Raw genomic sequence first — 47,248 nt, forward strand, 5'->3', positions numbered from 1 at the left:
ATTTAACCCCTAGCAAAACTCCTAATCCATCTAATTCCATACCCCAAAATTAGCTAAGTTTTTAATAATCCACTAATTTAAGCGAAGAACCAAAATGTATTTGTTTTACTAATTTATACGACACCTCCTTTATTGTTGATAGATAATAATGATATTAGTAACAATAGTGGTGTTAAATAAATTCTGCATGATCTATAATTGAACAATAAATGTAGAAAAGAATAAATCGTAAAGAATAAAAAATATTATTTTTTTACATCTACAGGCGGGAATTGTTCTAGAATTTTAGTTACAAACTCATTGATAACTTTTTCTTTTTCACTGCGATTGTTAGTCAAGTAACCAACACCTTCGCCTTGCCAAACTAATTCTTTTTTCTTAGCATCAATTAAATCGATGTAAAGTGTTCCTTCTGTTGATGAAGTTACAGAAGTATTTCTACCACCCCAAAAATAAGGATTCCATCCATAACCCCAACCATAACCATAACCAGCATTAAATTGGTTTACGTCTATTCGTTCTCTTTCTTTTGTAAAAATATTAATTAGTAAATCAGGATTTTCACTTTTTGTCATTCCTTTTTTGCTAAGTTCTGCATCAACAGCGTAAAGGATTCTTTTTTTATCCAATTCAGAAATTTCAATTTTATCAATTCCTTTTTTATGAAAAGCATAGGTTTTATACTGAGTAAAATCTACTTTATTGTCATAATCAGAATATACTTTTACGGAACTGCACGAGGCAAATACTAAAAGTAGAAATACGGGAAGGAGTTTTATTGCTTTCATAATGTATTTATTAAATTATTTATTTATTTTAAAAATTCTAATGAACTAATATTTATTATATTAAGGAGTGTGACTATTAAAAAAGGTTGCGTTACATTGAAATGTTAGTTTTAAAAATTTCTTCAAGGTCGCTATTTAAATATTGTTCAAATTTTAATTTCTTAAAAGTATTTGAAAAATCGTTTTATAATGTGCTTCTAATTAAGCAAAAACTATACCAAAAGAAACATCAATCTCTGTCCTAATCAGTTATATCAAGATAAGTAAAATGTATATTATATCGCTCGATAAAAGAATTATTTTACATTATTTTTTGTGCAGTCATATTATTTTAAAACTGAATTATTATGAAAATATTTAAATTTTCTTTAAGAAATCTTAAAGTATAATTTTAAGCAAATTTTTAGTTTTACTACTTTTAGTACATTGCTCCGGATAGTTATAAAAAAACATAAGCGAGCTGACTAAGAAAGTTAAATCCTATTTTTGAAAGATTCTGTTTTTTTGTCATATCCATAAGGACAATGACGGCATCCGTTTTTACAACAATATCCTCTATTTAAATGATGTTTTTCGGTAAAACATTTATACCCTTCGGGAGTATAATAAAAATCCTCACCTTCCATTCCTTTATTTTCCTTACTTTGGTCATTCATATTTTTACTATTGTGTATTTATTACATTCTGTAGGATCAAATCGCGAATTATATTTAATGCAATTTAAACTAATTGAATACTACAAACTTATAAATTTATACCTAATGTTCATTAAAGTTGCTAAATATTTAATACCAAAAGGATATAGTGGAATGACCGTATTTCCTTTTGTATTTGTAAAACATTCATTCGATAAAGATGACTTAGTTCTTATAAATCATGAAAAAATTCATTTGCGTCAGCAATTGGAACTTTTAATACTACCTTTTTTTATCTGGTACGGAATAGAATATATTTTTCGATTCTTTCAACATAAAAACACTTATTTAGCGTACAAGAATATTAGTTTTGAACGTGAAGCTTACGCTAATGAAATGAATTTAAGATATTTAGATAACAGGAAATTTTTTCTATTCTTGCGTTATTTAAATTGGTATAAGAAGTAATTTGCTATATTTAATCTGTAGAAGTTAAATTTATAACACAATAATGCAATACAATTGATTTATAGCAGCCCTAAGTTATTTATAAATTTTACCTTTGGCAAAAGAATTATTGTTTTGAATCAGAAAATTAATTTTGAATTACCAAAGGGTATTACATTACATATCAAGAGGGAAGATTTACTTCATCCTTTTGTTTCTGGAAATAAGTTTAGAAAATTGAAATACAATATGCTTGAAGCGAAGGCAGAGAAGCACAAAACAATATTGACTTTTGGTGGTGCTTTTTCAAATCATATTGCAGCAGTGGCTTATGCAGGTATGGAGCAAAATTTTAAAACTGTAGGTGTTATTCGTGGCGAGGAACTGATGAATAAAATTTCGGAAAATCCAACTTTGCAATTCGCACAAAGTTGTGGAATGCAATTTGAATTTGTGACCAGAGACCAATATCACTTAAAAGGAGATGTTGATTTTTTATCAAAATTAAAAAATAAATTTGGGGATTATTACCACATTCCAGAGGGAGGTTCAAATAAATTAGCTATTAAAGGATGTGAAGAAATCTTAAATGAAAACGATTCTGATTTTGATTATATATGTTGTTCTGTAGGAACTGGTGGAACTATATCAGGCATTATTAATAGTATTTTACCGCATCAGAAAGTTTTAGGATTTCCAGCTTTGAAAGGTGACTTTTTAAGCGATGAAATTTGTAATTTTGTGCAAAAGCTAAATTGGGAGTTGATAACAGATTATCATTTTGGCGGTTATGGAAAAGTAAATGAGGAGTTAATTTCATTTATTAATCAGTTTTATCTCGAAAATCAAATTCCTCTTGATCCTATTTATACTGGGAAGATGGTTTTTGGCGTTATGGATATGATTAAAAGCAATTACTTTCCAGCGAATTCGAAAATTTTATTAATTCATACTGGAGGTCTTCAAGGAATAAAAGGAATGAATATTAAATTAAAAAAGAAACAATTACCAACAATAGCAATCCATGTTTAAAAAAATCCTACTACTATTTATTGCAATTATTTTTATAGGTTGCAACGCTTCAAAAACAGCGGCGGTAACCAAAAATAATACTAAATCTAAGTCAGTTAGATCTCATAATAGTAACACAACTGCAAGTACAAGATCGAAACAATACTCGCCAGCAAATCACAATAAGAATAGAAATGAAAGCAAAGCTATCGTTTCCAATTCGAATTCGATGTCAACCAATGATATTGTTACAATGTATGTTTCTCAATTTAAATATATTGCTATTGGAAATATGCGAACTTATGGTATTCCAGCTAGTATTATTTTAGCACAAGGAATATTAGAATCGGGTGCAGGTAGAAGCAACTTGGCAGCTCGATCTAATAATCACTTTGGTATAAAATGTCATGTAGGATGGACCGGAGAAAGTGTAAGTCATGATGATGATTCCGCTCAGGAATGCTTTAGGAAATATAATAACCCATCTGAATCTTTCAAAGATCACTCTTTATTTTTAACAGGAAGAAGTAGATATGCTAAACTTTTTTCTCTTTCCAAAGGTGATTATAAAGCTTGGGCCAAAGGACTTAGGGAAGCGGGTTATGCTACCGATCCAAAATATCCTGATAAATTAATATCCTATATTGAACGTTATAATTTACATCAGTATGATGCTATGGCCTTAGATAAAAATTATACATACAATGAAAATGAGTCCACTAAAGAATTTAATGTAGAAACAGCCTCGGGCTACAGTAATTTAATTTCCTATGTTGTTCAAAAAGGAGATACATTATATTCGATATCTAAAAAATTTCAATTACAAGTTGATTATTTAAAACAAAAAAACAATCTTTCTGACAATACTTTATCTATAGGTCAAAAGCTTGTTGTACAATAATTCACAATTATAATTATTTAAAAATGTTATATAAAAGAAGTAGTCAGCTCTTTGCTGAAGCAGAAAAAGTCATTCCAGGAGGTGTAAATTCTCCAGTTAGAGCATTTAAAGCTGTGGGAGGAACACCGATTTTTGTCAAAAGCGCTAAAGGCGCTTATTTATATGATGAAGATGGAAATCGATTAATAGATTATATCAATTCATGGGGCCCAATGATTTTAGGACATGCATACGAACCAGTAGTTAATGCGGTAATCGAAAAAGCAAAACTCGGAACTTCATTTGGCATGCCCACAGAATTAGAAACTCAAATCGCCGCTTTGGCAGTTTCTATGGTGCCTAATATTGATAAAATTAGATTTGTTAACTCAGGAACTGAAGCTTGTATGAGTGCAGTGAGGCTAGCACGTGGCTTTACTAAAAAGGATAAAATCATTAAATTTGCAGGTTGTTATCATGGTCATTCTGATTCATTTTTAATTCAGGCAGGAAGTGGTGCAATCACTTTCGGATCTCCTAATAGTCCAGGCGTAACAGCAGGAACAGCTAAAGATACTTTATTAGCAACCTATAATGATTTAGATAATGTAACAACTTTAATTGAAGCAAATAAAAACGAAATTGCCTGTATAATTGTGGAACCGGTAGCAGGGAATATGGGTTGTATTCCACCTAAAGAAGGTTTTTTACAAGGTTTACGTCAGCTGTGTACTGATAATGATATTTTATTGATCTTCGATGAAGTAATGACTGGTTTTAGATTAGCTGCAGGTGGAGTACAAGAACTATTGGGCGTTAATGCAGATATAATTTGTTTTGGAAAAGTAATAGGAGGTGGTTTACCTGTGGGTGCTTTTGCAGCACGTGAAGAAATTATGAATTATTTAGCTCCTATTGGACCCGTTTATCAAGCGGGTACATTGTCTGGGAATCCTTTGGCTATGGCTGCAGGATTAACTATGTTGCAATCCCTAAATAATGATCGTTCGATTTTTAAAAGATTAGAAGAAAAAACAGCATATTTACATCAAGGAATAGAGAAAGTTTTAAAACAAAACAATGTTTTATTTACGATTAACAGAATAGGATCCATGATTTCAGTGCATTTTGATGAAAATCCAGTAGTCGATTTTAAATCGGCTGCGAGAGGCGATAATGAAAATTTCAAAAAATTCTTTCATGGATTATTAAATGAAGGTATTTATATTGCTCCTTCAGCTTATGAAAGCTGGTTTATAACTGATGCACTTTCGTATGATGACTTAGATTTTACCATTGCAGCAGTCGCTAAAGTGGCAAAAACACTGTAAAGTAATTGTTATAAAAAAAAGCTTCGGAAATTTTCCGAAGCTTTTTTTTAGTTATCCCTATTATTTTCCATTCTCTCTTTCATACGTGTTTCATTCCTTTCTCTCATTTTATCTTGGTTTGATTTCCAAGTTCCAAATTGCGCTGGGTTTAATATCGTCTTTATTTTATCTTCCATAATTTTTCTATCCTCTTGCATCTTATTTCTTGATGCTTCACGTCTTAGTTTTATTGCCTCCTTAGATAGATTTATTGTGTTCAACTGCTTTTCTCTATTGGCTTCTTGATCTGCAAAAAGTTTTTTTATTTGCTCTTGTTGTTGGATATCTAAGTTTAAATCAGCGGTCAATCTCTTTAATTGTCTCTCTTGTCGCTCTTCTATTGTTATTCGCTCCATATTTGCTCTCCTTGGCTTTTCATTTTGTTCCTGAGCATAATTGGTCATCCCTACAAATAGTAAAGTAGCAATAATTAATTTTTTCATTTTTTTAGTATTAAAGTTACAAGGATTAGACAAGTAATTGTACAATTAGTTTAATACTCTAAAAAACATTTTTTATTTGCTGTAAATTCTTTTTAGATTATTTACTACTTATTAAAGAAATAATCTAGTTTCGAGATAAATGGACTAAATATAGATTTTATGCATTTTTTTTGGTTAATGATAATTGTGGACTAATAAATGGTTTGTTTTAATGAACCATAAGGATTATTTAAATTAAATCAGCGTAAACAGTATTTTAAATAAATAATATCACTAAAAAATTCCATGTCATTTCTTACATTATTAAATCTGACATCATGTAATTTAAAAGCATTTTTATAATTAAATACTACTAAAAATATACTTAATCAAATAGTAATTAGTACTTCATTCAAGAAACTAAAAGCAACTTTTGAGTTTTTAAAAACTTCTCTAAACATGAGAATTTTACACGATTACAAATGTTTACTGCTCACAACACTGATTAATATATTTGCTCAAGAAAAGCTGACTTGTTTTATCTATAAGATAGGATTATTGTCTATAAATTATGATATTTACAGTTCAGTGGTATCAAAAGTATCCATTAATATTTCGATTATTTTAATGGCTGCATCACTTATTTTTGTACCCGGACCAAAAACAGCTACGGCACCCGCATCAAATAGGAATTGGTAATCTTGCGCAGGAATAACTCCACCTACAACAACCATTATATCTTCTCTACCATATTTTTTTAGCTCCTCAATTACCTGAGGAACCAGTGTTTTATGTCCAGCGGCAAGAGAGGAAACGCCAAGAATATGGACATCATTTTCTACAGCTTGTTTTGCTGCTTCAGCTGGCGTTTGAAAAAGTGGTCCTATGTCTACATCGAAACCCACATCAGCATATCCTGTCGCTACTACTTTGGCGCCGCGATCATGACCATCCTGTCCCATTTTTGCAATCATGATTCTAGGTCTGCGACCCTCCATTTTTGCAAAGTCATCAGCCATTTGTTTTGCTTTTTCAAAACTTTTGTCGTCTTTAATTTCTTTACTATACACGCCGCTAAAAGATTTTATTTGAGCTTTATATCTTCCAAAAACCGTTTCTAAAGCATCACTAATTTCTCCTAAAGTGGTTCTATTTCGTGCAGCTTCGACCGCTATTTCAAGTAAGTTTCCTTCACCAGTTTTAGCACAATGAATTAAAAGAGCTAAAGATTTTTGTACTTTACTAGAATCTCTTGTAGCTTTTATATGTTCTAATTGTTCTAATTGTTGTTTACGCACCATTTGGTTATCCACATCCAATATTTGCAATGGATCTTCTTTTTCCAAACGGTATTTATTTACCCCTACAATAATATCTTGTCCACTATCAATTCTAGCTTGTTTTCTGGCAGCTGCTTCTTCAATTCTAAGTTTGGGAATACCAGACTCAATGGCTTTAGTCATTCCACCAAGCTCTTCTACTTCTTCAATTAATTTCCACGCTTTTTCAACAATTTCATTGGTAAGACTTTCAACATAATAACTTCCCGCCCATGGATCAACAGTTTTTGTGATCTTTGTTTCTTCTTGTAGATATAATTGCGTATTTCTAGCAATTCTAGCTGAAAAATCTGTTGGCAGTGCAATTGCTTCGTCTAGCGCATTAGTGTGTAGAGATTGTGTTCCTCCAAAGGCGGCTGCGGCAGCTTCAATACATGTTCGCGCCACATTATTGAAAGGATCTTGCTCAGTTAAGCTCCAACCTGATGTTTGACAATGTGTTCGCAGTGCTAATGACTTCTCATCTTTTGGATTAAATTGCTTGACTAACTTAGCCCAAATCATTCTTCCAGCGCGCATTTTTGCAATTTCCATAAAATGGTTCATTCCTATAGCCCAGAAAAAGGAGAGTCTTGGAGCAAATTCATCAATTTTCATTCCAGTGCCTAATCCTGTTCTTATATATTCAAGGCCATCAGCAAGTGTATATGCTAATTCAATATCGGCTGTGGCTCCTGCTTCTTGCATGTGATAGCCAGAAATTGAAATAGAGTTAAATTTTGGCATGTTTTTACTGGTATATTCAAAAATATCAGCAATAATTTTCATCGATGGTGCTGGCGGATAAATATAAGTATTTCTCACCATAAATTCTTTTAGAATATCGTTTTGTATCGTTCCAGAAAGTAATTCAGGCAATACTCCTTGCTCTTCTGCAGCAACAATATAAAAAGCCATTATTGGTAAAACAGCTCCATTCATGGTCATAGAAACTGACATCTCATCAAGCGGAATTTGGTCAAATAAGACTTTCATATCTTCAACCGAGTCAATAGCAACGCCAGCTTTGCCCACATCACCTACAACTCTTTCATGATCTGAATCATAACCACGATGAGTGGGCAAATCAAATGCAATGGAGAGCCCTTTTTGACCAGCTGCTAAGTTTCTTCTATAAAATGCGTTACTTTCTTCAGCGGTTGAAAAACCAGCGTATTGACGTACAGTCCAAGGTCTACGTACATACATCGTAGTATAAGGTCCACGTAAATTTGGCGCAAAGCCAGCTCCAAAATCAAGATGAGTGAGTTGTTCAATATCTTGCTCTGAATAGGTTTGTTTTAGTTCAATATTTTCGGCGGTTAAAAAGCTTTGTTCGTTTAAAACAGGGCTAGCAGCTATTGACTGCTCTAATTTTATATGTTGAATATCTTTTCTCATTTCTTTGATGCCAAATTACGCTGTTGCTATTCTATTCTTTTAAAAATAAATATCGTTTATTCAAGATTTAATCGTTCTTGTTCTGTTTTTTCAGCCAAACGTTTTTCGATAATTGGTTTGATTAATGTCTTTCTTGGATTTTGTTTTACAAATGGAAATAACTCTAAATCATCTTTCATTCGATCCATTTTATTGGGATGTTTATTAGTTCCTAGTAAAATTTCATTTCCAGAATTAAACAAATTTTGCTCTAAATCAGCACTTTCTTGAATTTTTCTTTTAATAATTCCGTCATTTAGTTGTTTTAAAAACCCTCCATTAGCTTCAATATCTTTAAATAGATTTAATGATTTTTCCGCTAATTGCCTAGTTAGATTTTCTATATAATAACTACCATCAGCAGGATTATTAACTTTATCAAAATAACTTTCGTTTTTTAAAATCAACAACTGATTGCGTGCAATTCTATCCCCAAACTCGTTGTCTTTATGATATAAAGCATCATAGGGAAGGTTTGTAATTGCATTTGCCCCACCAATAATGGCACTCATACATTCAGTTGTTGTTCGTAACATGTTTATATTGTAATCATACAATGTTTTGTTTCTTTTGGTGGGGGAAACTATAATATTACAATCAAGATCGTGATTATATTCTTTGGCGACAAGTTTAAATAAAATTCTTAACGCACGTAGTTTTGCAATTTCGAAAAAATAATTAGTACCTACAGCTACTTCAAAAACAATAGGTTTTCTAATCAATTCTATTCTATTAAAATATTCATTAGCTTGGCTAATACTGTATGCAAGTTGTTGAACCATATTTGCTCCAGCGTTTTGATACAAATCCGTATTTACGCTGAGTAATGAAATTGAATTTATTTGTTTAGATATTAAATTGAGTGTTTCAAAATTATTTTTTTCTTTAGTTTTAAACCAGTTTCCATCCTTTGCTAATTGTCCTATTGGATCAAGATTACAATAAATAATGGTGTTGTTTCTAGCTGCAAAAGCATCAATTTTTTTGACGAAATCGATTGAAATAAAACTTAGATTGAAGTAGATGGTGACGTTTTCTAAGGGTATATTTTGTAATAACTTATTTATATCGATGGATTCATTTTCAATAGAAAATCTGAGGCTTTCTGCTCCGCGACTTAAACTGTCAATTGCACGTTCAATAGACTTTTCTACGTCAAAAACAAAAATATTTTGGCAAATTTTAAAATCTGTAGCCTTTGTATTTGCTGAATAAGTTTTAGAATTTTCATCATTATGATAAAAAGGTTTCACCTGAATGTCTTCTGGAGAATTCCAAACTAATGTTTCATTATAATCAGCTCCCTTGAGATCAAACTGAATTTTTTGTTTCCATTGTTTAGATGAAATAGGATCAAAATCATCGAAAAGAGTAGTAGCCATTTTATTTATGATTATTCGGGTTTAACTAATAATTTTTTAGTTAGTAGTTGTGTCTATTAGGTCGTCTTCAAATTCTATTATATAGATATCTTCACTGTCTTTTTTCATATAATACTTTTCACGGGCGTATTTTTCTATCTGCTCTAAGTTTTTTAGTTGCTTAATGTTCTTTTCATCCTTCTTTATTTCTTGCTGATAATAAGCCGCATTATCTTCTAAATCTTTTATTTGCATATCTAAAATACGATGATCAAAATAGGAATAATTATCTAAAAAAATCATCCATGTACAAAAAAATAAAAGAACCCACACATATTTATTAATTGCTAGTTTAAACCAAGGCTTATTTTTATATGGATTTTTCATTTTTATTATTTATGGTAAAACTATAGCAGGGTTCTTTATTTTAATGCGAATAAATTAGAGTTGCTTTGATTTGGTGCTGAATTGAATCTTATAATTAATCAAAAATAGTTTTCAATTTAGATAATTGTGAAAAACTTTAAACTAAATATCTAATAAGTGAAACTATAAAAAATTATAATATTTTTTGATTTATAACAGCTCTAATTACATCTATAGCTACTGTATTATACTTGTCATTAGGTATAATAATATCAGCAAAAGCTTTTGTGGGCTCAATAAATTGCTCGTGCATTGGTTTTAAAGTGGTTTGATATCTATTTATAACCTCGTTCATATCTCGACCTCGTTCTGCAATATCACGTTTCATACGTCGAATTAATCTTTCATCTGAATCAGCGTGAACAAAAATCTTTACATCAAATAATTCTCTTAATTCAGGGTTGGCTAATATTAAGATACCTTCAACGATCATCACTTTACGCGGATGAGTGAATACAGTATCATCAGTTCTGTTATGAGTTACAAATGAATATACGGGCTGATTGATATTATTTCCTTCTTTTAATTCCTTTAAATGCGAAACTAATAATTCAAAATCTATAGCACGGGGATGATCAAAATTAATTAATGATCTCTCGTCATAGGAGAGCCCAATATTTTCTTTGTAATAAGAATCTTGAGAAATAATTCCTACTTCTGTTTCCGGTAACTGATTCATGATTCTATGAACAACGGTTGTTTTTCCACTTCCCGTGCCACCTGCAATTCCAATAATGAGCATACAATTGTTGTTGTGTTAATATAAATACAAAAATAGGAATTTAATTAGAAGCGAATTTCTTTTTACTGGATAAATGTATATAATTAAGTGTGACGAATTATTTTAAAATTGCATTTGAAATTTATAATGCCAAAATTAATATTCCGTTTAATTTAGTAAATAAATTATGTAAAAGTATATTACAAAAAAAGAGAGAATTGTTTATTCTCTCTTTGTAATTACTTATTTTTTTTTGCTTTGATCATGTTTTCTAACTGATCCCATAACTCTTCAGGAATAGCTTCTAATAAATTAAATTGTCCCGCGCCTTTCAGCCATTCACCACCATCAATAACAACAACTTCACCATTTATATAAGCAGCGAAATCAGAAACTAAATAGGCGGCCAAGTTGGCTAATTCTTGATGATCGCCTACACGTTGTACAGGAACTTTTTTAGCCATGTCAAATTTTTCAGCTAGATCACCAGGTAATAATCGGTCCCAAGCCCCTTTTGTTGGGAATGGTCCTGGAGCAATAGCATTGGTACGAATGCCGTATTTAGCCCATTCAACGGCGAGACTACGGGTCATAGCAAGAACACCAGCTTTAGCAGTTGCACTAGGAACCACATAAGCAGAGCCAGTCCAAGCATAAGTCGTAACGATGTTTAAAACTGTAGATGATTTCTGTTTTGTGTCTATCCAATGTTTACCAAAAGCTAAAGTACAATTCTTAGTTCCTTTAAGAACTATGTCAATTACCGTGTCAAATGCATTTGCAGAAAGTCTTTCAGTTGGAGAAATAAAATTTCCTGCCGCATTATTGAGTAAAACATCAACTTTTCCGAAAGTCTTTAAAACTTCTTGAAGCATGTTTTCTACTTCTTGATAATGTCTTACATCACATTGAATAGGAAGACAAGTTCCACCAGTTTCAGCTTCTAGTTCTTTAGCTGTATTTTTTAATTTCTCTAAATCTCTCGAGCTTATAGCAACATGTGCACCTAATTCTAAGAAATATTTAGTCATTGCTTTTCCTAAGCCACTACCGCCGCCAGTCACAACAATTACTTTGCCTTTCAAGGCATCATCGCGCAGCATTTTATCCGTATAACTCATAATTTTTATATTTTGGTTCGTAAATATAATGAATTAAATAGTAGGCATGCATAACAAAAAAGTATTACCGGTGGTTTATATTTTTAATCTTTCTGGAAATAAAATAATAAAACATTAGATCTATTAATCCATTGCATCGTCAAAAATAGAATAACAAGACAACTATTTCTTTTTAAAGATTGCTTCAGCAGTACATAAATATATTTAAGTTGACTGACAATCTTGCTGTAGTGAAGTTACATTTTATGAATAATAAAAATAGTAGGACGTTTATGTAAGTCAATTGTTTGCTTTTTCCAAGCAGCAATTTTTTTAGTTTTAATAAATTCTGTTGGTAAAGTAATATCTGTTGCAATGCAAAGATGTGTTTCTGGATGCAATGTTGAAAGTAAATCTTCTAATAATTTATTATTTCTGTAGGGTGTTTCAATGAAAATTTGTGATTGATTTTTTTCAAATGAAAGTCTCTCTAATGTTTTAAAACTTACTTTTTTTTCGTCTTTTTCAATAGGAAGATATCCATGGAAAGTAAAGCTTTGCCCATTCATTCCTGAAGCCATCATGGCTAGTAAAATGGATGAAGGTCCAACCAAAGGAATGACTTGAATTCCTCTTTCATGGGCTAATTTCACAATAACAGCACCTGGATCTGCTACTCCAGGGCAACCTGCTTCACTCATTAATCCCATATTTATACCATTCAATAAAGGTTTAATAAATTCCAAATGCTCTTTTGATTCGGTATGTTTATTTAAAACAAAAAGTTTTAACTCGGATTGCTTTTTATCCGTGTTTACCTCTTTTATAGATTTGCGAGCAGTTTTTTCGTTTTCAACAATATAATAATCAATGAGATCTATACTTCTTTTAATCGTTTGTGGTAAAACATCCATTGGGTCACAATCCCCCATAGTTGTGGGGATTAAGTACAATTTTCCTAAAGTAGTATTAATTTTCATTCAAAATTTTTAAGTCAGTAAACAATTTACTATTGTCGAAAGTCGATTAGAATTACATTTTATGAAATAGCATTATCCAAAGTATTGGGTTAGTGTAAATAATCAAAATTAATTATGCTTTTCGATCAATTTTTTTGAAATTACATCAGATACTTTATCAAGCATATCATAAACGATTTCAAAGCCATTGGTCATACCAAAATAAGGATCAGGAACATCGACATTTTCATTTGGATACAAATTATTCAAAATCATGGCCACTTTATCTTTCTGATCTTGTGTGGTGGCTAATGCGATGACATTAGTATAATTAGAATTATCCATCACATAGATATAATCATACGAGTCAAAGTCATCTTTACTAAATTGTCGACCTCTTTGATTTGTAATATCTAAATTATATTTATTTGCAATAGCTATAGAGCGTTCGTCAGGTGAGTGTCCTATATGCCACGAGCCTGTTCCAGCTGAATCTACTTTAAATGTATCTTTTGGAAGTTTTGAAGCTAAAATTCCTTCGGCTAATGGAGAACGGCAAATATTTCCTAAGCAAACCATTAAAATTTTTACAGGCATGATCGTTTTATAACGTTAATTTTTTATGGATATCTTCAACAAATTTTTTGAATTGTTTGTCAGTTGCAACAAGATTATCAACCGTTTTGCAGGCGTGTAAAACAGTAGCATGATCGCGATCTCCTATTTGAGAACCAATATTTGCTAAAGATGCCTTGGTGAATTTTTTAGCAAAAAACATCGCTAATTGTCTGGCTTGTACTACGTGTCTTTTTCTAGTTTTTGATTGTAAAGTTTCTAAATCTAATTGAAAATAATCAGAAACAATTTTTTGAATAAAATCAATAGAAATCTCTCGTTTAACATTTTTGACAAACTTCTCGACAACATGCTTGGCAAGTTCAAGTGTTACCTCTTTTTTATTAAAGGATGATTGCGCTATTAGCGAAATTATAGCACCCTCTAATTCTCTAACATTGGATTTGATATTGTGAGCAACATACTCTATAATCTCTTCTGGGATTTCTACTCCATCTCTATATAATATATTTTTTACAATAGATACACGAGTTTCATAATCTGGCTGATGAATTTCTGCTGATAATCCCCATTTAAATCGTGATAATAAGCGCTGCTCAATATCTTGCATATCAACAGGCGCTTTGTCCGAAGTCAGAATTACTTGTTTCCCATTTTGATGTAAATAATTAAATATGTGAAAAAATACATCCTGAGTTCCTGATTTTCCTGATAGAAACTGAACATCATCAATAATTAAAACATCAATTAATTGATAAAAATGAATAAAATCATTTCTATTATTCCTCTTTACAGAATCAATATATTGTTGTGTAAAAATTTCAGCGGATATATATAAAACCGTTTTTTCAGGATATTTATCTTTAATCTCAACACCAATAGCATGAGCCAAATGAGTTTTTCCAAGCCCAACTCCGCCAAAAATCAACAAGGGATTAAACGAAGTTCCGCCAGGTTTATTAGCAACGGCCATTCCCGCAGAGCGTGCCAAGCGATTAGAATCACCTTCTAAAAAATTATCAAAACTATAATTTGCATTTAATTGCGATTCTATTTTTAAATTTCGAATTCCAGGAATTACAAAAGGATTTTTTAATTCAGGGTTCAAGTTTTTAAATGGAGCATCAACTTCCTGCGGTTTCATAGGAACACGATTAGCACTTGGCAATTGTTCCGTAAAAGGTTGTTTATTGCCATAAGTGTTTTCCATTCTAATTTTATAAAGTAACTTTGCATTTTTGCCAAGTTCTTTAGTTAATGCTACTTTTAATAATTTAACGTAATGCTCCTCTAACCATTCATAGAAAAATTTACTAGGAACTTGAATGTATAATGCATTGTCGGTAAGCTCAACTGATTTGATTGGTTCAAACCAAGTTTTATAGGCTTGATCTTGGATGTTGTCTTTAATAAAAGACAAACAGTTTTCCCATACTGATTCAGCAGTTTTATTCATAAATTCTATTTAATTGATTTTTTATTTGGTAGCCTTTATCTTACCAAAAAAAAGAAGTTTTGTTTGTTATTATTGGGGTAACAAATATGTGAACAATTTTCTATAAAAAAAAATATATAGAGTGATAATATGCCAAAATATTGTTGTAAGGAGGTTTCAGAAATATAAAATTTAATAAAATAATAAATGAAAGATCATCAAGTAGAAGTTAGAGTGCGTTATTCAGAAACCGATCAAATGGGAGTAGTTTATCACGGGAATTACATTCCTTATTTTGAAATAGGACGCGTGGAATGGCTTAGAAACAAAGGGATTTCGTATAAAATTATGGAGGAAAGTGGGATTGCTCTTCCTATAGTTTCAATGACTATAAATTATAAAAAACCAGCGCGATATGATGAGCTGCTAACTGTTTATACAAGCTTTAAAAGTCAGTCATCGGTAAAGATAGAATTTGATTGCACAATATACAATGAAGACAAAGAGTTATTAACAACTGCGACATTTATCTTGGTTTTTGTGTCCTTAAAAACGGGTAAACCTATTAGTCCGCCAGATTATATTTTAGAATTGTTTAAGGCAATGGAATGACATATTACGGTATGTTGCTTTTCATCGAAAATTACAGTCGTTTAACGGTAATTTCAAACATAGAATTAAAAATGTCGAAAATTATTTCGGCATTTTTTTTTCTACTTTTTATCTCAATTTTACCCATCGGTAATCCTGAAATTTCATTTATTTGCATTTCTTGATTTATAATTTCGATCTTTTTTTCCTTAATAACACGCATTATTTTATTCATGTCTTTATAATCAAATGATATTATAAAATTAATATCAATGGTTTTTTCAACAATAACAGCATTTTTAAGAACTAATTGAGCGGTGGTTTTATAAGCGGATATTAATCCACCAACCCCCAGTTTTACGCCGCCAAATATTCGAACCACTACAACAAGTATATTTGTAATGGCAAAAGATAAAATTTGACCGTATATAGGCATTCCAGCACTATTGCTTGGCTCTCCGTCATCATTTGCACGATAGGCGATAGTTTCTGTACCTATTTGATAGGCGTAACAAAAATGTCCTGCGTTGGGATACAGTTTTCGTAAGGTATCAATCAGTAGTTTCACTTCCTCTTCGGAAGTGATAGGGAAAGCATACCCAAAAAATTTACTTTTTTTTTCTTTGAATAATATTTCTGCAGGGGGATACTCAATTGTATTATAAGTGTCTTTAATTTCCAAAAAAGAGTATTTTTTAAAGTGTATTTTTCTCTAATAATTCTATGACATCCTCTTTGCCAACTTGTAAATTCCAAACTTTAAATCCTAAGGTTAGCGCCGCATCTGTGTTTTCTTTTTTGTCGTCAACAAATAAAGTTCGTTTTGGATCTAATTTATGATTACTAATCAAATGTTTGAAAATTTCTAAATCTGGCTTTCTCAAACCAATTTCAAAAGAAAAATAGACTTTTTCAAAACATTGGTAGAAATCACTGTAAAATGATATTCCATTTTTTTGTTCAAAATTGTCAATATGAATTGCATCTGTGTTTGATAGTAAGAATAAGCGATACTTAGTGGAAAGTAATTGCAGAAATTCTAATCTATACAGTGGGAAATCAAGTAAAACAGAATTCCACGCAGCCAGTATTTCTTCAATTGTAGCATTTGGAATATTTCTTTGTATGCCAGAAAGAAATTTTTCCCGAGAAATTTTTCCTGTTTCAAACTGGATATTCAATTCCCTTAAGTCAGTATTCCACTCTATAACATCAAGTTTTTTAAAGGCGTTTTCAGCTGCTTGTTTATCTAAATTGATAAAAATATCTCCAAAATCAAATATTATTGTATTAATCATAGTTTCTTGAAATTATAAGTTCATCTGTTTCAATTACAATTTTTTCAGTTTGATTTTTTTCTATAATTGGTGTTTTAATTCCTCGACTTAATTTTATGTCCCCAATAAAAATCCGTGACTCATCCCAGAGATTAGCATCAATAAAGGTTTGCAAGGTTTTTGCCCCGCCTTCAATAATAACAGATTGAATTTGATGGTTATAAAGTAACTCTACAATATGAATCGCTATATCTTTTTCGAAATTGATGTTTTCAAAGATAGTATTTTCTTTCTCGTCAGAAATTTTAGAATTAGAAAAGAGTATAGTTTTAACTTGATTATCAAGAATATGGCTATTTTTTGGAATTCGATTATTGGGATCTAAAACTACACGCAGCGGATTGTTACCTGTCCAATCTCTAACATCTAATTTGGGGTTATCATCTATAACCGTTTGTATTCCCACAAGAATAGCTTGTTCTTCACTACGCCATTTGTGAACCATTTGTCTCGAATAAGCATTTGTAATCCAAACTGGTTTTTGCTCTATTTTTTGCAAAGGTGCAATAAAACCATCTTGGCTTTCCGCCCATTTTAAGATAACATAGGGACGTTTTTTTTTGTGAAAAGTAAAAAAACGTTTATTTAATTCATGACAGTCTAATTCTAATATACCAACGGTCACCTTAATTCCAGCTTCTATTAATTTTTTAATGCCGTTACCAGCAACTTTAATATTAGGATCTACAGTGCCAATAATTACATTTGGAATATTATTTTGAATAATTAAATTGCAGCAAGGCGGTGTCTTTCCATAGTGACTACAAGGTTCCAGACTCACGTAAATAGTCGCCTTTTTTAATAAAGCTTTATCTTTTACAGAATTTATGGCATTTACCTCTGCATGTGCTTCACCCGCTTTTTTATGCCAGCCTTCTCCTATTATTTTTCCTTCATAAACAATTACGCTACCTACCAAAGGATTTGGATAGGTTGCACCAAGTCCATTCTTTGCTAACGCGATGCATCTGCGGATATATTTTTCATGTATTTTCACATTACAAAAGTAGTAATTTTTGAGTTTATGATTTTGTTTCCTGTCTTATCTGATTTACGATAAACAATTTCTATTTTTGCGATCGTAATTAGATTTTTATAAAAATGGAAAAATATAGTATTAGGAAAATTAATAAAGAGGATAATAAGGAAGTTGCGCAATTGATACGCGCAGTTTTTGATGAAATGGCTATTCCAAAAGTAGGTACTGCGTATGAAGATCCATGTTTAGATTTTATGTATGAAGAGTATAATAAACCTAGATCAGCTTATTATATTGTTGAGCATAACGGGACTGTAGTGGGTTGTGCGGGAATAGCACAATTAGAAAATGAAGCTAACATCGTTTGTGAATTGCAAAAAATGTATTTTTCGCCTCAAATCCGTGGTTTGGGAATTGGTAGTGAGATGATGTCGGTTTGTATGCAAACCGCAATAGCTTTGGGGTATCAGAGCTGTTATTTAGAAACAATGCCATTTATGCTTGATGCACAAAAATTATATAAAAAGTCAGGTTTCGAAAATATTTCTGCTCCTATGGGAAGCACTGGTCATGTAAGTTGTCCCGTGTGGATGCTGAAAACCTTGTAATTAGAGAGTAATTATTAAGCGATATTCAAATCATGTCTCTCATAAAAATACATCATGAAAATTAGAGAATACAGGTCTTATTTTATTCAAGAATTAACGCCAATTTTTGACGAGGGCGAAGCAGAAAGTTTTTTTTATTTAATACTAGAAGAAAAACAGCAACTTAAAAGAATTGATCTGGCTTTGCAACCAGATTTGGAATTGAATGAGAATGAAATAGTAATATGGAATTCATTTTTAGAGCAATTAAAACAAGAAATTCCAGTGCAGTATTTACTTGGCAAAACCAGCTTTTATGGATTAGATTTTGAGGTTAATTCTAATGTATTAATTCCTAGGCCAGAAACCGAAGAATTAGTCGAATGGATTATTCAAAATTCTAAAATTAGTGTTGAAGATAAAAAGATAAAAATACTTGATATTGGAACAGGAAGCGGATGTATCGCTATCTCTCTAGCCAAAAATATCAAAAATTCAAAAGTTTTTGCAATTGATATATCTCATAAAGCTTTGGCTACAGCCAAAAAAAATGCAGAAAATAACAAAGTAGAAATTACTTTTTTACAGGAAAACATTCTCGTAACAACAGATTTAAATCAAAATTTTGACATTATAGTTTCAAATCCTCCTTACGTTCGAAACCTCGAAAAGCAAGAAGTCAAGAAAAATGTTTTAGACAATGAACCACATTTGGCGCTTTTTGTAGAAGATAATGATGCATTGATTTTTTACAAAAAAATAACGGAACTTGCCAAGAAAAACCTAACTCCGAGCGGAGAATTATTTTTTGAAATTAATCAGTATTTAGGTCCAGAAATGATTGAAATGCTTGAAAAAATGAATTTTCATAATATAGAATTACGCAAAGATATTTATGGTAATGATAGAATGACACGAGGTACAAGGTAAAAGGTACGAGGTAGTAAAAGGTAAATATCATTATGTTAAGATTTTAGCGCTCCAACTTTGTTATTCTGACGAACGAAGAATCTTTGTTTGTAGCTCTCGTTTGTTAAGACTGCTTCGCCTGTTCGGGGTAAACCCTCGAGTCCTCCTCTGTTAGAATCAAAAAAACAATATCCTTTAATTATAATTCCTAACTTAATTACATTGACTGAAAGGTACAAGCCAAGGGGTGAAAAGTACGAAATACGAGTAACAAAATATAAGATCATAAATAGGACAAAGTAAAAGTTGCGATAAAACGGAGGCAAATACGACTTTAATAATTAAAAACTTTAAAATAGTTCTTATGATAAATAGGAAAACCAGAACCAAAAAGGGCACAATAATTTGTACGCTTTTTTTGCTCAAAGTTACCTCATTCTGGAAAGTACAATGCTTAAGAAAATCAGTTGATTAGGTGTGCGAGTTTAGTGAGTGTAAACTATCGTGCTACACAAAGAGTAAAATCGACTGCTGATGAAATCAATTTTTTTCGTAATTATTTTAGAAATTAATAAGGTTGGAACTTTAAAATCACAAATAAATATTCTTTTAAAAAAAGAAAATGAAATCTTAGCTATAAATTTTGCATCAATAAAAACAGCCAGAAGTAATCAAGAAAATAAAAAGTGATTTAGAAAAACCTTTATGTTCTAACATAATAACATAAAAACCTTTTTAACCTGGCACTTCGCACTTCGCACCTCGTACTATTCGTATCTCAAGGCCTCAATAGGATCTAAAACTGCCGCTTTTATTGCGGGATATAAACCAGAAGCAATAGCAACGATAAAACTAGTTATAAAAGCAGCCATAATTGCGCCCCACGGAATCACAAAAGCAAAATCCAATGCAGTTGCAATCCCAAAACCAATTAATATTCCAAATATAATTCCTACTAATCCACCAAGCTGACCAATAAGTAAAGTTTCTATAAAAAATTGAACTGCAATTGTAGTTTTTTTAGCACCTAACGCCTTTCTAACTCCAATTTCTCTCGTGCGCTCGGTTACCGATACAATCATGATATTCATCAAAGCAATAGAAGATCCAAGAACGGTAATAACACCAATAAGCCATGACGCAAGACCAAGATATTGTGTGATTCCTAAAATTCTATTTATTAAATCGTCACTGCGAACAACACCAAAGTTATTGTCTTTTATAGGACTTAATTTACGCACTCTTCTCATTGTACTATTAGCATTATCGAGCGCTTGTTCTAGAAATTCTTTTTTATCCACCATTACACTAACGGTATAATTAATGTTAGGTGCTGTAAATAAAGAGCGCGCAACCTGTATCGGAATCAAAACTCTTAAATCTTGATTATTGCCAAAAGTCGATCCTTTCTCTTTCAAAACACCTATAACTTTAAATTTAGCACCTCGAATAGAAATTACTTTGTCAATTGGGTTCATGTCTTTTAATAATCCTTTTTCAAAATCAGAGCCTACAACACATACATAACTATTGTTGTCTATATCAAATCCATTAAAATTTCTTCCTAAACTAGTTTCTAAACCAGAATTAGACATAAAATATTCATCAACACCCAGAATAGAATTTTCAGGATCAGTTTTAGTCGATTCATATTTTACTTCAGCAGCTGATGTAGCGGTAAAAGAAAGTGATGTTTCCGTAAAAGGATAGGAATACTTATCCTTAAAAGCAACAGCCTCAGGATAAGAAATAATTGGATTTATGATTTCCCGTTCGCTGCCACCACGATTTCTAGTCGTGTTTTCATATTGCTTAATATTAAAAGTATTCGCTCCCATAGAGGCGAAATCAGTAGAAATAGTATTTTCAAGCGCCGAAACAACGGTTAGAATACTCACTAAAGCTGTAATTCCTATTGCAATGATCATCACAGTAAGAACAGTACGCAGCAATTGCGTTCGAATAGAACCAAACGCAATCCGGATATTTTCTTTAAATAATTTTAACATCATACAAGTTTGACACGAAAATACAATTTTTGTTACAATTTTTTTCAAGCTAAAAGGTAATTTATTGAAATCTATTTCATTAGGAGCTATTTCCCGCTTTCCGTTATAATCCAGCCGCAAAAATAATTTGTTTTCAATTGCGTAAAAGGAGCTTCCTGTGGTCGCTCTTTTCCGCAAGAAAACAATATTATTTTTTACAGCTGTATTTTCACTTCAATCGGGGCTACGGGATTTGCGATAAAATGATGAATTAAGTAATTAGAATAATTTAAAAAATAAGATATTTGCAGCAATAATTTACAAATTGATAGTAATAGATAACATTCAACAAATTACGTCTATAATATCAAAAACCATATAGCACAAAAATGGCATCAAAACCAAGTATTCCTAAAGGAACCAGAGATTTTTCACCTTCTGAGGTGGCAAAACGACAGTATATAATCCAGATCATTAAAAGTAATTTCGAAAAATTCGGTTTCCAACCTATAGAAACACCTTCTTTTGAAAACTCCGACACATTAATGGGAAAATACGGTGAGGAAGGCGATCGTTTGATTTTTAAAATATTAAATTCAGGTGATTATTTGGCGAAAGCCAATGCCAGCCATTTAGAAAATAAAGATAGCGTAAGATTAACCTCAAGCATTTCCGAAAAAGCATTGCGTTATGATCTTACCGTACCATTTGCACGATATGTGGTGCAACATCAAAATGAAATTGAATTTCCTTTTAAAAGGTACCAAATCCAACCCGTTTGGCGTGCTGATCGTCCTCAAAAAGGCCGTTTTAGAGAATTTTATCAATGCGATGCTGATGTAGTGGGATCAAAATCACTTTGGCAGGAAGTAGAACTTGTTCAATTATATGATACTGTTTTTAGCGCTTTAGGATTAGAAGGAGTGATTGTTAAAATCAATAACAGAAAAATATTATCTGGAATTACGGAAGTAATAGGTGCTTCAGATAAATTGATAGATTTTACAGTTGCTTTAGATAAGTTGGATAAAATAGGTGAAGATGGCGTAAAAAAAGAAATGATTGAAAAAGGAATTGCTGAGGACGCCATTGTAAAAGTGCAACCTTTATTTAATTTCACAGGAACTATTACAGAAAAAATCGAAAAACTTTCAAGTCTACTTTCAGCTTCTATTGAGGGCATGAAAGGGGTGGAAGAACTACGTTTTATCTGTAATAATGTAGCAAAACTAGGGTTGCGTAGTGCTGTGTTGGATTTAGATGTAACCTTAGCTAGAGGATTGAATTACTATACAGGAGCGATTTTTGAAGTTGCTCCACCAAAATCTGTAGCAATGGGATCCATTGGTGGTGGTGGACGTTATGATGATTTAACGGGCATCTTTGGCTTAAAGAACATGAGTGGCGTAGGAATCTCTTTTGGATTAGATCGAATTTATTTAGTGATCGAGGAACTAAATCTATTTCCAGAAACGGTTACCTCAACATCTAAAGCGCTATTTATAAATTACGGCGATACTGAAGCTTTACATGCAATGCAAGCAATATCAAAGTTGAGAAATACAGGGATAAAAGTAGAATTATATCCCGATAATACAAAGGTTGCTAAGCAATTTCAGTATGCTGATAAAAGAGGGATTCCTTACGCTATTATTATTGGCGAACAGGAAATAGAATCCAATTTATATTCACTTAAAAATTTAGTTTCGGGTGAGCAAGTTTTACTGGATTTTGATCAATTGCAGGCCGCTTTAAAATAACTGCAAATTAAAAATTATAAAAAAGCTTCGTTTGTTATAAACGAAGCTTTTTTAGTATAAAAATAAGGTGAATTAATAATTGTGTAGAAACACAGAAAGCATTTAGTTTAATTGACCAATAGCTTACTTTCACAAATATAGAAAAAGAAGGCATATATAATCTTAAAATAATCCTAAAATTTAGAATTTTTCAGTTTGAGAGTTTTTAAAATTTAGAGAAGATGAAAAGATGACATGATGACAATTTGACATTTAGATACAATTGGCAATACTTTTGCTATCCATGGAAAAGATTAACCATGAAGTTTAAAAATATTTTTAAAAATAATAGTAATATGGCTACTGAAAATACAGAAATCAATCAAGAATTAGAGGATACAACATTAGAAACTAATGCTGCTGAGGAACAATTAAATGTAGAGGAGTTAAGTCTTGAAGAACAATTATCTCAAGATTTAGCAAAAGAGAAAGATAAATATTTGCGATTATTTGCTGAATTTGAAAATTATAAAAGAAGAACTACTAAGGAGCGCATTGAGTTATTCAAGACCGCTAATCAAGAAGTTCTATTAGCTATGTTGCCTATATTAGATGATTTTGACAGAGCTATTACTGAAATAAGTAAAACGGATGACGGACCTTTACTGGAGGGAGTAGCGCTTATAAATGAAAAATTAAAAACCACTTTAATAAGTAAAGGATTAGAGCAAGTTGATGTTAATGTTGGGGATGCTTTCAATGCTGACTTTGCTGAGGCAATTACTCAAATTCCTGCTCCAACAGAGAAAATGAAAGGTAAAATTGTTGACGTACTTGAAAAAGGATATAAGTTGGGAGACAAGATTATTCGTTTTCCAAAAGTCGTTATAGGTCAGTAATATACAATTTTAGAGAAGTAATCTTATTGCGTCTTTAATTTTGCAAGAAAAAATAAAAATGAAAAAAGATTTTTACGAAATATTAGGCATTACAAAAAGTGCCGATGCTGGTGAGATAAAAAAAGCATATAGAAAGCAAGCTATAGCGCATCATCCTGACAAAAACCCTGGAGACAAATCGTCAGAGGAAAAATTTAAATTAGCTGCTGAAGCGTATGAAGTACTAAGCGATCCTCAGAAAAAAGCGAAGTACGATCAGTACGGTCACCAAGCTTTTGATGGTTCAGGAGGTTTTGGTGGCGGTGGTCACGGCGGCATGAATATGGATGATATTTTTAGTCAATTTGGTGATATTTTCGGAGGCGGTTTTGGTGGCTTCGGAGGTGGAGGCGGTGGCGGAGTTCGTCGTGCTAAAGGAAGTAATCTTCGCATCAAAGTAAAATTGACATTAGAGGAAATAGCTAATGGTGTTGAGAAAAAAGTAAAAGTAAAACGTAAGGTTCAAGCTGCTGGTGTTAGTTATAAAACATGTTCTACCTGTAATGGTCAAGGTCAGGTTATGCGTGTAACTAATACAATTTTAGGACGTATGCAATCGGCTTCAACGTGTCCTACTTGTAGTGGATCAGGTCAAATATTAGATAAAAAACCAACTAATGCCGATTCACAAGGAATGGTGCTGGAAGATGAGACGGTTTCTATAAAAATACCTGCAGGAGTTGTCGACGGAATGCAATTAAAAGTTTCTAATAAAGGGAATGATGCGCCAGGAAATAGTATTCCAGGTGATTTAATTGTCGCTATTGAAGAATTGGAGCATGAATCGCTGAAACGCGAAGGCGAGAATTTACATTATGATTTGTACATTAGTTTTGCTGAAGCGGTTCTTGGAATTTCTAAAGATATTGAAGCTATAAATGGTAAAGTAAGAATAAAACTAGAAGAAGGAATTCAATCTGGAAAAATACTTAGATTAAAGGGTAAAGGTATTCCAAGTATTAACGGGTATGGTAACGGAGATTTATTAGTACATGTAAATGTTTGGACACCAAAAACATTAAATAAAGAACAAAAACAGTTTTTTGAAAATGCATTGACCGATGATAATTTTATTCCAAATCCAGAAAAAACAGATAAATCATTCTTTGAAAAAGTAAAAGATATGTTTTCATAAATAAGATTGTACTTAGTTGTCCTATAATCAATATATTAAAACCCATCCTTAATTAAATTAGGATGGGTTTTTTACATAACAATAGGTAGATCGACACTAATTATTTACTTTTACGACAATCAAAAATAAAGCATGAGTACTATACTAGAGGTTAATAAAGTAGTAAAAAAATATGGCGATTACGTTGCGCTAAATGAAGTGACATTGTCGGTTCCTAAAGGAAGTATTTATGGCCTCTTAGGGCCAAATGGTGCCGGAAAAACATCTCTAATCCGAATCATCAATCAAATAACTTTACCAGATAGCGGTCAGATAATTCTTGATGGTGAGCCATTGCAAGCTAAACATGTTCAATACATAGGTTATCTTCCAGAAGAAAGAGGTTTATATAACACCATGAAAGTGGGTGAGCAATGTTTGTATCTTGCACAAATGAAGGGGCTTTCTAAGGCTGAAGCTAAAAAACAACTCGAATACTGGTTTGATCGATTAGAAATAAAGGGCTGGTGGAATAAAAAAATTCAAGAATTATCGAAGGGAATGGCGCAAAAAATTCAGTTTGTAGTTTGTGTGCTGCACAAGCCAAAATTGTTAATTTTTGACGAACCTTTTTCTGGCTTTGATCCTGTAAACGCTAATGTAATCAAAGATGAAATTTTAAAGTTACGGGAAGATGGTGCAACCATTATTTTCTCAACACATCGTATGGAAAGCGTTGAAGAATTGTGCGATCATATTGCTTTAATTCATAAGTCTAATAAATTAATTGAAGGAGAGCTAAATGATGTTAAAAGACAGTTTAAGACCAATAGTTATGAAGTAGGCGTTCTATCTAATAATGTAGAAGGATTAATGTATAATATCACACAGAAATTCAAAGTACGTCCAGCTAGTTTTAAATCGTTAAATGATTCTTTAAAATTAGAAATTCAATTAGGAAATGCAACGCCAAACGAGCTTTTAAATTTGCTCACGCAAAGCGGACAGGTCAATCATTTTGTCGAGAAAATACCCACTGTTAATGATATTTTTATTCGTACAGTAAGTGATAAGTAAATTTCAAATTTCAAATTTCAAATTTCAATTTCCAAAAATTTTAAAATTAATATTGATTATTTAAATATTATGATTTTTAAAATCAAAAATCATTAATCTGAAATCAAAAATCTAAATGAGTATAATTTCATTAATTATAAAGAGAGAATTTATCACTAAAGTGCGCAATAAATCATTTATTGTGATGACTTTTTTGAGTCCATTATTTTTTGTCGCCCTTGCAGCATTCGTTGGTTATCTAAGCTCTATGAAAGCGGATACGAAACGAATTGCTATTCATGATGAATCAGGATTATTTGTAAAAGAATTTACTAATAAAAACAGCAAACAAGCCGAATATAAATACTTAGACTTATCAGCTATTGACTTGAAATTTCTAAAAGACAGCATTACTAATGAAAATTATGAGGGACTTTTAATTATTCCAAAACCCATAAATTCTAAAGATTTTGAGAATAATATTCAGTTTATATCGAATGACAGTCCAAGTATCGTTTTTGTAGAAAGAGCTCAAAACCTGATTGCAAATAAATTAACAAAAACAAATCTTATTAATGCTAATTTAGATACGTTAGCTATAAATAAGGCCAAAGCTAATGTGAATATTAGCCTTGCAAAAGCATCTGGTGAGGAGACTGTGAAGGGTTTAAACGAAATCAAAATTGGTATTGGTGGAGCTTTCGGATATCTAATTATGATGTTTATCGTGATTTATGGAAATATGGTAATGCGAAGCGTTATTGAGGAAAAAACCAGTAGAATCGTTGAAATTATTATCTCTTCTGTAAAACCATTTCAGCTTATGATTGGTAAAATCGTAGGAACCGCTTTTGCAGGATTACTTCAATTTTTTATTTGGGCGGTAATTGGTTTGTCATTAATGTTTGCGGCTTCGGTGTTTTTTGGCGTCAATGTGGGTCCAACAGCAAAAATTTCTCCCGAGATGATGCAGGCTGCTCAGCAAGAAATGGCTGGTACAGTGCAAACGTATATAAGAGAATTATGGAATTTACCCATTGCTAGTATTTTGATTGGTTTTGTAATTTATTTCATTGGTGGTTATTTTCTTTATAGTTCGTTTTATGCCGCAATAGGAGCAGCAGTCGATAATCAAACTGATTCTCAACAATTCTTGTTACCTATTATTATGCCTTTAATTCTAAGTGTATATGTTGGTTTTTTTACTGTAATCAATGATCCTCACGGCACAGTTGCGGTTGTTTTTTCAATGATACCGCTAACATCGCCTATTGTAATGCTAATGCGAATTCCGTTTGGTGTACCTTTGTGGCAAATTGCAATTTCAGTAACACTCTTATTTGCAACTTTCTTTTCGGTAGTTTGGTTTGCTGCCAAAATATACCGAATTGGAATATTAATGTATGGTAAGAAACCAACATGGGGCGAATTATACAAATGGTTGAAATATTAAGTGTAGTTTTTAGTCCTATTGGATAGTGAATAGTGAATAATGATTAGTCAATGATCAATAGTGAATTAAATAGGTCAAGCTCACCATTATTAAAATATTAAAAACTCAAATTTTATTTTGGTTTTTAAAAACGTAGAAAAATAAAGGAGGTTTGCCAAAAGTTCACAGCCAAAAGCCTTTTAAAAAATATGGAAGTTTGTTAAAAGTTCACAGCCAGTAGCCAACAGCCAAAAGCCAACAGTCTATTTAAAATTATAAAAATGCCAAAAATATTAATCATAGAAGACGAAGCTGCAATTCGCAGGGTACTTACTAAAATACTTTCTGAAGAAAACGATACCTATCAAGTAGAAGATGCTGAAGATGGCGCGATAGGTCTCGAAAAAATAAAAAATAACGATTACGATCTTGTTTTGTGTGATATAAAAATGCCTAAAATGGATGGTGTTGAGGTTCTTGAAGCCGTCAAAAAAATCAAACCAGAAATACCAATGGTTATGATTTCTGGACATGGCGATATGGAAACGGCTATAAATACTATGCGATTGGGTGCATTTGACTATATTTCAAAACCACCTGATTTGAACCGATTGTTAAATACGGTTCGCAATGCATTGGACAAAAAACAACTTGTGGTTGAAAATAAAATTTTAAAGAAAAAAGTTAGTAAGAACTACGAAATGATAGGTGAGAGCGAAGCTATTAATCACATTAAAGTGATGATTGATAAAGTCGCTGAAACCGAAGCACGCGTTTTAATTACAGGGCCAAATGGTACCGGAAAAGAACTGGTTGCTCATCAATTACATGAAAAAAGTGTAAGAGCTAATTTCCCTTTGATTGAAGTGAATTGCGCTGCAATTCCATCTGAATTGATAGAAAGTGAATTATTTGGTCATGTAAAAGGAGCTTTTACATCAGCAGTTAAGGATCGTGCAGGAAAATTTGAAGCGGCCGATAAAGGAACTATATTCTTAGATGAAATTGGTGATATGAGTCTTTCGGCTCAAGCCAAAGTGTTACGGGCTTTACAAGAAAGTATGATTACGAGAGTAGGTGCTGATAAAGACATAAAAGTAGATGTACGTGTCGTTGCAGCGACTAATAAAGATCTAAAAGTGGAGATCGCAGAAGGTCGTTTTCGCGAAGATTTATATCATAGGTTAGCTGTTATCTTAATAAAAGTTCCTGCTCTAAATGAAAGACGTGATGATATTCCAATGTTAATTAGCCACTTTGCAGAAAAAATTGCTTCTGAACAAGGAAATGTAGTAAAGAAGTTTTCTCTATCAGCAATAAATTTATTAAAAGCATACGACTGGACAGGAAATATCCGTGAATTGCGCAATGTTGTAGAACGCTTAATTATCTTAGGAGGAAGCGAAATATCAGAAAGTGATGTAAAGCTTTTTGCAAGTAAATAAGAGTTCTATATATTTAAAGCTAAAGATGACAAAATCTAAAAAGTTTCGGTTTATACTTTTATCTCTTTTAATTTTATTTTTAGCGTTTAAAACTTTTCGATTTTTTCAAATTGACAGTTGTTTAGATAGTGGAGGAAATTGGAATTATAGTACTAACGAATGTAATAATTGAGTTGGATAAAGTTTGATTAGTAAATACAACTTTAAGTGGGTTATCAGTCTTTATACAAATCTTTGTGAAAAAATAAAAATGAAATTAAAAAAAATAAACGAAAAATTACAAGAGGCGCTCACTGAAAATGGTTTAACCGTGGCTAATGCGTTGCAACAAGAAACATTTTCAACAGTAAAAAGTGGTGCTGATTGTATAATCATTTCAGGAAAAGGGAGTGGAAAAACGACTACAATTGTATTAAATGTGATTCAGCAATTGGCTAAGGAAACAGAAGAATCTCCACGCGCTTTGATAATAGTTGAAGATAAAGCCAAGGTTTTAGAAATGGAAGAACTTTTTGAGAAGTATGGAAAATATACTGATCTTCAGGTGTATGGTGTACACGATAAAGGAGATATGGAATATGATAAAAACTATATTTCATCGGGCGTTGACGTATTAATAGGGACGCCAAATAAATTAAGCGAGATGTTTACAACGGCTGGATTTAATGTGAATCGTTTAAAAATGTTTATCTTAGATGACGCCGATCCTATTTTGAAACTTCGCCATGAAACTAAAATTATGCGTATTTCAAACAGTATCAACAAAACACAACGTATTATTTTTTCTGATATGTTAACCGATAGAATAGAAATTTTGGCCGATAAAATGCTGTTAGAGCCATTTTTATTTCAAATGGATGAGGAAGATAATGATGTTGACGATTACAACGAAGATTTAGATGCTTAAAATTAATATTAATCAATAAATAATAACAACATGGGACTAATGAAAGTGTTTTCGGGAAGTGAAATTCTAGCAATGGCATTGCAGCAAAAAATTGAAGCTATTGGCGTTGATGTAGTAGTCAAAAATAACATCCAATCAGCCCGATTAGGTGGTTTTGGAAATACAGATTTGGCGGTTGAATTGTTTGTGCAAGAAACAGAATTTGGAAAAGTAAATCCTGTTATTGAAGAATTTAGAATGAGTATCTAAACTCAAATTATAATTGATAAAATAATATAATGAAATACAAAATGCTGGTCTTGGACATGGATGACACCTTGTTGACCGATGACCACAAAATTTCAGAAGAAAATAAAGAAATGCTCTTTAAGGCGCAGGAAATGGGAGTTTATATTGTGTTAGCTTCGGGCAGACCTACATTAGCAATGACCTCCTTTGCCAAAGAGTTAAAATTAGATATTAATAATTCATTTATGCTTTCTTTTAATGGAGCTGTTGTTACCGATTTGAAAGAGGATAAAGTGTTGTTTGAACAAACTTTAACTCAACAACAAATTCATGAATTATATGATTACAGTTTAAAAAGCAATACACATATAATTACTTATATTGATGATGCTATTTTGAGTGAAACCGATTCAGAATATATCGAAATCGAGAAAACTATAACGGGATTGAAACACAATAAGGTTCCCAGCTTTAAAGATGCTGTAACTAAGTCAGCTGTAAAATGCATTTTACTAGAGGAACCTACTTATCTCAAAAAAATCGAAGCCGACTTAAAACTGGCTATGCCACATTTGAGTGTTTCCATGTCAAAGCCTTTTTTCTTAGAAGTGGCTCAAAACGGAATTGATAAAGCAGCAAGTGTAAAATTCTTAGCCAAGAAATTGAATATATTGCAGAGTGAAATTATTGCTGTTGGTAATGCCGGAAATGATTTATCAATGATAGAATATGCAGGATTAGGTGTTTGGGTGGACAACGTTGATCCAGAATTGAGACATAGAGCTGATTTTATCGTTGCTTCAAATAATAATCATGGTGTTGCTGAAGTGGTAAGGAGATTTATAATAAATTAAAAGTCCGTTTAAAATTTATAAGATCCGATATTTATGCTCTGAGAAAGTTTAAGTATCGGATTTACTTTTTAATAAATTTTACGGTGCTTCGGTTTAGTGGATATTAGTTTGTAAATTTGCACACTTAAATTTTTTGACAACGATTTCATTAGTTTAAGACTTATTATGGAAAATAGAAAAAAAGTTGCTTTTTATACGCTTGGTTGTAAATTAAATTTTTCTGAAACGTCAACAATTGCACGTTCCATTGAAGACGAAGGTTTTGATCGTGTTGATTTTGAAGAAGTGGCAGATATGTACGTAATCAATACCTGTTCAGTAACTGAAAATGCAGATAAACAATTCAAGCAAATTGTAAAAAAAGCGATGAAGTTGAATAATAAAGCATTTGTCGCTGCTGTAGGTTGTTATGCGCAATTAAAACCAGAAGAACTCGCCGCTGTAGATGGTGTTGATTTAGTTCTTGGTGCAACCGAAAAATTTAAGATCACTGATTACATCAATGACTTGTCCAAAAATGATATGGGCGAAGTACATTCTTGCGAAATTTCTGAAGCTGATTTTTATGTAGGTAGCTATTCTATAGGGGATAGAACCCGTGCTTTTTTAAAAGTGCAAGATGGATGTGATTACAAATGTACGTATTGTACCATTCCATTAGCCAGAGGAATTTCTAGAAGTGATGAATTACAAAATGTACTAAAAAATGCTAAAGACATTTCAGCTCAAAATATTAAAGAAATTGTTCTGACTGGAGTGAATATTGGCGATTACGGAAAGGGTGAATTTGGGAATAAAAAGCACCAACATACTTTTCTCGAACTAGTTCAGGAATTAGATAAAGTAGAAGGAATTGAGCGTTTAAGGATTTCGTCCATTGAACCTAATTTATTAAAAAATGAAACCATTGAATTTGTTTCTAAAAGTAGAACTTTTGTACCACATTTTCATATTCCGTTGCAATCAGGCAGTAATGCTATTTTGAAGCTGATGAAACGTCGCTATCAGAGAGAAGTTTATACTGAAAGAGTAAATAAAATACGTGAGGTAATGCCACATGCGTGCATTGGTGTGGATGTAATTGTGGGTTTTCCAGGTGAGACAGATGAGCATTTTTTAGAAACTTATAATTTCCTAAACGAGATGGATATATCATATCTACACGTTTTTACATATTCAGAACGTGATAATACGGAAGCTGCAACGATGGAAGGAGCTGTGGCTGGAAATGTTCGCGCTAAGCGAAGTAAAATGATGCGTGGATTATCTGTGAAAAAACGACGTGCTTTTTATGAAAACCAATTAGGAAGTAATAGAACGGTGCTTTTTGAAAGTGAAAATAAAGAAGGTTATATCCATGGATTTACTGAAAATTATGTAAAAGTCAAAACACCATGGAATCCAGAACTAGTAAATACAGTACACCAAATCAATCTAACTAAAATTGACGAAGATGGAAGTGTGAGGATGGAATTTATGGCAGAATTAGTTTAAAATACATTCTATAAAACATTAAAACCCCTTGTAATAAAGAGGTTTTAATGTTTTATAGAATGTTATACCAATTGTGTTTTGAATTTACTGCTTTGTATCTTGTTAAATCGTGCTCTTCGTCTGCGCTCAGGACAGGTTTTAGTCGAGATTATCATCACTTGCAAATAGGGTTTCGACTGCGCTCAACCGGACAAAAAATCACAAGCTTATTACAGTATATTCAAAGGTGAAGTGGTATCATTAAGGATTTGTAGACCAAATGCTACTGTTTTTTATAAATACTCTGCGATTTAATTTAAGCTGAGCAATAATTAACTCCGCCATATCTTCTGCTTGCATTACTTTTTCAGGATTGCCATCGGTGAGATTTAGTTCCTTAGCCATATTAGTTGCAACGGTACTTGGCGTCAAAGCGGTTACACGAATATTATGTTTTCGAACCTCTTGCATTAACGAATCAGTTAAGCCTAAAACTGCAAATTTAGAAGCGCTATAAGCACTTGTCATGGCGTTTCCATTTAAACCCGCTGTTGATGAAATATTAATAATATCACCCGTATTTCTTTCGATCATATTAGGCAATACGGCTCGTGTTACATAATACGTTCCCATTAAGTTCACTTTAATTATGTTCTCCCAAGCTTTAGGTTCTAATTCTAAAAACTTTCCAAAAGCAGCAATTCCAGCATTATTAATTAAGATATCAATCGTTTTGAATTCGTCTAACGCTTTCGTTACTGCCAAATTTACAGAATGTATATCAGCAATATCTGCTATAACAGTTAACGTTTTTACACCAAGATCTTGAGCTTCTAACGCCACTTCATCTAATTCAGCTTGTGTTCTTGATAGTAAAATTACATTTACACCCTCTTTGGCTAACGCTAAAGCTACCGCTTTACCAATTCCTTTTCCAGCACCGGTAATCAGTGCATTTTTATTTTTTAAATCATTCATTATTTTGCTATTTATATTGATTTTATCAAAGTTAGACTATTTGATTTTTTAACCAATGTTTAAAATTAATAATAGGAGATTATTAACTTCATAATTCTAAATATTATGCTACGAGCAATAATTAAGTAAGAAAGATAGTAAATTATGTAATTGTTTTTTATCTAAACTATGGCACATTTGCAATAAAGATTAATCACTCTTATTTGTGATTTGGTCCCATACTATTTTCATCGAATTTAAAATGATGAACTATTTAATTTCAAAAAACGATTATGAAAAAAATTAATTTATTACTATCTATTAGCATTTTAATATTTTTAGTTTCCTGTAAAGAGCAAAAAGAACAGCAAGCTGTTGAATCAAATTCTACTGTAGAGCCAGTTGTTAAAGTTGAAAGAAAAGAGCCTAAAAAGAGATCTTATCATTTAGAAACAGCCAAAGATTGGTTGGCTAAAAACGGTACTGATAGTGCACAAGCAAATATTGTATACGCGATAAACAGAACGGATGCGGCCAATTTTAAAAAAATGGATTCGGTGATCATTGCAGATGATTGGAATGGCGACTTAGAATTTTATATGCCATTTCCTTTAGAAATTTATGCCATTAGAGAGATTAACAAAATTGTTTACTTTTCCTATCCCACTCAAACCTTTGCTGCGTATGAAAAAGGACAGTTAATTTATACAGGGCCAACTAATATGGGAAGAGAAAAGGATAAAACGCCTACCGGACTTTTCTTTACTAACTGGAAAGCAGAAGAAACGGTAAGCACTTTTGACGATGAGTGGGAATTGCGTTGGAATTTTAATATCGCCAATAAATTGGGAGTGGGATGGCATCAATATAGCTTGCCAGGTTATCCAGCATCTCATTCCTGTTTAAGACTTCAAGAAAATGATGCTAAAAAGTTATATGAATTTGCTGAGCAATGGGAATTATCTGATCCAGAAACGGTAAAGGTGAAGGGAACGCCAGTGATTGTTTTTGGGGATTATGATTTTAAGGCTCCTAAACCTTGGATGCAATTATTAAAAAATCCAAAAGCACTTGATATTTCTGAAAACGAAATAGAAACTATAACTAAACCGTTTGTAGCTAGCATTTTGAAAGAACAAAAAATCAGACAAGATTTTAAAAATACTAATAACCAATCAAAGTAACCAATTGTCAATTATTGGAATCAACCTAATCAATATGTTGTATTAAACAAAAAAAAACTCCTGATTTACAGGAGTTTTTTTATTAATCGAATTTATTTTTTATATAATATTTACCATCTAAATCTTCGTCAAACTCGTCGATTTTAACTGGTTTTGGTTTCGGTTTAATAGCCATTGCTTTCTTCTTCCACATTTCAAATTTCTCTGCAGGCATCTTCTTTTTCATGATCTCCAGAATTTCTTTTTCGGCTAGACCATATTCCTTTTTGATTGTCTCAAAAGGATTCTTTTCTTCTAAAGCCATTTTAACAAGTTTTTCTGTTTGCTCCCAGTTCAATTCTTTTCGGTTACTCTTTTTCATCACGTGAAAATTAATTCAAATAAGTTGTTAATGATTAATAAATTACATTTTTTATTTGATACCAATATTAAGAAAAAAAACAATTAAATCTAATTAAAAATTGAAAATTTTTATATTTTTTAGTCATTTTAATTTACTTGCGTTTTTTGAAAAGGTATTTTTAATAAATTTTTTAAATTGTTATGCTATTTTGCGTCAGGATGGGTATCTATTCTATAAATGATCTGTTCTCGTGGAAGCGCTAAAAAAGTTCCAAATAAGCGATCCCAAATTGAAAAAATATTTCCATAATTGCTATCAGTATAAGGTAATTTATGGTGGTGATGTACTTTATGCATATCAGGAGAAACTAAAAAATAGCTTATAAAATTGTCAAGCTTTTTAGGAAGTGAAATATTAGCATGATTGAATTGCGATGCGATCACGGATAGACTTTGATATAAAAAGACGAGCCACATTGGGCTTCCAATAATTAAAACTCCAAGCGCTGTAAAACCAAATTGAATTAAGCTTTCACCAGGATGATGTCTATTAGCGGTTGTAGTATCAATCCAAGTGTCTGTATGATGGATCAAATGAAATTTCCAAAACACCTTGACTTTATGTTCAATTAAATGAACTAAATAAGCTCCAATTAAGTCCAGTAAAAGTAAGCCTATAAATGTATATAGCCAAATAGACATCTGAGGTAGCCATTGTAAAATACCAAAATCATGAATAACTGAAAAACCAGCAATCTTTAATAATATAAAAGCCAATAAAAATTAACTAATATGGTAGTTGCAGTAAAGAATATGTTAATTCCTGCATGTCGCCATTTTTTATAGTTAAAATGAAATAAAGGATAAGCGTTTTCAATTAACCAAAAATATAGTGATCCCACCAATAAGAATTAAACTTCTATGAGAAGAGGGAATAGTAGAAAAATAAGAAACGATATCGTTCATAAGAGGCCGGATAAACATCAAATATGATAAATTTCATATCACTTACTATTATTTTATTCTTCTGAACAGCAGTAAATTCGTCTGGAAATATTTCACTAATTAGAGCATATAATGGAGATTTGATTCTTAAAGATTAAAAACCAATATACTATAATTATTGGTAAACGAGGCCAAATGTGTGATGAATAGATTCCTGCAAGTGGTTGCACTGATTTGATGTTATTTCAAGAATTGCTACTTACACTGATGTAAAATTGAAACAATTAAAAGAAAAGAATTTTGATAATTTCCAAGAACGTTAGCCGAATTGATGAAGATATGGCAAAAAATGATATTTATTTTCCTTTTTTATTAGAAGATACGCCCAAGAAATAAAGTGGTAATGTTAACAAAACATAAAAACCCCTCTGATAGAAGGGGTTTTTATGTTTTGATATAGTACAGTAATTTTTTTAAGATGAAAATTATTTTATCAATCGGAATGTAAGATTTATCCGTGCGCCAATTGGTTTTGTGGTTTTTGGAATTTGATGTTTCCAGAAATGTTGCGTAGTTCCTTTCATCAATAGTAAACTGCCATGTTGTAAAGTAATAGTTGTTTTTTGAGACTTATCAGAATTATGCTTCAACTGAAAAACACGCTCAGCTCCAAAACTTACTGATGCAATTATAGGATTTAAGCCTAACTCTTTTTCGTTATCGGCATGCCAACCGTTACTATCTTTTCCATCGCGATAATTGTTTAATAACACGGTGCTAAAATTAGTTTCAGCGACCAGCTCTACTGCTGTTTTTATTTTTTGCAAGAGCAAATTCCACGGATGAGGTACCATTTTTATATTCGAATAAGAGTAAGTCAAGCCTTCATCTCCATACAAAGCCGTTAATCGAGGCTGTGGATATATTTTACCATAAACCTTAATGTCATCTTGTTGCCATAAGATATCTTTTTGTAATTCAGTATAAATAGAATCAGCAATTGACTGATCATAAAAAGTAGGAAAGTAAATTATTTCAGCATCAGGCAAGTCAAAAAATAATGGTTCAGAAGTAGAGTCAAATAATTCTTTCATTTGGTTAAGTGTATTGATAAGCCCAATATATTAGACCCAGTTGTAATGGCATACGCAAGAGCAAAATCCATTTTGGCAAACCCATTCCCGCCTTTGGATCAAAGTACATATATAAATGTGTTGGAAAAATAGCTACTAATAAAGCAATAATTCCCCAAGCAGCGAAATGTGAAATTATAGGAATACACAAACCAATTCCAAGAATAATCTCAGCTATACCGCTTAAAATATTTAGCAATTTAGGGTTTGAAAAATAAGGTGGGATGATTTTTATATACATTCTTGGACTTCTAAAATGGTTAATTCCCGCTATTATATAAATAAAAGCCATTACATACAAATGCGAAGGTAAATTCATAATACTATTGTTTTAGACGAATTTATAAAATATCTACCAGTTTTGTAATAATGGATATATGTTTTGTTATTCTTAAATTACAGTTTTTTTCTTGAAATTTACATTCATGATAACAATAGCCACAATAATTAAAACAATTCCAAACCATTGCAATGGGATCACAGGTTCATTCAATAAAGTATAAGCCATCATTACGGATACAGGAAGTTCTAATGCTGAGACAATACTACCTAAACCAATTCCAGTCATTGGGAAACCAGCGTTTAAAAGCATAGGAGGAATTATAGTTCCAAAAAGAGCTAATATTATTCCCCATTTAGCGAAAATTTCAAAATTAAAAGCAGTGACTTGTGTGATTAGAGCAAAACTGAATACAATAATCGAACCTCCTAATAACATATATAAGCTTCTTTGCGCTGATGAAATGTTAATGGCTACCTTATTAGCTGTGAACATAGTTGTCGTAAATGAAGTTGCGGCTAATAAACCAAATAAAAGTCCTAATGGCCAGTTAAAAGTTGCATCATTAAAGTCGATTTTAAAAATGTTTATTGCTAAGGCAGTTCCAGTTAAAACAATAATTACAGAAATTATCTTTTGTAGTGACGGTGCTTTTTTATCTAAAAACCATTCTAGCAAAACACCCATCCAAACGGTTTGCATCAACATTACGATCCCAATGGAAACAGGAATATATTTAACAGCTAGATAATAAAAAAGGCTTGTCATTCCTAGTGATGTTCCAGCGAGCATCAACTGAAAAATATTTTTTTTAGAGGCTTTAAGCGCTGTGTTTTTATTTTTTATCTTTTGAAATAAATTTAAAAGTAACAATCCTATAATTCCATAGATAAATTGAGAAGTTGTTACTTCTGCCGTTGTATATCCTTCTCCGTAAGCTATTTTTACAAAAGTGGCCAGCATTCCGTAGCTCGTTGCACCCACGGCTACTAAGAAAACTCCCTTTAATACGTTGTTCTTTGTCATTTAATTAAATTTTTAAAAGCGGGCAAAGATAGGCTTTAGTTATAAATTATGAATCATAAAAAGACCGTTAAAATATGAGTAGTAATTTGATAATATCAAAACAGTTTTTTTTAATTTAGCTTTTAAATTAAATATAAACTTCATTATGTAACATTTCATTCAATCTGTAGTCTATATAGATAGTTAAATATAAATGATGAAAAATAATTTCTTACTAAGTTTACTATTTTTGGGTAGTACTTGTACCCTTGTTGCTCAGGAAACTCCAGCAAAAGCAGTTGAATTGAATGAAGTGGCTATACTAAAAATTAAAAAAGCGGTTGAGCAAAAAGCGGATAGGACCGTATTTGATTTTGCCAGTCAGCCAAGTTTAAACACGGGTTCAGTGTTAGAAGGAATTAAAAAATTGCCAGGACTTATAGCGTCAGATGTGGCAGGAATGATGTATCAAGGCAAGCAACTTGATGTATATTTAGACGGAAGACCTTTAAATATTACCACTAATGAGTTGAATTCTTTTTTAGAGGGAATGCCAGCTAATGCTATTGAAAAAATTGAAATCATAACACAACCTGGTGCCGAATTCCCTGCAACTTCTGGCGGTGCTATTATGAATATTATTACTAATGCCAATGCGAAAAAGTATTTGAGTGCCACTTATACTAATAGCACTAATGTTACAAATTATGATAACGTAAGATGGCGTGTAAATAACAGCTTATTATTGAGTGCTAAAAATAAATATTTTGGATGGCAACTTAATCTTGGGCAAAGCTATAATGAAAGCATGCTAATCACTTCTTTAACTAAAAACGTTAATACTGTAGCTTCACCGCTTTCTACCACTAATGCAGATCGAGTAGGAAGAACTAACTTTATAAAATCAGCGGTAACTTTTGATATCGGTAAAGATCGGTTATTGCTTAATTATGATTTAAATTACAGCAATAATAATAGCACTACATTAGGTAAAGGACCAGGTTTTAGTACTAATGATAACTCCTTTACAGATGCCTTGCGTCAAGATTTTGTTGCCACATATCAAAAGAAGTTTGAAGATAGAGCTAAAAAATTGGAGTTTAAAGTCAATTACAATGACAATCTAAATGACTTTTTACTTAATTCAGCACTTAATAATGTAGCTGTATTAGATAATGAATCACAGCAGCAAGTGTTTAATGCTAAATTTGACTACTCACAACCTATTTCATTATCTGATGAAGGGAAATTAAGTTTTGGCGGACTTTTCGAATCTTTACTTTTTGAAACGCAAAGCAAAAATATTATCAATTTAGATTATCAGCGAAAGACAGCTGCAGCTTATGCTGAATTTCAAACGAAATTTGATAAGTTTAATTTTATAGTTGGTGGTAGAGCCGAAGATTACAACATCTCAGGTAAAACAAATACGGCAAGTTTAATTCCTTTTAAACAGTTTCGTTTTTTTCCAAATGCAAGTGCTCAATATAACTTTGATGATGCTATCTATTTCAATGTCAATTACAATAAAAAAATTAGTTTACCGAGCACTTCTGCCTTAAATCCAAATAATACTAATTATCAAAATCCTAATATTGATTACTCTGGAAACCCAAATTTGCAGCCTACCATTTTTGATAATTATGAAGTTAAGTTAAGCGCTTTTGATTATGCTTTTATTGGATATAATGTAAGTTCAGCCCAAAACCAAGTAATTAATAGAGTATTGCTCACTAATGATGTTGTGGTTAATACTAGTGTTAATGTGCCACAAATTAAGGTTCATAACTTTAATGTGGGAATGCCTATTCCTTATATGTTATTTACAGAAGGGCTAAAAGAAACCATTAAAATGAATGTAAACCCAGACACGATGAACTTTTTATATGTGTATGCCGCCTATCAATATCATGAAATACCAGAAATAAAAACGAATGGATTTTGGATGTTCAATTTGATGTCTCAAATTGTGTTGCCAAAAGATATTAAGTTTGTAGCTAACTTTAATTATATGTTTCCAAAAGGAAATTATTTTTACTTTATTGTAGAAAAACCAATGAGAAATAATGTTGATTTGACTTTCTCTAAAAAGTTTTTCAAAGACCAAATTTCAGTTTCATTGAGTGCTAATGATATCTTTAACTCTAATCGAACGGTAGTTAGTTCCTATAACACACCACTAGTACTATCGAATAAAAATGACTCTCGCCGATTTGGTTTTAGTATTAATTACAAAATCCCCACTAGAAATAAATTGGCTAAAGAAGATCCAAGTTTATTGAATAAGGAGAAGAAAGAAGAAGGTGAAGGGAATTTGAATCAGTAAACATATTGCTTTAAGGACATCTTTGAATGGATCAAAAATCTTTAAAAAAGTCCTTGAAGTGCCTTGTTTTTAATCCCTATTGTAGTGTAATCAAAGTCTAGTTTGTTTTGTAACAAACTAGCATATACACTTCTAAAATCTGTAGCGTATTTTAAATCGCCTTGATCTAAATCAGAAAGATTAGGATTGTTTCCAATGATCTTTCCTTTATTGTTTCCACCAATAACAAACATAGGTGCTGCCGTTCCATGATCGGTTCCTTTGCCATTATCTTTAACGCGTCGACCAAATTCGGAAAAGATAACGATGGTCACATTTTGTAATAAAGCTGCCTTTTTTAAATCAGTATAAAAACTAAATAGCGCATCATCTACATCAGCTAATTTGTTTTTGTGTATCGTCAATTGATTATCATGTGTGTCAAATCCATTTAAGCAGGTATAATACACTTTTGAATTTAGATTTCCCTTAATTAATCGAGCGATCCAAGCAAGATTTGTACCCAAACCAGTTTTAGGATAACTGATTTCTGTAGTTGATTTTGAGAGGGCTTTCTGAATTTCATCAGAACCTTCGGTGACTGAATTCGCAATTTTTCGAACAAAATCTAATTGAGGATTAGTCGATAAAAGACCTTGATCTTCCTTTTGACTTTTAGTTTTAAAAAAATTTGGATTTTTTACGGTAATAGAATTGGGTTCTACACCTTTCAATGCTAAGTTGTCAACATGGTCTAAGTTGATGCCAGCAGTAGGTTGGTGATCTTTACACTGCAAATCTAAATAACGTCCTAACCAACCTTCATTTATATATGTATTAGAATCTGATGCAGTTTGCCATATTTCCTGACTCCGAAAGTGCGAGCGATTTGGCTCTGGATATCCCACATTTTGAATCACTGATAAATCGCCATTTTGCTGCATCTTCGCAAATCCTTTTAAAGCGGGGTGAAAAGCCATTCCTTGATTTTTACCAATGACATCTTCTTTAGACAAAGCTATTTTTGGACGTAAGTCATAATATAAAGGATTGTCAAAAGGTATAAACGTATTTAAGCCATCGTTCCCACCACCTAATTGAACAAAAACTACACACTGATCACCAACAATCAAGTTTTTTTGTGAGCCAAATGCATGCAAAAAATCAGGTAAAATTAATGCTCCGCCAGTAAATGTACCCGTAAGTGTCAAAAAGTTTCTTCTATTCATTTGTAGCATATTAATATTAAATTAATTGATATTCGGGTAGTTTTACCATCGCATTTACTAAGCGCATCACTACCTGATCAGAATTTTCAGCCTTTGCATTAAAATCATATTTTAGTATGGTTTCAAAATCTTTTTGAGTTGCCTCATCAACGCTACAAAGCAAGCGATCTTTAAGTTCAGCAATTATTTGCTTGTTGTTCCCATTATTATTCCATTCAATCTTTGCAGTGTTTCTATTGACTGTTTTTTTATTCATTTCCTCTTTTGGTTTTGCTACTTTTCGGTTTAAACCTCGTCCGTTACATAGTAAATCGGCAACGTTATTTCGTTGCAAATAAACCTGTGAGGTCAACCAGGAATTCCCGCCTACCCATCCTTTTACATTATTTTGGTTAAACAAATCCATTCCCTGATCTTTTATAAAATACACAATTGCTTTTGGATTTGCATTTTCGATATGTAATTCTGCCAGTAATTGCAAAGTGTATTCTATTGGATTTTTAATCTTCGAACCCGCATTATCTTTTGAAAATTCTTCGTTAAAAATTTTAGTCAATAATGGTTTTATTTCAAAATCCATTTCTCTGAAATAATCACCATAATACTTGACTAATGCTTCTTTTGGGCTGTCATAAATAAACCAAGCCAGAATTTTTCGAGTAATTAAGTAAGGAATTTCTTTTTGTTCGAAAATAATGTCTACTAAATCATCAGCTTTAAAATTTCCTGTTTTTCCAAAATAGGTTTTTGAATTATTGTCTTCTAAACCACGACGGTATTTTGCTCCATCCTCGCCAATAGTTAAACCTGCTAAAGCCCTGGCACCATTTTTAATATCAGCTTCGCTATAATTTCCTACACCCAGCGTGAATAATTCTAACAACTCCCGACTTAAATTTTCGTTATTTTTGCCTTTTTTATTATCTGTATTGTCAAGATAACGAACCATTGCGTTGCTATTCAGGATTTTTTTAGTCAAATCCTTAAAATTACCAAAAGCATTTTCTTCTAATATTTGAATGTGCTGATAGATATAATAATTCACTTTTACTTTTTGAAAAGTAGCTACAAAGTGGTTGTGCCAAAAACAGCTCATCTTTTCACGAAGTGGGAACTCATCCGTTCTCATTTTTTCAATCCACCACGATTTCATTTCTAGCGATACTTTGGCTTCGGAAATTCGGAGACGCTTCCTTGCTTCTTTATTATCTAATTTGTATTGCATGCGTATTTCCTTGAAATCTTCAAAAGTTTTTGGACTGTTTTCAAGAAAATTAGGAATTTTATTTTTAGTTATGGTTTCAAAGGACTTTTCAATAAATTTTGTCAAACCCAACTTCGAAATCGTGGGTGCTTGTTTACTGGAAAAACCAAGACGTAAGGACCACAGTATATTATTGTCCATATTTTGTGAGTTAGGTTAAAGTGGAGATCAATTAACGCATTTACTTGAAATAAAAAACAACTTAATAAACATATTCGTCATTAAGTTGTTTCTAATTTGAAGCCTAAATAGGACATGGATATTTTTAAAAGGTTTAATGAAGTTTTAAAATAAATTCATTAGCGGAGAAAATAATAATAAGTGAATTGACGATGTATTAATTCTAATGATGTTATAATGCTTGTTTATTTTGTTACGTCATAATCTATACTTTCCAATTCGACAATAATTTCATTTTTTCGATTTAAAACTTCGAATGGTGCATTATAACCTAAAAAATAAAATCGATTGGTATATTTGACACCCTCTCTGTTGAGAGCGTTTGTCAGCTCTTGCTTGTATTTTTCAATTTTTTCATCATTAGCCCAACCACCAAAACTAATTGCAGCCACAGTTTTAGCTGGTTCCTCTCGGAATTTGATTTGGGATTCATTTGGTTGAGGTAGCGTCTCTTTATTAAATTTCTTTGGAACCATAAACATCATAGTGGTTGAATCTCCCAGCAACATTGCTACTGGCGAGGTCATCGCTATTTTTTCATTTTTCTTATTTCCTCCAAAAATGTAACCTGCTAAAACAGAGAATCCTTTACTTGAAGACTCTTTGTATTTATTTCCAGACATATTAACAGCGGTAAATAAAGTAGCTTCATAGCTTCTTAATTCAAAATCTTTATACTTTTTATTGACTTTATAAGGATAAGTTTCAATATTTCTTTGTCCGTTCATAAAGAATACTTGCACGCCAATAAAGACTACGGCAGCAACACCGAGAATTATATATACTATTTTCATAATTTTTTTATTTTCTAAGTTACGATAAAATTAGATTTCCTACCAATAAAATAAATCCCTCTACTTTTTGATTTTTAGAACAGAATCGAGCTACAGCAATGTGAATCGTCTATATAATTAGGATTTACATTAATGATTAACAGTCAAATCATAAACGTCAAGTAGTCTATCAATAAATTATTTAATGAAATTAAAACAATTACATTAGTTCCAGTATTTTCTATATAAGCACTCTTAATATCAATGATTTAAGTTTTTCTTTGATGTCTTATTATTCCTTTTTACTTTTCATCTCTTCCATTACCATTTGATAATTATTTAAGATTGCCCCAACCAATAAATTTAATAGTAAAAAAGTAGCAACAACAAACCAAGACACATGATAGATCGTTATAATTGTTTCATGTGATTCTATAACATTCATTCTACTTGCATGAACTAGGTTATACCTAAGATCAGTCCAATCTTCTCCAGTAAGTATACGAAAAAGAGTAAACATAGTTTCTCCTAAGGAACCATAAGGATCAGGAGCTATTCCAGGCGCATTAGGAACTTGAGTTAAATATTCCGTTAGTACTTTTCCTTTACTATCATCTATCGTATCAATTGTTGGTAATTTAAAAAGTGTAATTCCAATAATGGCAAACAGATACATAAAAATAAAGAAAAATATTCCATTATAAAACAATGCAGAAAGTGAACGAATGAGCACTGAGGTCATTATTTTAAGTTCAGGAAAAGCGCGTAAAAGTCTAAAAACTCTAAAAATACGCAACACTCTTATAGCAGTTATTACAGATGCGTTAGTAAACATTTCCTCGGGTACATAAGTGATCAAAACGATAGTAAGATCAAATATATTCCAGCCATCAGAAAAGAATGATTTTATACTGTCCCTAGCTATCCATCTCAAAGTGATCTCTATTGTGAAAATTACTAAAGCAATGTTTTGAATTACTAAAATTAAAGGGTTTTGTGAATAGGTCTCAATTCCAATCAATGTGCAATTGACTATAATTACAGCAGCTATAAAGTATTCAAATGCTTTTTGATTGATACTATTTTTTACTAATTCAGCTATTTTTGTATTCATTAGAAATGTTCTTTTTTATTAATTCTTGCGTTATTGTTCGTCAAAACAGCAGCTTAATATTGTACTAATTTTCATCAAAAATAGTTAATTATTTCAGTATTTCTGAAAAGCATTTAAAGTTTTTTTAAGGACCGAAATTTGATTATTTATAGCGCAACAATAGCAGCATAACTCCTTCGAAGATGACATAATGAGTTACTAATTTAAAACTTATAGAAGTATAGTGAAGCTGCTGTTTTTTTAAGACTTTGTACAAAGGAGATCTTAAAAAATATGGTTCAAGGTGTATTCAAATCAACAATGTTTATTCACGCAGGAAACTAGTTTAATATTTTGAAGTCAAATAGGAGCTGCTTGGTTTGAATTAAGGCACGCCAATTAATAAAAAACAAACAGAACAACATTGAAAATCCGAGTATAAAACTTGCAACGGACTGCCACGAAAAGAGGTTATCTACAATGTTTTGTTGATTTTCAGAAGCAAATTTTCCTAAATGTAAAGCAATAGAATCACTGGTAAACTTGCCTATTAAAAAAGGAATAATGATATAAATAGGTTTAATCTTTGAGATTCCCGCGCCTAAAAACAGTGGCGTGGTAGGAAGTGGCAATAAGGAATAAGCGAGCACTACTAAAACACCTTTCCACTTATTTTCGTTCATTTTTTCGCCAAGAAACTTAATATCTTCATTTCGAGATGCTTTTAAATATTTATTAGCCATTAATGGAGCATATAATAGAAGGATATACCGCCCCAAAACAGATCCGATAACCCCAATTATAATAACTGCCCAGACATTTAAGTCAAAAAGAATTTGAAAAAACACCATTATTGTAAATGCTGGCGCAAAAGGAAAAGGCACTATGTCAAATAAAAACGCACCTAAAAAAACTAATAGATAATGCCACCACATATTTTGAAATGTATTTTAGTTCTCAACCAGATTAATAATGAATTAAGATTTTCGGCGTGAGCAATGAATTTCAAAACTACAATGATTTTTATGATAAAGGAATAATTTTAGATTTTCAGTTTCGATAATAGCTGAATCCGATAAATAAATTTTGCAGTTCAATTTTATAATTTGCAAAAGTCTAAACTTTATTTATAAATCTTAAATCCTTAAAAATTAAAATCAAATTAATTTAATTAATTTAAAAGTACGCACTGCAGCACTGGCGTAAGTGCCACCTTTAATAATATTTTATCAATAGCGTCCTAAACGATTAAAAAGGGAAGGAGTTTTTATCCCTCAAAAAATTACCTTTGAGGTTCTCCATAAAACGCACCTTCCCTATGTCAAAAGTAACATTATTTTCGCAAATTATCGGCAAATTAGACCGTTCAAGATTTTCTAGATTGGTAGCATTTCGTCAAAGTGACAAACATCAAAAAGGATATGATAGTTGGACACATCTTGTTTCAATGTTATTTTGCCATTTCGCCAAAAGCAAGTCCGTTAGAGACATTAGTAATGGGCTGCGATCTGCAACAGGAAATTTAAATCATTTGGGAATTAAACGTGCACCTTCTAAATCCACTATCAGCTACCAGAACAAAAATCGGAACTGGGAGCTCTTTAGAGATTACTATTATTTACTGCTTGAAAGTTTAGGACAGCAGGCGGGATTTAAACAAGTAAAGTTCCGAATAAAGAGCAAAATATTTTTATTGGATAGTAGTACAATAAGTCTTTGCCTTTCGTTATTTGATTGGGCCAAATACAAAACTAGTAAAGGAGCTATAAAAATGCATACACTCCTTGATTATGATGGAAACCTGCCCGCCTATGTGAACATTACAGATGGCAAGACAGCAGACAATAAAGGTGCCTATGACATCCCTTTGATTAAGAGGAGTGTTATTGTTGCCGATAGATTTTACAATGATTTTACTTTGCTAAACAATTGGGACAGCAACACAGTATTTTTCGTCATAAGACACAAAGAGAACCTTAAATACAATACTATAAAAGAGTTGGATCTTCCTGACGATAAGTTGCAGCACATTATGAAAGACGAGATAATTGAGCTAGCTAATGAAGACTCAAAGAAAAAATATCAAGGGAA

General features: G+C 31.8%; 46 protein-coding genes and 1 pseudogene. 21 read left to right on the forward strand and 26 right to left on the reverse strand.

Annotated features, from left to right (window positions below):
* Positions 1–245 precede the first annotated feature (245 nt).
* Positions 246–788: a DUF4136 domain-containing protein gene (locus RCH18_RS13340; protein ID WP_326937260.1), complete on the reverse strand. Its 543-nt coding sequence runs from the start codon at positions 786–788 to the stop codon at positions 246–248.
* Positions 789–1,261: 473 nt separating this feature from the next.
* A complete protein-coding gene (locus RCH18_RS13345; RefSeq protein WP_326937261.1) occupies positions 1,262–1,444 on the reverse strand; it encodes a DUF5522 domain-containing protein in 183 nt (60 codons plus the stop codon).
* Between the two features lie 105 nt (positions 1,445–1,549).
* Here RCH18_RS13345 and RCH18_RS13350 point away from each other — a divergent pair, with 105 nt between their 5' ends.
* The 4 genes from RCH18_RS13350 (at position 1,550) to hemL (ending at position 5,092) form a co-directional block, all read left to right on the forward strand.
* Positions 1,550–1,891, forward strand: a complete 342-nt coding sequence (locus RCH18_RS13350; RefSeq protein WP_326937262.1) for a hypothetical protein — start codon at positions 1,550–1,552, stop codon at positions 1,889–1,891.
* A gap of 114 nt (positions 1,892–2,005) precedes the next feature.
* Complete coding sequence (locus tag RCH18_RS13355; RefSeq protein ID WP_326937263.1) at positions 2,006–2,902, forward strand: 1-aminocyclopropane-1-carboxylate deaminase/D-cysteine desulfhydrase; 897 nt, start codon at positions 2,006–2,008, stop codon at positions 2,900–2,902.
* Positions 2,895–3,782: a glucosaminidase domain-containing protein gene (locus RCH18_RS13360; protein ID WP_326937264.1), complete on the forward strand. Its 888-nt coding sequence runs from the start codon at positions 2,895–2,897 to the stop codon at positions 3,780–3,782. Before RCH18_RS13355 ends, RCH18_RS13360 begins: the two co-directional genes overlap by 8 nt.
* Before the next feature lie 23 nt (positions 3,783–3,805).
* Complete coding sequence (gene hemL / locus RCH18_RS13365) at positions 3,806–5,092, forward strand: glutamate-1-semialdehyde 2,1-aminomutase (protein WP_326937265.1); 1,287 nt, start codon at positions 3,806–3,808, stop codon at positions 5,090–5,092.
* A 47-nt stretch (positions 5,093–5,139) separates the two neighbouring features.
* Here the strand turns inward: hemL and RCH18_RS13370 are convergent, their stop codons facing one another.
* The 9 genes from RCH18_RS13370 to dnaA form a co-directional block, all read right to left on the reverse strand.
* Positions 5,140–5,574 carry a hypothetical protein gene (locus RCH18_RS13370; RefSeq protein WP_326937266.1) on the reverse strand — a complete coding sequence of 145 codons (435 nt, stop codon included), beginning with the start codon at positions 5,572–5,574 and terminating at the stop codon, positions 5,140–5,142.
* 557 nt (positions 5,575–6,131) lie between these two features.
* A complete protein-coding gene (gene scpA, locus RCH18_RS13375; RefSeq protein ID WP_326937267.1) occupies positions 6,132–8,273 on the reverse strand; it encodes a methylmalonyl-CoA mutase in 2,142 nt (713 codons plus the stop codon).
* A 56-nt stretch (positions 8,274–8,329) separates the two neighbouring features.
* Entirely contained in the window at positions 8,330–9,694 is a 1,365-nt protein-coding gene (locus RCH18_RS13380; protein ID WP_326937268.1) for a methylmalonyl-CoA mutase subunit beta, read from the reverse strand.
* A 36-nt stretch (positions 9,695–9,730) separates the two neighbouring features.
* Entirely contained in the window at positions 9,731–10,060 is a 330-nt protein-coding gene (locus tag RCH18_RS13385) for an FtsB family cell division protein (RefSeq protein WP_326937269.1), read from the reverse strand.
* Between the two features lie 172 nt (positions 10,061–10,232).
* Positions 10,233–10,841, reverse strand: a complete 609-nt coding sequence (gene udk / locus RCH18_RS13390) for a uridine kinase (RefSeq protein WP_326937270.1) — start codon at positions 10,839–10,841, stop codon at positions 10,233–10,235.
* Positions 10,842–11,059: 218 nt separating this feature from the next.
* A complete protein-coding gene (locus RCH18_RS13395) occupies positions 11,060–11,941 on the reverse strand; it encodes an SDR family oxidoreductase (RefSeq protein ID WP_326937271.1) in 882 nt (293 codons plus the stop codon).
* 236 nt (positions 11,942–12,177) lie between these two features.
* The gene (locus tag RCH18_RS13400) at positions 12,178–12,900 is read right to left on the reverse strand and encodes an SAM-dependent methyltransferase (RefSeq protein WP_326937272.1); all 723 of its coding nucleotides are present in this window, start codon (positions 12,898–12,900) and stop codon (positions 12,178–12,180) included.
* Positions 12,901–13,008: 108 nt separating this feature from the next.
* The gene (locus RCH18_RS13405) at positions 13,009–13,476 is read right to left on the reverse strand and encodes a low molecular weight protein-tyrosine-phosphatase (protein ID WP_326937273.1); all 468 of its coding nucleotides are present in this window, start codon (positions 13,474–13,476) and stop codon (positions 13,009–13,011) included.
* 7 nt (positions 13,477–13,483) lie between these two features.
* Entirely contained in the window at positions 13,484–14,911 is a 1,428-nt protein-coding gene (dnaA, locus tag RCH18_RS13410) for a chromosomal replication initiator protein DnaA (RefSeq protein WP_326937274.1), read from the reverse strand.
* 186 nt (positions 14,912–15,097) lie between these two features.
* Here dnaA and RCH18_RS13415 point away from each other — a divergent pair, with 186 nt between their 5' ends.
* Positions 15,098–15,502 (forward strand): acyl-CoA thioesterase, encoded by a 405-nt coding sequence (locus tag RCH18_RS13415; protein ID WP_326937275.1) that lies wholly within the window; start codon positions 15,098–15,100, stop codon positions 15,500–15,502.
* A 31-nt stretch (positions 15,503–15,533) separates the two neighbouring features.
* Here RCH18_RS13415 and RCH18_RS13420 read toward each other — a convergent pair whose 3' ends face one another.
* Genes RCH18_RS13420 through ribD form a run of 3 tightly spaced genes read right to left on the reverse strand, consistent with a single transcriptional unit; the run spans position 15,534 to position 17,815 of the window.
* A complete protein-coding gene (locus tag RCH18_RS13420; RefSeq protein WP_326937276.1) occupies positions 15,534–16,163 on the reverse strand; it encodes an IMPACT family protein in 630 nt (209 codons plus the stop codon).
* A gap of 13 nt (positions 16,164–16,176) precedes the next feature.
* Entirely contained in the window at positions 16,177–16,779 is a 603-nt protein-coding gene (locus tag RCH18_RS13425; protein ID WP_326937277.1) for an HAD family hydrolase, read from the reverse strand.
* Positions 16,772–17,815 (reverse strand): bifunctional diaminohydroxyphosphoribosylaminopyrimidine deaminase/5-amino-6-(5-phosphoribosylamino)uracil reductase RibD, encoded by a 1,044-nt coding sequence (gene ribD / locus RCH18_RS13430; protein ID WP_326937278.1) that lies wholly within the window; start codon positions 17,813–17,815, stop codon positions 16,772–16,774. Before ribD ends, RCH18_RS13425 begins: the two co-directional genes overlap by 8 nt.
* A gap of 104 nt (positions 17,816–17,919) precedes the next feature.
* Between ribD and RCH18_RS13435 the strand changes: the two genes are divergently transcribed.
* From RCH18_RS13435 to RCH18_RS13445, 3 genes are all read left to right on the forward strand, one after another.
* Positions 17,920–18,405: a GNAT family N-acetyltransferase gene (locus tag RCH18_RS13435; protein ID WP_326937279.1), complete on the forward strand. Its 486-nt coding sequence runs from the start codon at positions 17,920–17,922 to the stop codon at positions 18,403–18,405.
* A gap of 54 nt (positions 18,406–18,459) precedes the next feature.
* Positions 18,460–19,314 (forward strand): peptide chain release factor N(5)-glutamine methyltransferase, encoded by an 855-nt coding sequence (gene prmC / locus RCH18_RS13440; protein ID WP_326937280.1) that lies wholly within the window; start codon positions 18,460–18,462, stop codon positions 19,312–19,314.
* A 513-nt stretch (positions 19,315–19,827) separates the two neighbouring features.
* Positions 19,828–19,983 carry a hypothetical protein gene (locus tag RCH18_RS13445; RefSeq protein WP_326937281.1) on the forward strand — a complete coding sequence of 52 codons (156 nt, stop codon included), beginning with the start codon at positions 19,828–19,830 and terminating at the stop codon, positions 19,981–19,983.
* Between the two features lie 77 nt (positions 19,984–20,060).
* Here the strand turns inward: RCH18_RS13445 and RCH18_RS13450 are convergent, their stop codons facing one another.
* A complete protein-coding gene (locus RCH18_RS13450; RefSeq protein ID WP_326937282.1) occupies positions 20,061–21,305 on the reverse strand; it encodes an ABC transporter permease in 1,245 nt (414 codons plus the stop codon).
* 365 nt (positions 21,306–21,670) lie between these two features.
* Here RCH18_RS13450 and hisS point away from each other — a divergent pair, with 365 nt between their 5' ends.
* The 10 genes from hisS to mtaB all read left to right on the forward strand — a co-directional run bounded on the left by hisS (position 21,671) and on the right by mtaB (position 32,488).
* Entirely contained in the window at positions 21,671–23,041 is a 1,371-nt protein-coding gene (gene hisS, locus RCH18_RS13455) for a histidine--tRNA ligase (RefSeq protein WP_326937283.1), read from the forward strand.
* Positions 23,042–23,340: 299 nt separating this feature from the next.
* The gene (locus tag RCH18_RS13460) at positions 23,341–23,919 is read left to right on the forward strand and encodes a nucleotide exchange factor GrpE (RefSeq protein ID WP_326937284.1); all 579 of its coding nucleotides are present in this window, start codon (positions 23,341–23,343) and stop codon (positions 23,917–23,919) included.
* 58 nt (positions 23,920–23,977) lie between these two features.
* Positions 23,978–25,093, forward strand: a complete 1,116-nt coding sequence (dnaJ, locus tag RCH18_RS13465; protein WP_326937285.1) for a molecular chaperone DnaJ — start codon at positions 23,978–23,980, stop codon at positions 25,091–25,093.
* 132 nt (positions 25,094–25,225) lie between these two features.
* Complete coding sequence (locus RCH18_RS13470) at positions 25,226–26,149, forward strand: ABC transporter ATP-binding protein (RefSeq protein ID WP_326937286.1); 924 nt, start codon at positions 25,226–25,228, stop codon at positions 26,147–26,149.
* Positions 26,150–26,264: 115 nt separating this feature from the next.
* Entirely contained in the window at positions 26,265–27,581 is a 1,317-nt protein-coding gene (locus tag RCH18_RS13475; protein WP_326937287.1) for an ABC transporter permease, read from the forward strand.
* 260 nt (positions 27,582–27,841) lie between these two features.
* Complete coding sequence (locus RCH18_RS13480; protein WP_326937288.1) at positions 27,842–29,005, forward strand: sigma-54-dependent transcriptional regulator; 1,164 nt, start codon at positions 27,842–27,844, stop codon at positions 29,003–29,005.
* A gap of 250 nt (positions 29,006–29,255) precedes the next feature.
* The gene (locus tag RCH18_RS13485; RefSeq protein WP_326937289.1) at positions 29,256–29,912 is read left to right on the forward strand and encodes a DEAD/DEAH box helicase; all 657 of its coding nucleotides are present in this window, start codon (positions 29,256–29,258) and stop codon (positions 29,910–29,912) included.
* Between the two features lie 30 nt (positions 29,913–29,942).
* On the forward strand, positions 29,943–30,161 hold the full coding sequence (locus RCH18_RS13490; RefSeq protein ID WP_326937290.1) for a DUF2007 domain-containing protein: 219 nt from the start codon (positions 29,943–29,945) through the stop codon (positions 30,159–30,161).
* A 29-nt stretch (positions 30,162–30,190) separates the two neighbouring features.
* Positions 30,191–30,994 (forward strand): Cof-type HAD-IIB family hydrolase, encoded by an 804-nt coding sequence (locus tag RCH18_RS13495; protein WP_326937291.1) that lies wholly within the window; start codon positions 30,191–30,193, stop codon positions 30,992–30,994.
* Between the two features lie 165 nt (positions 30,995–31,159).
* On the forward strand, positions 31,160–32,488 hold the full coding sequence (gene mtaB, locus RCH18_RS13500; RefSeq protein ID WP_326937292.1) for a tRNA (N(6)-L-threonylcarbamoyladenosine(37)-C(2))-methylthiotransferase MtaB: 1,329 nt from the start codon (positions 31,160–31,162) through the stop codon (positions 32,486–32,488).
* Positions 32,489–32,728: 240 nt separating this feature from the next.
* On the opposite strand, the gene RCH18_RS13505 is transcribed toward mtaB, so the two are convergent.
* Positions 32,729–33,445, reverse strand: coding sequence for a 3-ketoacyl-ACP reductase (locus RCH18_RS13505; protein ID WP_326937293.1), 717 nt, complete (start codon positions 33,443–33,445; stop codon positions 32,729–32,731).
* 272 nt (positions 33,446–33,717) lie between these two features.
* Here RCH18_RS13505 and RCH18_RS13510 point away from each other — a divergent pair, with 272 nt between their 5' ends.
* Positions 33,718–34,608, forward strand: a complete 891-nt coding sequence (locus RCH18_RS13510; protein ID WP_326937294.1) for a L,D-transpeptidase — start codon at positions 33,718–33,720, stop codon at positions 34,606–34,608.
* Positions 34,609–34,690: 82 nt separating this feature from the next.
* Here the strand turns inward: RCH18_RS13510 and RCH18_RS13515 are convergent, their stop codons facing one another.
* From RCH18_RS13515 to RCH18_RS13535, 5 genes and pseudogenes are all read right to left on the reverse strand, one after another.
* Positions 34,691–34,969 carry a DUF2805 domain-containing protein gene (locus RCH18_RS13515; protein WP_326937295.1) on the reverse strand — a complete coding sequence of 93 codons (279 nt, stop codon included), beginning with the start codon at positions 34,967–34,969 and terminating at the stop codon, positions 34,691–34,693.
* Positions 34,970–35,154: 185 nt separating this feature from the next.
* Positions 35,155–35,916 (reverse strand): annotated as a pseudogene (locus RCH18_RS13520) (sterol desaturase family protein).
* A 464-nt stretch (positions 35,917–36,380) separates the two neighbouring features.
* Positions 36,381–36,989, reverse strand: a complete 609-nt coding sequence (locus tag RCH18_RS13525; protein WP_326937296.1) for an alpha-ketoglutarate-dependent dioxygenase AlkB family protein — start codon at positions 36,987–36,989, stop codon at positions 36,381–36,383.
* A gap of 4 nt (positions 36,990–36,993) precedes the next feature.
* On the reverse strand, positions 36,994–37,347 hold the full coding sequence (locus RCH18_RS13530) for a DoxX family protein (RefSeq protein ID WP_326937297.1): 354 nt from the start codon (positions 37,345–37,347) through the stop codon (positions 36,994–36,996).
* 72 nt (positions 37,348–37,419) lie between these two features.
* Positions 37,420–38,334, reverse strand: coding sequence for a DMT family transporter (locus RCH18_RS13535; protein WP_326937298.1), 915 nt, complete (start codon positions 38,332–38,334; stop codon positions 37,420–37,422).
* Positions 38,335–38,527: 193 nt separating this feature from the next.
* On the opposite strand from RCH18_RS13535, the gene RCH18_RS13540 reads away from it, so the two are divergent.
* Positions 38,528–40,639 carry a TonB-dependent receptor domain-containing protein gene (locus RCH18_RS13540; RefSeq protein WP_326937299.1) on the forward strand — a complete coding sequence of 704 codons (2,112 nt, stop codon included), beginning with the start codon at positions 38,528–38,530 and terminating at the stop codon, positions 40,637–40,639.
* Positions 40,640–40,680: 41 nt separating this feature from the next.
* Here the strand turns inward: RCH18_RS13540 and RCH18_RS13545 are convergent, their stop codons facing one another.
* The 5 genes from RCH18_RS13545 to RCH18_RS13565 form a co-directional block, all read right to left on the reverse strand.
* A complete protein-coding gene (locus tag RCH18_RS13545; RefSeq protein WP_326937300.1) occupies positions 40,681–41,847 on the reverse strand; it encodes a DUF1501 domain-containing protein in 1,167 nt (388 codons plus the stop codon).
* Between the two features lie 16 nt (positions 41,848–41,863).
* On the reverse strand, positions 41,864–43,252 hold the full coding sequence (locus RCH18_RS13550; RefSeq protein WP_326937301.1) for a DUF1800 domain-containing protein: 1,389 nt from the start codon (positions 43,250–43,252) through the stop codon (positions 41,864–41,866).
* Between the two features lie 224 nt (positions 43,253–43,476).
* On the reverse strand, positions 43,477–44,085 hold the full coding sequence (locus RCH18_RS13555) for an SOUL family heme-binding protein (RefSeq protein WP_326937302.1): 609 nt from the start codon (positions 44,083–44,085) through the stop codon (positions 43,477–43,479).
* Between the two features lie 271 nt (positions 44,086–44,356).
* Positions 44,357–45,178: an ion transporter gene (locus tag RCH18_RS13560; RefSeq protein WP_326937303.1), complete on the reverse strand. Its 822-nt coding sequence runs from the start codon at positions 45,176–45,178 to the stop codon at positions 44,357–44,359.
* A 320-nt stretch (positions 45,179–45,498) separates the two neighbouring features.
* Positions 45,499–46,092, reverse strand: a complete 594-nt coding sequence (locus RCH18_RS13565; RefSeq protein ID WP_326937304.1) for a hypothetical protein — start codon at positions 46,090–46,092, stop codon at positions 45,499–45,501.
* A gap of 383 nt (positions 46,093–46,475) precedes the next feature.
* Between RCH18_RS13565 and RCH18_RS13570 the strand changes: the two genes are divergently transcribed.
* A partial coding sequence (locus RCH18_RS13570; protein ID WP_326937305.1) for an IS4 family transposase occupies positions 46,476–47,248 on the forward strand: 773 nt, incomplete at its 3' end.

Source organism: Flavobacterium sp. PL11 (assembly GCF_035985025.1).
In the GTDB taxonomy this organism is placed as follows: domain Bacteria; phylum Bacteroidota; class Bacteroidia; order Flavobacteriales; family Flavobacteriaceae; genus Flavobacterium.

What these genes read in the sequence shown, in the direction of transcription:
- RCH18_RS13340 (WP_326937260.1), bottom strand. Translation starts at nt 788, where the DNA reads ATGAAAGCAATAAAACTCCTTCCCGTATTTCTACTTTTAGTATTTGCC.
- RCH18_RS13345 (WP_326937261.1), bottom strand. Translation starts at nt 1,444, where the DNA reads ATGAATGACCAAAGTAAGGAAAATAAAGGAATGGAAGGTGAGGATTTT.
- RCH18_RS13350 (WP_326937262.1), top strand. Translation starts at nt 1,550, where the DNA reads ATGTTCATTAAAGTTGCTAAATATTTAATACCAAAAGGATATAGTGGA.
- RCH18_RS13360 (WP_326937264.1), top strand. Translation starts at nt 2,895, where the DNA reads ATGTTTAAAAAAATCCTACTACTATTTATTGCAATTATTTTTATAGGT.
- hemL (WP_326937265.1), top strand. Translation starts at nt 3,806, where the DNA reads ATGTTATATAAAAGAAGTAGTCAGCTCTTTGCTGAAGCAGAAAAAGTC.
- RCH18_RS13370 (WP_326937266.1), bottom strand. Translation starts at nt 5,574, where the DNA reads ATGAAAAAATTAATTATTGCTACTTTACTATTTGTAGGGATGACCAAT.
- scpA (WP_326937267.1), bottom strand. Translation starts at nt 8,273, where the DNA reads ATGAGAAAAGATATTCAACATATAAAATTAGAGCAGTCAATAGCTGCT.
- RCH18_RS13380 (WP_326937268.1), bottom strand. Translation starts at nt 9,694, where the DNA reads ATGGCTACTACTCTTTTCGATGATTTTGATCCTATTTCATCTAAACAA.
- RCH18_RS13385 (WP_326937269.1), bottom strand. Translation starts at nt 10,060, where the DNA reads ATGAAAAATCCATATAAAAATAAGCCTTGGTTTAAACTAGCAATTAAT.
- udk (WP_326937270.1), bottom strand. Translation starts at nt 10,841, where the DNA reads ATGCTCATTATTGGAATTGCAGGTGGCACGGGAAGTGGAAAAACAACC.
- RCH18_RS13395 (WP_326937271.1), bottom strand. Translation starts at nt 11,941, where the DNA reads ATGAGTTATACGGATAAAATGCTGCGCGATGATGCCTTGAAAGGCAAA.
- RCH18_RS13400 (WP_326937272.1), bottom strand. Translation starts at nt 12,900, where the DNA reads ATGAAAATTAATACTACTTTAGGAAAATTGTACTTAATCCCCACAACT.
- RCH18_RS13405 (WP_326937273.1), bottom strand. Translation starts at nt 13,476, where the DNA reads ATGCCTGTAAAAATTTTAATGGTTTGCTTAGGAAATATTTGCCGTTCT.
- dnaA (WP_326937274.1), bottom strand. Translation starts at nt 14,911, where the DNA reads ATGAATAAAACTGCTGAATCAGTATGGGAAAACTGTTTGTCTTTTATT.
- RCH18_RS13415 (WP_326937275.1), top strand. Translation starts at nt 15,098, where the DNA reads ATGAAAGATCATCAAGTAGAAGTTAGAGTGCGTTATTCAGAAACCGAT.
- RCH18_RS13425 (WP_326937277.1), bottom strand. Translation starts at nt 16,779, where the DNA reads ATGATTAATACAATAATATTTGATTTTGGAGATATTTTTATCAATTTA.
- RCH18_RS13435 (WP_326937279.1), top strand. Translation starts at nt 17,920, where the DNA reads ATGGAAAAATATAGTATTAGGAAAATTAATAAAGAGGATAATAAGGAA.
- prmC (WP_326937280.1), top strand. Translation starts at nt 18,460, where the DNA reads ATGAAAATTAGAGAATACAGGTCTTATTTTATTCAAGAATTAACGCCA.
- RCH18_RS13445 (WP_326937281.1), top strand. Translation starts at nt 19,828, where the DNA reads ATGAAATCAATTTTTTTCGTAATTATTTTAGAAATTAATAAGGTTGGA.
- RCH18_RS13450 (WP_326937282.1), bottom strand. Translation starts at nt 21,305, where the DNA reads ATGATGTTAAAATTATTTAAAGAAAATATCCGGATTGCGTTTGGTTCT.
- hisS (WP_326937283.1), top strand. Translation starts at nt 21,671, where the DNA reads ATGGCATCAAAACCAAGTATTCCTAAAGGAACCAGAGATTTTTCACCT.
- RCH18_RS13460 (WP_326937284.1), top strand. Translation starts at nt 23,341, where the DNA reads ATGAAGTTTAAAAATATTTTTAAAAATAATAGTAATATGGCTACTGAA.
- dnaJ (WP_326937285.1), top strand. Translation starts at nt 23,978, where the DNA reads ATGAAAAAAGATTTTTACGAAATATTAGGCATTACAAAAAGTGCCGAT.
- RCH18_RS13470 (WP_326937286.1), top strand. Translation starts at nt 25,226, where the DNA reads ATGAGTACTATACTAGAGGTTAATAAAGTAGTAAAAAAATATGGCGAT.
- RCH18_RS13475 (WP_326937287.1), top strand. Translation starts at nt 26,265, where the DNA reads ATGAGTATAATTTCATTAATTATAAAGAGAGAATTTATCACTAAAGTG.
- RCH18_RS13480 (WP_326937288.1), top strand. Translation starts at nt 27,842, where the DNA reads ATGCCAAAAATATTAATCATAGAAGACGAAGCTGCAATTCGCAGGGTA.
- RCH18_RS13485 (WP_326937289.1), top strand. Translation starts at nt 29,256, where the DNA reads ATGAAATTAAAAAAAATAAACGAAAAATTACAAGAGGCGCTCACTGAA.
- RCH18_RS13490 (WP_326937290.1), top strand. Translation starts at nt 29,943, where the DNA reads ATGGGACTAATGAAAGTGTTTTCGGGAAGTGAAATTCTAGCAATGGCA.
- RCH18_RS13495 (WP_326937291.1), top strand. Translation starts at nt 30,191, where the DNA reads ATGAAATACAAAATGCTGGTCTTGGACATGGATGACACCTTGTTGACC.
- mtaB (WP_326937292.1), top strand. Translation starts at nt 31,160, where the DNA reads ATGGAAAATAGAAAAAAAGTTGCTTTTTATACGCTTGGTTGTAAATTA.
- RCH18_RS13505 (WP_326937293.1), bottom strand. Translation starts at nt 33,445, where the DNA reads ATGAATGATTTAAAAAATAAAAATGCACTGATTACCGGTGCTGGAAAA.
- RCH18_RS13510 (WP_326937294.1), top strand. Translation starts at nt 33,718, where the DNA reads ATGAAAAAAATTAATTTATTACTATCTATTAGCATTTTAATATTTTTA.
- RCH18_RS13515 (WP_326937295.1), bottom strand. Translation starts at nt 34,969, where the DNA reads ATGAAAAAGAGTAACCGAAAAGAATTGAACTGGGAGCAAACAGAAAAA.
- RCH18_RS13525 (WP_326937296.1), bottom strand. Translation starts at nt 36,989, where the DNA reads ATGAAAGAATTATTTGACTCTACTTCTGAACCATTATTTTTTGACTTG.
- RCH18_RS13530 (WP_326937297.1), bottom strand. Translation starts at nt 37,347, where the DNA reads ATGAATTTACCTTCGCATTTGTATGTAATGGCTTTTATTTATATAATA.
- RCH18_RS13535 (WP_326937298.1), bottom strand. Translation starts at nt 38,334, where the DNA reads ATGACAAAGAACAACGTATTAAAGGGAGTTTTCTTAGTAGCCGTGGGT.
- RCH18_RS13540 (WP_326937299.1), top strand. Translation starts at nt 38,528, where the DNA reads ATGATGAAAAATAATTTCTTACTAAGTTTACTATTTTTGGGTAGTACT.
- RCH18_RS13545 (WP_326937300.1), bottom strand. Translation starts at nt 41,847, where the DNA reads ATGAATAGAAGAAACTTTTTGACACTTACGGGTACATTTACTGGCGGA.
- RCH18_RS13550 (WP_326937301.1), bottom strand. Translation starts at nt 43,252, where the DNA reads ATGGACAATAATATACTGTGGTCCTTACGTCTTGGTTTTTCCAGTAAA.
- RCH18_RS13555 (WP_326937302.1), bottom strand. Translation starts at nt 44,085, where the DNA reads ATGAAAATAGTATATATAATTCTCGGTGTTGCTGCCGTAGTCTTTATT.
- RCH18_RS13560 (WP_326937303.1), bottom strand. Translation starts at nt 45,178, where the DNA reads ATGAATACAAAAATAGCTGAATTAGTAAAAAATAGTATCAATCAAAAA.
- RCH18_RS13565 (WP_326937304.1), bottom strand. Translation starts at nt 46,092, where the DNA reads ATGTGGTGGCATTATCTATTAGTTTTTTTAGGTGCGTTTTTATTTGAC.